The organism is Caldivirga maquilingensis IC-167 (assembly GCF_000018305.1).
GTDB classification, from domain to species: Archaea; Thermoproteota; Thermoprotei; order Thermoproteales; family Thermocladiaceae; genus Caldivirga; species Caldivirga maquilingensis.
Genome location: NC_009954.1, coordinates 1,730,144 through 1,787,814 on the forward strand (window position 1 = coordinate 1,730,144; position 57,671 = coordinate 1,787,814).

56 protein-coding genes and 2 tRNA genes (2 of these 58 running past the window's edge) are annotated in these 57,671 nt (G+C 42.0%); 25 read left to right on the forward strand and 33 right to left on the reverse strand.

From position 1 onward, the window contains the following. A protein-coding gene (locus CMAQ_RS08505; protein ID WP_012186697.1) for a glycosyltransferase family 2 protein crosses the window boundary here: on the forward strand, positions 1-1,399 show its 3' portion. The gene continues 263 nt to the left of window position 1, outside the view; 1,399 of the gene's 1,662 nt are visible here — the last part of the coding sequence; its start codon lies beyond the left edge, outside the window; its stop codon occupies positions 1,397-1,399. 21 nt (positions 1,400-1,420) lie between these two features. On the opposite strand, the gene CMAQ_RS08510 is transcribed toward CMAQ_RS08505, so the two are convergent. From CMAQ_RS08510 to CMAQ_RS08530, 5 genes are read right to left on the reverse strand one after another with little or no spacing between them, the layout of a single operon-like run. Then, positions 1,421-2,239: a hypothetical protein gene (locus CMAQ_RS08510; protein ID WP_012186698.1), complete on the reverse strand. Its 819-nt coding sequence runs from the start codon at positions 2,237-2,239 to the stop codon at positions 1,421-1,423. Beyond that, the gene (locus tag CMAQ_RS08515; protein WP_012186699.1) at positions 2,196-2,972 is read right to left on the reverse strand and encodes an ABC transporter permease; all 777 of its coding nucleotides are present in this window, start codon (positions 2,970-2,972) and stop codon (positions 2,196-2,198) included. The genes CMAQ_RS08510 and CMAQ_RS08515 overlap by 44 nt, the downstream gene beginning before the upstream one ends. Continuing rightward, positions 2,969-3,880 carry an ABC transporter ATP-binding protein gene (locus tag CMAQ_RS08520; protein ID WP_012186700.1) on the reverse strand — a complete coding sequence of 304 codons (912 nt, stop codon included), beginning with the start codon at positions 3,878-3,880 and terminating at the stop codon, positions 2,969-2,971. The genes CMAQ_RS08515 and CMAQ_RS08520 overlap by 4 nt, the downstream gene beginning before the upstream one ends. A 47-nt stretch (positions 3,881-3,927) precedes the next feature. Beyond that, complete coding sequence (locus CMAQ_RS08525) at positions 3,928-4,302, reverse strand: Sjogren's syndrome/scleroderma autoantigen 1 family protein (protein ID WP_012186701.1); 375 nt, start codon at positions 4,300-4,302, stop codon at positions 3,928-3,930. 40 nt (positions 4,303-4,342) lie between these two features. After that, positions 4,343-6,658 carry a TIM-barrel domain-containing protein gene (locus CMAQ_RS08530; RefSeq protein WP_048062777.1) on the reverse strand — a complete coding sequence of 772 codons (2,316 nt, stop codon included), beginning with the start codon at positions 6,656-6,658 and terminating at the stop codon, positions 4,343-4,345. A 164-nt stretch (positions 6,659-6,822) separates the two neighbouring features. On the opposite strand from CMAQ_RS08530, the gene CMAQ_RS08535 reads away from it, so the two are divergent. Both CMAQ_RS08535 and CMAQ_RS08540 read left to right on the forward strand, forming a co-directional pair. Then, positions 6,823-8,481 carry a beta-N-acetylhexosaminidase gene (locus CMAQ_RS08535; RefSeq protein ID WP_048062778.1) on the forward strand — a complete coding sequence of 553 codons (1,659 nt, stop codon included), beginning with the start codon at positions 6,823-6,825 and terminating at the stop codon, positions 8,479-8,481. A gap of 35 nt (positions 8,482-8,516) precedes the next feature. Continuing rightward, positions 8,517-9,341, forward strand: coding sequence for a sugar phosphate isomerase/epimerase family protein (locus CMAQ_RS08540; protein WP_012186704.1), 825 nt, complete (start codon positions 8,517-8,519; stop codon positions 9,339-9,341). A gap of 13 nt (positions 9,342-9,354) precedes the next feature. On the opposite strand, the gene CMAQ_RS08545 is transcribed toward CMAQ_RS08540, so the two are convergent. Next, on the reverse strand, positions 9,355-10,512 hold the full coding sequence (locus tag CMAQ_RS08545) for an MFS transporter (RefSeq protein WP_012186705.1): 1,158 nt from the start codon (positions 10,510-10,512) through the stop codon (positions 9,355-9,357). A gap of 87 nt (positions 10,513-10,599) precedes the next feature. Between CMAQ_RS08545 and CMAQ_RS08550 the strand changes: the two genes are divergently transcribed. After that, complete coding sequence (locus CMAQ_RS08550) at positions 10,600-11,538, forward strand: dipeptidase (RefSeq protein WP_012186706.1); 939 nt, start codon at positions 10,600-10,602, stop codon at positions 11,536-11,538. Between the two features lie 30 nt (positions 11,539-11,568). On the opposite strand, the gene CMAQ_RS08555 is transcribed toward CMAQ_RS08550, so the two are convergent. From CMAQ_RS08555 to CMAQ_RS08570, 4 genes are all read right to left on the reverse strand, one after another. Next, positions 11,569-11,910 carry a hypothetical protein gene (locus CMAQ_RS08555; RefSeq protein WP_048063055.1) on the reverse strand — a complete coding sequence of 114 codons (342 nt, stop codon included), beginning with the start codon at positions 11,908-11,910 and terminating at the stop codon, positions 11,569-11,571. A 99-nt stretch (positions 11,911-12,009) separates the two neighbouring features. After that, positions 12,010-13,329: an adenosylhomocysteinase gene (gene ahcY, locus CMAQ_RS08560; protein ID WP_012186708.1), complete on the reverse strand. Its 1,320-nt coding sequence runs from the start codon at positions 13,327-13,329 to the stop codon at positions 12,010-12,012. Positions 13,330-13,426: 97 nt separating this feature from the next. Next, the gene (locus tag CMAQ_RS10470; RefSeq protein ID WP_012186709.1) at positions 13,427-14,413 is read right to left on the reverse strand and encodes a BadF/BadG/BcrA/BcrD ATPase family protein; all 987 of its coding nucleotides are present in this window, start codon (positions 14,411-14,413) and stop codon (positions 13,427-13,429) included. Positions 14,414-14,453: 40 nt separating this feature from the next. Then, positions 14,454-15,440 (reverse strand): S66 peptidase family protein, encoded by a 987-nt coding sequence (locus tag CMAQ_RS08570; RefSeq protein ID WP_012186710.1) that lies wholly within the window; start codon positions 15,438-15,440, stop codon positions 14,454-14,456. Between the two features lie 92 nt (positions 15,441-15,532). Between CMAQ_RS08570 and moaA the strand changes: the two genes are divergently transcribed. Beyond that, positions 15,533-16,498 (forward strand): GTP 3',8-cyclase MoaA, encoded by a 966-nt coding sequence (moaA, locus tag CMAQ_RS08575; protein ID WP_012186711.1) that lies wholly within the window; start codon positions 15,533-15,535, stop codon positions 16,496-16,498. On the opposite strand, the gene CMAQ_RS08580 is transcribed toward moaA, so the two are convergent. Beyond that, positions 16,495-17,190: a GumC domain-containing protein gene (locus CMAQ_RS08580; RefSeq protein WP_012186712.1), complete on the reverse strand. Its 696-nt coding sequence runs from the start codon at positions 17,188-17,190 to the stop codon at positions 16,495-16,497. The genes moaA and CMAQ_RS08580 overlap by 4 nt on opposite strands. A 106-nt stretch (positions 17,191-17,296) precedes the next feature. Here CMAQ_RS08580 and CMAQ_RS08585 point away from each other — a divergent pair, with 106 nt between their 5' ends. After that, a complete protein-coding gene (locus tag CMAQ_RS08585; RefSeq protein ID WP_012186713.1) occupies positions 17,297-18,544 on the forward strand; it encodes a M16 family metallopeptidase in 1,248 nt (415 codons plus the stop codon). Then, positions 18,537-19,634: a M16 family metallopeptidase gene (locus CMAQ_RS08590; protein WP_012186714.1), complete on the forward strand. Its 1,098-nt coding sequence runs from the start codon at positions 18,537-18,539 to the stop codon at positions 19,632-19,634. The genes CMAQ_RS08585 and CMAQ_RS08590 overlap by 8 nt, the downstream gene beginning before the upstream one ends. Before the next feature lie 3 nt (positions 19,635-19,637). Here CMAQ_RS08590 and CMAQ_RS08595 read toward each other — a convergent pair whose 3' ends face one another. Further along, positions 19,638-20,480, reverse strand: a complete 843-nt coding sequence (locus CMAQ_RS08595; protein ID WP_198002070.1) for a cation diffusion facilitator family transporter — start codon at positions 20,478-20,480, stop codon at positions 19,638-19,640. A 166-nt stretch (positions 20,481-20,646) separates the two neighbouring features. On the opposite strand from CMAQ_RS08595, the gene CMAQ_RS08600 reads away from it, so the two are divergent. The 3 genes from CMAQ_RS08600 to CMAQ_RS08610 all read left to right on the forward strand — a co-directional run bounded on the left by CMAQ_RS08600 (position 20,647) and on the right by CMAQ_RS08610 (position 23,373). Beyond that, positions 20,647-21,228 (forward strand): hypothetical protein, encoded by a 582-nt coding sequence (locus CMAQ_RS08600; protein WP_012186716.1) that lies wholly within the window; start codon positions 20,647-20,649, stop codon positions 21,226-21,228. Between the two features lie 124 nt (positions 21,229-21,352). Next, positions 21,353-22,282: a malate dehydrogenase gene (locus CMAQ_RS08605; protein WP_012186717.1), complete on the forward strand. Its 930-nt coding sequence runs from the start codon at positions 21,353-21,355 to the stop codon at positions 22,280-22,282. 41 nt (positions 22,283-22,323) lie between these two features. Beyond that, entirely contained in the window at positions 22,324-23,373 is a 1,050-nt protein-coding gene (locus CMAQ_RS08610; RefSeq protein WP_012186718.1) for a M20/M25/M40 family metallo-hydrolase, read from the forward strand. Between the two features lie 124 nt (positions 23,374-23,497). On the opposite strand, the gene CMAQ_RS08615 is transcribed toward CMAQ_RS08610, so the two are convergent. The 6 genes from CMAQ_RS08615 to CMAQ_RS08640 all read right to left on the reverse strand — a co-directional run bounded on the left by CMAQ_RS08615 (position 23,498) and on the right by CMAQ_RS08640 (position 29,112). Then, entirely contained in the window at positions 23,498-24,454 is a 957-nt protein-coding gene (locus tag CMAQ_RS08615; protein WP_012186719.1) for an MDR/zinc-dependent alcohol dehydrogenase-like family protein, read from the reverse strand. 127 nt (positions 24,455-24,581) lie between these two features. Further along, on the reverse strand, positions 24,582-25,487 hold the full coding sequence (locus CMAQ_RS08620) for a ribonuclease Z (RefSeq protein WP_052290727.1): 906 nt from the start codon (positions 25,485-25,487) through the stop codon (positions 24,582-24,584). 77 nt (positions 25,488-25,564) lie between these two features. Next, positions 25,565-26,149, reverse strand: coding sequence for a hypothetical protein (locus tag CMAQ_RS08625; RefSeq protein ID WP_012186721.1), 585 nt, complete (start codon positions 26,147-26,149; stop codon positions 25,565-25,567). Positions 26,150-26,306: 157 nt separating this feature from the next. Next, positions 26,307-27,011, reverse strand: a complete 705-nt coding sequence (locus CMAQ_RS08630) for a phosphoribosyltransferase (RefSeq protein WP_048063057.1) — start codon at positions 27,009-27,011, stop codon at positions 26,307-26,309. Between the two features lie 73 nt (positions 27,012-27,084). After that, the gene (pyrB, locus tag CMAQ_RS08635) at positions 27,085-28,005 is read right to left on the reverse strand and encodes an aspartate carbamoyltransferase (protein WP_012186723.1); all 921 of its coding nucleotides are present in this window, start codon (positions 28,003-28,005) and stop codon (positions 27,085-27,087) included. A gap of 36 nt (positions 28,006-28,041) precedes the next feature. Next, positions 28,042-29,112: a MupG family TIM beta-alpha barrel fold protein gene (locus CMAQ_RS08640; protein ID WP_012186724.1), complete on the reverse strand. Its 1,071-nt coding sequence runs from the start codon at positions 29,110-29,112 to the stop codon at positions 28,042-28,044. 193 nt (positions 29,113-29,305) lie between these two features. Between CMAQ_RS08640 and CMAQ_RS08645 the strand changes: the two genes are divergently transcribed. After that, complete coding sequence (locus tag CMAQ_RS08645) at positions 29,306-30,472, forward strand: FAD-dependent oxidoreductase (protein WP_012186725.1); 1,167 nt, start codon at positions 29,306-29,308, stop codon at positions 30,470-30,472. Between the two features lie 74 nt (positions 30,473-30,546). Next, the gene (locus tag CMAQ_RS08650) at positions 30,547-31,539 is read left to right on the forward strand and encodes an alcohol dehydrogenase catalytic domain-containing protein (RefSeq protein WP_012186726.1); all 993 of its coding nucleotides are present in this window, start codon (positions 30,547-30,549) and stop codon (positions 31,537-31,539) included. A gap of 14 nt (positions 31,540-31,553) precedes the next feature. Here the strand turns inward: CMAQ_RS08650 and CMAQ_RS08655 are convergent, their stop codons facing one another. Further along, complete coding sequence (locus CMAQ_RS08655) at positions 31,554-32,807, reverse strand: cytochrome ubiquinol oxidase subunit I (RefSeq protein WP_012186727.1); 1,254 nt, start codon at positions 32,805-32,807, stop codon at positions 31,554-31,556. A gap of 9 nt (positions 32,808-32,816) precedes the next feature. Next, positions 32,817-34,241 (reverse strand): cytochrome ubiquinol oxidase subunit I, encoded by a 1,425-nt coding sequence (locus CMAQ_RS08660; RefSeq protein ID WP_012186728.1) that lies wholly within the window; start codon positions 34,239-34,241, stop codon positions 32,817-32,819. A 253-nt stretch (positions 34,242-34,494) separates the two neighbouring features. Between CMAQ_RS08660 and CMAQ_RS08665 the strand changes: the two genes are divergently transcribed. The 3 genes from CMAQ_RS08665 to CMAQ_RS08675 all read left to right on the forward strand — a co-directional run bounded on the left by CMAQ_RS08665 (position 34,495) and on the right by CMAQ_RS08675 (position 37,381). Beyond that, on the forward strand, positions 34,495-35,262 hold the full coding sequence (locus CMAQ_RS08665; protein ID WP_198002071.1) for a helix-turn-helix domain-containing protein: 768 nt from the start codon (positions 34,495-34,497) through the stop codon (positions 35,260-35,262). A 78-nt stretch (positions 35,263-35,340) separates the two neighbouring features. Next, entirely contained in the window at positions 35,341-36,729 is a 1,389-nt protein-coding gene (glmM, locus tag CMAQ_RS08670; protein ID WP_048063059.1) for a phosphoglucosamine mutase, read from the forward strand. A gap of 88 nt (positions 36,730-36,817) precedes the next feature. Then, complete coding sequence (locus tag CMAQ_RS08675) at positions 36,818-37,381, forward strand: DUF996 domain-containing protein (protein ID WP_012186731.1); 564 nt, start codon at positions 36,818-36,820, stop codon at positions 37,379-37,381. Here CMAQ_RS08675 and CMAQ_RS08680 read toward each other — a convergent pair. Beyond that, the gene (locus CMAQ_RS08680; RefSeq protein WP_012186732.1) at positions 37,378-38,346 is read right to left on the reverse strand and encodes a glycosyltransferase family 2 protein; all 969 of its coding nucleotides are present in this window, start codon (positions 38,344-38,346) and stop codon (positions 37,378-37,380) included. The two genes, CMAQ_RS08675 and CMAQ_RS08680, sit on opposite strands and share 4 nt — an antisense overlap. Positions 38,347-38,505: 159 nt before the next feature. After that, positions 38,506-38,970, reverse strand: a complete 465-nt coding sequence (locus CMAQ_RS08685; protein WP_012186733.1) for a PaREP1 family protein — start codon at positions 38,968-38,970, stop codon at positions 38,506-38,508. A 238-nt stretch (positions 38,971-39,208) separates the two neighbouring features. Between CMAQ_RS08685 and CMAQ_RS08690 the strand changes: the two genes are divergently transcribed. Together CMAQ_RS08690 and CMAQ_RS08695 are read left to right on the forward strand one after the other, a co-directional pair. Continuing rightward, entirely contained in the window at positions 39,209-39,415 is a 207-nt protein-coding gene (locus CMAQ_RS08690) for a hypothetical protein (RefSeq protein WP_048062780.1), read from the forward strand. A 101-nt stretch (positions 39,416-39,516) separates the two neighbouring features. Further along, a complete protein-coding gene (locus tag CMAQ_RS08695) occupies positions 39,517-41,748 on the forward strand; it encodes a glycoside hydrolase family 31 protein (RefSeq protein WP_012186734.1) in 2,232 nt (743 codons plus the stop codon). On the opposite strand, the gene CMAQ_RS08700 is transcribed toward CMAQ_RS08695, so the two are convergent. Next, positions 41,745-42,356 carry a DedA family protein gene (locus CMAQ_RS08700; protein ID WP_012186735.1) on the reverse strand — a complete coding sequence of 204 codons (612 nt, stop codon included), beginning with the start codon at positions 42,354-42,356 and terminating at the stop codon, positions 41,745-41,747. The genes CMAQ_RS08695 and CMAQ_RS08700 overlap by 4 nt on opposite strands. Before the next feature lie 68 nt (positions 42,357-42,424). Next, positions 42,425-43,651: a M48 family metallopeptidase gene (locus CMAQ_RS08705; protein WP_012186736.1), complete on the reverse strand. Its 1,227-nt coding sequence runs from the start codon at positions 43,649-43,651 to the stop codon at positions 42,425-42,427. A gap of 197 nt (positions 43,652-43,848) precedes the next feature. On the opposite strand from CMAQ_RS08705, the gene CMAQ_RS08710 reads away from it, so the two are divergent. The 3 genes from CMAQ_RS08710 to CMAQ_RS08720 all read left to right on the forward strand — a co-directional run bounded on the left by CMAQ_RS08710 (position 43,849) and on the right by CMAQ_RS08720 (position 46,386). Continuing rightward, on the forward strand, positions 43,849-44,148 hold the full coding sequence (locus CMAQ_RS08710) for a DNA-binding protein (protein WP_156769887.1): 300 nt from the start codon (positions 43,849-43,851) through the stop codon (positions 44,146-44,148). Positions 44,149-44,431: 283 nt separating this feature from the next. Further along, positions 44,432-45,811, forward strand: coding sequence for a digeranylgeranylglycerophospholipid reductase (locus CMAQ_RS08715; protein ID WP_012186738.1), 1,380 nt, complete (start codon positions 44,432-44,434; stop codon positions 45,809-45,811). Between the two features lie 8 nt (positions 45,812-45,819). Next, a complete protein-coding gene (locus CMAQ_RS08720) occupies positions 45,820-46,386 on the forward strand; it encodes a class II aldolase/adducin family protein (RefSeq protein ID WP_012186739.1) in 567 nt (188 codons plus the stop codon). Here the strand turns inward: CMAQ_RS08720 and CMAQ_RS08725 are convergent. Both CMAQ_RS08725 and CMAQ_RS08730 read right to left on the reverse strand, forming a co-directional pair. Further along, positions 46,383-46,661 carry a hypothetical protein gene (locus tag CMAQ_RS08725; RefSeq protein ID WP_012186740.1) on the reverse strand — a complete coding sequence of 93 codons (279 nt, stop codon included), beginning with the start codon at positions 46,659-46,661 and terminating at the stop codon, positions 46,383-46,385. The genes CMAQ_RS08720 and CMAQ_RS08725 overlap by 4 nt on opposite strands. Then, the gene (locus tag CMAQ_RS08730; RefSeq protein ID WP_012186741.1) at positions 46,661-47,032 is read right to left on the reverse strand and encodes an ArsR/SmtB family transcription factor; all 372 of its coding nucleotides are present in this window, start codon (positions 47,030-47,032) and stop codon (positions 46,661-46,663) included. The genes CMAQ_RS08725 and CMAQ_RS08730 overlap by 1 nt, the downstream gene beginning before the upstream one ends. 142 nt (positions 47,033-47,174) lie before the next feature. On the opposite strand from CMAQ_RS08730, the gene CMAQ_RS08735 reads away from it, so the two are divergent. Beyond that, positions 47,175-48,611: a hypothetical protein gene (locus CMAQ_RS08735; protein ID WP_012186742.1), complete on the forward strand. Its 1,437-nt coding sequence runs from the start codon at positions 47,175-47,177 to the stop codon at positions 48,609-48,611. 31 nt (positions 48,612-48,642) lie between these two features. On the opposite strand, the gene coaBC is transcribed toward CMAQ_RS08735, so the two are convergent. After that, positions 48,643-49,875 carry a bifunctional phosphopantothenoylcysteine decarboxylase/phosphopantothenate--cysteine ligase CoaBC gene (gene coaBC, locus CMAQ_RS08740; RefSeq protein ID WP_012186743.1) on the reverse strand — a complete coding sequence of 411 codons (1,233 nt, stop codon included), beginning with the start codon at positions 49,873-49,875 and terminating at the stop codon, positions 48,643-48,645. Positions 49,876-50,015: 140 nt separating this feature from the next. Here coaBC and CMAQ_RS08745 point away from each other — a divergent pair, with 140 nt between their 5' ends. From CMAQ_RS08745 to CMAQ_RS08760, 4 genes are all read left to right on the forward strand, one after another. Next, positions 50,016-51,215: a cation:proton antiporter domain-containing protein gene (locus tag CMAQ_RS08745; protein ID WP_012186744.1), complete on the forward strand. Its 1,200-nt coding sequence runs from the start codon at positions 50,016-50,018 to the stop codon at positions 51,213-51,215. A gap of 45 nt (positions 51,216-51,260) precedes the next feature. Then, positions 51,261-51,473, forward strand: a complete 213-nt coding sequence (locus tag CMAQ_RS08750; RefSeq protein ID WP_012186745.1) for a hypothetical protein — start codon at positions 51,261-51,263, stop codon at positions 51,471-51,473. A gap of 112 nt (positions 51,474-51,585) precedes the next feature. Next, positions 51,586-51,810, forward strand: a complete 225-nt coding sequence (locus CMAQ_RS08755) for a histone family protein (RefSeq protein WP_012186746.1) — start codon at positions 51,586-51,588, stop codon at positions 51,808-51,810. Next, a complete protein-coding gene (locus tag CMAQ_RS08760; RefSeq protein ID WP_012186747.1) occupies positions 51,807-52,274 on the forward strand; it encodes a class I SAM-dependent methyltransferase in 468 nt (155 codons plus the stop codon). The genes CMAQ_RS08755 and CMAQ_RS08760 overlap by 4 nt, the downstream gene beginning before the upstream one ends. Here the strand turns inward: CMAQ_RS08760 and CMAQ_RS08765 are convergent, their stop codons facing one another. The 6 genes from CMAQ_RS08765 to rpl12p all read right to left on the reverse strand — a co-directional run. Then, positions 52,275-52,910, reverse strand: a complete 636-nt coding sequence (locus CMAQ_RS08765) for an ERCC4 domain-containing protein (RefSeq protein WP_012186748.1) — start codon at positions 52,908-52,910, stop codon at positions 52,275-52,277. A gap of 85 nt (positions 52,911-52,995) precedes the next feature. Next, positions 52,996-53,069 (reverse strand) — tRNA-Thr (locus CMAQ_RS08770). Positions 53,070-53,144: 75 nt separating this feature from the next. Then, positions 53,145-55,250, reverse strand: coding sequence for a hypothetical protein (locus CMAQ_RS08775; protein WP_012186749.1), 2,106 nt, complete (start codon positions 55,248-55,250; stop codon positions 53,145-53,147). Positions 55,251-55,457: 207 nt separating this feature from the next. Then, positions 55,458-57,026: an APC family permease gene (locus tag CMAQ_RS08780; RefSeq protein WP_012186750.1), complete on the reverse strand. Its 1,569-nt coding sequence runs from the start codon at positions 57,024-57,026 to the stop codon at positions 55,458-55,460. Between the two features lie 299 nt (positions 57,027-57,325). Then, positions 57,326-57,402 (reverse strand) — tRNA-Thr (locus CMAQ_RS08785). A gap of 139 nt (positions 57,403-57,541) precedes the next feature. Continuing rightward, positions 57,542-57,671 carry the end of a 50S ribosomal protein P1 gene (gene rpl12p, locus CMAQ_RS08790; protein WP_012186751.1) on the reverse strand. The gene runs 197 nt beyond the window's last position, so only the last 130 of its 327 coding nucleotides appear in the window; its start codon lies beyond the right edge, outside the window; its stop codon occupies positions 57,542-57,544.

Here is a 57,671-nt window from a genome sequence, read left to right on the forward strand (position 1 = left end):
GCTTGCTCAATTACTAATAATGATACATTCCGCTTACGCTAGGTTAAGGGTAATGAGGGACGCTAAACCAACACACATTAGTAACATTAATTGGTTACCCTTAGTTTCAATAATAATACCAGTCAGGGGGGAGGGGATTGACGCCATTGAGGATGCTGTTAAGAGGATTACTGGCCTCGATTACCCAAGGGATAAGCTTGAAGTAATAGTGGCCACTGATGATGATGAAGCCACAGCTAATTTAATTAAGAATTCAGTGGAGAGAATAGGTAAGACCTATGGATTACGAACGATAGTTAACTGGAGGAGTAAACCAGTAGGCTACAAGGGTGGTGCAATTAATGAGGCCGCTAAATTAGCCAGAGGAGATGTTCTACTGATACTTGACGTGGACACGATATTACCGAGGAATTACCTGAAGGTTGCCTTAAGTTACCTTAATGAGGGATACGATGCCGTTGGAGCACCATTCCTGGGTGTACCCAAGGTGCCTAATAACTTTAGCTGGCCTCTAATGATTTTATTCAATACACTTAGTGAAGTTCAGATAGTTGGTAGGGCTCTCTCTAGGTTTAAGAGGGGTTTCTACATGATTATAGGTAATAATCTCCTGATTAGGAGGGATTTCTTTAATAGGATTAATGGGTTATGCTACTGTAAATCCGATGACATTGACGTAGCCCTAAGAATATGGTTAATGGGTGGTAGGATAGGGGTAATGAATGAGAGGGTATTAACTGAAATACCGAGTACGTATGATGCGTTCAGATCCCAGACAATAAGATGGGCCACCAATGACATGTGGGCTCTTAAGAAGTACTTCACTAAGATACTTAAGTCAAGGAACAGGAGCCTTGTTGATAAGGTGGATGCCTACCTATGGTTACTTAAGTACCCGTTAGTGTACTTAGGCGTTATCTCAATAATAACAATGATAATAATGCAGGTATTCAATATACTGATACCACCATTACCAATACTGGTACTCTCAGTACTCACTGATGTAGTTGGGGCAGCATTATTAATTCTAATAATTATGGTTGGGAGAAGGATGAATTACAGTTATTGGGACTTATTTAAGTCACTTGTTATTGGTGGGTTAACCATGTATGCGTTAGCGTTCCCGCTAATGATATACTTAGCTAAGGCCCTATTAAGTGACTTACCATGGTTATACACACCTAAGGCTTCGAAGGCATTATTAAGGCAGAAGTTCCTTATTGAACGCTTATCAATAATAGCCCTAATTGCTGTTGGAGCAGCATTACTAATGATGGGGCATGTGATAGTGTCATTATACGTCTTCGCTAACTCAATACTAATACTAATGGGGTACAGTGTTGGTACTGTTAAACCAAGCAATAGGTTGATTCACTCCACTCAAATGATTACTCATTAAGTTAATCAACATTGGGAGCATTTAGTAAAGACCTAATTGACCACTGCGCCTAAGCCTTGCTGTGGTTATGTTAACTATAATCCACGCTAATGCACCCAGTACTATTATCATGATTATTGAGTACGTTAATTGAAGTGTAATCGGCATGTTAATTTCATTAATACCTAATGCTGACTCCCTCATTAGAACCACTGGGTAAGCTATTGGTGAATACTTATTAATGACCTTAACATAACCATTAACCTCCCCTGGTATTAAGCCCCCTAGTGTTGGTAGTATGAATTGAATAATGTTTGTTATAACCCAATTAGACTTAAGCCTTATCACCAACATTGAGTAAATCACTGAAATGAATAATAACTCTAATGTCACTAATACTATTGATGATGCAAGTAATGAAGGATTAATTAGGCTTACCCCAGTATTGAAGAGTATTGCGAAACTTCCCATTATTACAATCAAGTCCATTAACTCGTAGGTTATTAATGATAATCCCCAGCCAATGAAGTGAATTAGCAAGTCCTCTCCCCCAGCTAGTACGTACTCTAAGACTCCATCATAACCCTCATCCATTATACCGTGGCCGAAGGACCATAGCCAAGTCGTGTATAGTGAAAAGGCGTATGCGACCCAGAGGAATAATTGAAGATCAATTGTACTTAATTCAATCACTCCATAACCCCTTAATGTTAGTATGAAGAATGCTAACCAAAGTGGTGTAGATACGATGAACGCTATGTTCTCGGCTGGTTTAGAGAACAGTACCCTAACCCCCCTTTCAAACTCCAGGGCTACTTTACCTAATACCGCTCTTAAGCACGCTCCTCTCGATTCTACCATAAGTGAACACCCCAAGCATTAGGTAGGCCACCGTTGAGGCTACTAAACCGTATATTAGTGCTGATAATCCATTACCCAATACTACACTTATAGTGGTTTGGTAAAGCTGATACATCGGCATAGCCACAACTATTGCGTTAACCCACTTGGGTAATACGTATAATGGGTACGTTGCACCCGAGAGCACTGTTATTAATGATGTGACTACATTCATTAAGGCATCCACATCCCTAATCCTAATCACTACCCCTGCTAATGCAAGACCAATGCCGTAAAGCGGCATTAACCCTATGATGACTATTACCATGGATGGTATTAACCTAATTAACCCACTTAACCCGAATGCACTGTAAATTATGGGTAATGAAGCCACAACGTATGCCCCTACGTTGACAAGCACCATTACCATTGATGTGGCGAAAAGCACAACATACATGCTTACTGGGGTAGCCATAAGTGCCTCAAGCCTCCCCCCACTCCTCTCCTCATTAAGGAATCTCGCCCCTGTCTGAACCATTATTACTGACACCATTATTATTTCAAAACCTATGAATTGCCTAATGAAATCCACACCGTTAACCCTGGTGAAGAAGGACGCCATGGCTGCCATTCCACCCGCCACTAGGTAGGGCATTATTATGAGTATTACTAATCCCCCAGGTTCCCTTGAGACTATCTTAAACTCATTAATCATTATTGCCCAAAATAAGCTAAGCTTATCAGTGAGCCTCACTTGGAGACCACCTTAATGTAAGCCTCCTCCAGGGTTGGTTCATTAACCCTAATCCTACTTATCCTGAGCCCATTACCCTCAGCCTCAAGCATTATCCTCCTAAGCTCAGCCACTGGGTCAGTGGTCTCAACCCTAATTACACTGCTTCCTGAATCACCATTCACCTCAGCCTCAATAACGTATCTTAATCCAAGCTTATCCTTAATATCCCTTGGTGAACCCTCAACTAAAACCCTACCCTCACTGATTATACCAACCCTATCGCAAACCTCCTCAACCTCCCATAGGTTATGGCTAGTTAGTAATACAGCCCTCCCCTCCTTCTTAAGGCTCTTAATGAGGCCCCTAATTGATCTAGCCGACACCGGGTCTAGGCCTATTGTTGGTTCATCTAGGAAAACCACAGGTGGATCGTGTATAAGGGCCCTGGCTATGGATAACCTAGCTCTCATACCTAGGCTGTACTCCTCATAAGGCCTATTGGATGCCCAATCAAGGTTAACTACCTTAAGTAATTCCCCAGCCCTCTCCTCAGCCTTCCCCCTACTTAACCCATATAATCTACCGAAGTAAACCAGGTTCTCGAAGCCGCTTAGCCTCGAGTAGAATCCCTTATCAGGGTAAAGCACAAGCCCTATAACCCCCCTAACCCTCCTAGCCTCCTTAACAACATCAAAACCATTAACCCTAGCCAACCCTGAGTCCGGTATTAATAGTGTTGAGAGAATCTTAACCGTGGTGGTCTTACCAGCGCCGTTGGGGCCTAATAAGCCGTACACCTCACCCCACTTAATGCTTAATGATACACCGTTTAACGCATTAACCTTAACCTTCCTCCTCCTAATCAACCCAACCCTCTCATAGCTTATGAAACTCTTCCTAAGGTTAATGGCCTCAACGGCACTCATTAGCTTTATCCGTGGTTAATAGGAATTTAAACGTAAGCATAATGTTACTACTTAACCTGCTTACCCTGTTCATTAATAAGCTTGTTAATCATACTGAGGGCGTTGAGTAGGTTGGTTAGGGTTACTGCATAGTGGTTTACTTCATCAATATCACTAGCCTTAGGTAATTCCTTCGATAACTCCATTATTTTAGAGAAGACTACATCCCTTACATTGATTAAACCATACTTAATATTAACCTCCCTCTCCTCCTCCTCACTCTTAACCACAACAACCTCCCTATCACAGTTGGCGCAGTAGTAATTACCACTCTTAAGCTTAAGTAACGGTGTCCCACATACCGGGCAGGTGTACTGGGTTAGTATTGCCCCCTGCCTAATTAATTGAGCCATCTTCTTAGTCACCGAATCCTCCTTAGCCATACTTACTCCAACCGTGGGGTTATTTAAAAAACAAACTACGTTAAGAGCTTAGACCATGGGGTGACGCCTTAATGAAGCGTATCTTAAACCCACCCATTGAGTAAACCTTATCATAAGTAACCTGTATACCAGTTAACTTACCGTATCTACCTAAGTCTATGTTAAATTCACCGGCATTACCGTAAACCTCAACAAGTAGGTTGTTGAGTACATCAGTGGTTAAGTTCATTGAATCAACCGCGCTGTACGCTATTAAGGCCCCATCCTTAACGTAGATTGGTACCCTACTTAACGGTGAGTGAACATTAATAGTGGTTGGACCCCTAATAATGCTCATACTCCAGTAATCGTACCAATTCCCCTCAGGTAGGTAAACCGACCTAGCATCCCCTGAGAACACTGGGGCTATTAACATGTACTCGCCAAGCATATACTCATCCTCAATATCCCTGGTGACCTCATCACTGGGGTAATCCATTACAAGTGGCCTAACGAGTGGTTTACCAGTCCTTAAACCCTCAATGACTTGGGAGTAAATGTACGGTATTAGGGAGTACCTAAGCTTAATGAATCCTTTAACTATACTGTAGGCCTCTTCACCATAACTCCAAGGCTCCCTCTCACTTACTCCATGGAACCTACTGTGGCTTAATAGGAGCCCCATTTGAGCCCACCTAACGTAAAGCTCAACCGTGGGTTTACCACCGTAGCCGCCAATATCCACGCTTGAGTACATTATTCCCGAGGTAGCCATTGATAACACACCCCTGAGTGACGCAGCCATACCCCTTGGTGTGGAGTCAGGGTCCCCGGTCCACCTTATTGGGTACTTATGAATACCTAATCCCCCTGACCTACCCCATACAATGGGCTCACCCTTAAGGCTCCTTATGGTCTCGTAAACCACTTTATTGTAAAGCACTGGGTAGAGGTTATGTATACATGGGTTAATGCCCACTGAGTATTCACCATTTTCAGGGGCTCCTTCACCATAATCAGTCTTAATAGTGTCTGCACCTAATTCAAGCAGCTGCCTAATCCTCTCTGAGTAAGCCCTGCAGGCATCATCATTAGTGAAGTCCACTGCCCCGAAGTCATCAGTCAACATCCTGTAGTCAACTAGTTCACCTTTAATGAAGGCTGGTGTCTCAACCATGGGCCTACCATTAACCTTAACCAGTAGGTTACGCTCACTTAATTCACTGAACCATTCACTACCCACTGCTGCATATGGGTTAACCCATATGCTTACCCTGAATCCAAGCTCATGAAGCCTACTGAACATTAGCCTAGGGTTTGGGAAACCATCATGCCACTCGAAGGTGCAGTCTGAGACTGTGAATGGGTACTTGTTAATTAACTCAGTATACTTATCCGGCCACTTGGATTTAATGTATTCCAGGAGTGGTCTATAATTCCACCTCCCGTTAACCCTATGGTACTCCTCAAGTTCCTTAATCTCATCATCAGTAAGTCCAAGGTTCTTGAGAAACCTCTTCAAGGATGCTCTAAGGGGCCTAATGGTGTATATTGGATCAATGTGAATAACATCACCGGGTAAACCACGCCTCCTAACATCCTCAGCGAATTTAACAACATCATCCTGCGTCTTATAATCGGAGTAAATGTAACCTGAACCCCTCCATAAACTGTACCAGACGCCGAAGGACCATAGGGGTGGTACTTCAGGATGCCCTGTGAGTTCCCAGAATGCCTTAATGATTTTACTCGGTTCATTGGATAGGATCAAATACATGTTAACGTTACTGGGTATTATTAATTCCCCCACTCCAAGGTATCTTGAACCGAAGTCAAGCATAACACGGCAGTAAGTGTCTATGAGTAACCCATAGCCTTCAGTGGACCAGAAGAAGGGGTAGGCCACATAAGTTTTATCATTAGGTAAACCCCCTGGATCAACAACATATACCTCAAGCCTCTGCCCAACCTTATTAAGTCTACCAAACCACTCACCCATACCGTAAATACCTTCACCTGGGCTTATTGAGAATGGTACATGTAATTCATTGTTAACCCTATGAAAGTAACCAGGGCCTAGTGCAACCTTATTACTAAACACTACTCTACCACTCTTCAACACTGTTAAGGATAATGGATTAGTGTCAATGATTATTGAGTATTCACCAACACCAGTGTTAATGCTTCTAGATTCAGCAACCCCACTGGATTCGGTTAACTCAATACTAAGGGTGATTGCACTTAATGGTAGTCGTCTTATTGTTAAGTTATACGTTAACCCACTTATTGAGACCTTTGTAGTTAAAATAACTTCTGCAGTCTTCAATAATGATTCATTCTCAATGGCGAAGAAACTAATGGTTCTACAGGGATCCATAATTGTACACAATACTTCAATATTTTTAAGTATTCCCATTTAATGTTTTCCCTTAATTATGAATAATTAATTAAGCGTAATGAGTTAGGTTAAAATTAACTTACATAACTATTAATTAACCTATAGATTCTAAAGCTTATTAAGGCCACCGCATGCCGGTAACTATGGGTGCAGACGAAGAGATTTTAATAGTGCCGCAGCCTAAGCAATTGCAGTTTAATGGTGAATGGTTTAGATTCGACGGCTTCAGTAACCTGCCCGATAACATAGCCTCCGACTTCAATATACCTAAGGGTTCCTGGGTAATTAAGTTGAGTGAGGAGGAGGGTGATCATTGTTCAATTAATGTTAATGATGGTTTAATAGATGCCAGGGGGAATAGGTATATTTGCTATGCAACCATTATTCAATTAACAATGCAGAGGAGGGGTTTCATACCCAGTGTTGAGGTGTATGAGGAGTTTAGCTTTAAGATTAGGGGCTTCCACCTGGATATAGCCAGGGGTGGTGTGCCGAATGTTGAGACTTTTAAAAGCATTATTAGGTGGCTTTTCTTACTTAAGTATAATTACTTCTTCATTTACCTAGAGGATCTTTACCCATGGAGGAGTTATCCAGATATAGGTACCTTAAGGGGTAGGTTAAGTGAGGAGGAGTGGAGCACTATAGTTAATTACGGTGAATCATATGGTATTGAGGTTGTACCATCATTAGAGTTACTGGGTCACATGGAGAATATATTATCATTACCGAAGTACAGTAGGTTTAAGGAACTTTGGTGGGTTCCACGGGATGGTACATTGGATGCAAGCAGTGAGGATGCGAGGGCCTTCGCATTAAGGTTACTTCAGGATGTACTCGAAACCAGTAAATCAAGGCTAATACACGTGGGTGGTGATGAAACCTGGTCACTGGGTAGGGGTAGGAGTCTTGATAAGGTTGGCTTCGTCTTTAAGGGCCCTGAATTATACCTAATGCATTATAGGGCTATATTAAACATGGTTAAGAAGTATGGTAAAGTACCCGTGGTTTGGGGTGATATGTTAACCGGCATATACTTACCCAGTGAGGAGAGGAGCATATGGGAGAGTGTTATTAATGATAAGTTGTGGGATGAGGTAATTATAGCTAATTGGAATTATGAACCATTGAGTGTCGAGGATTTTAGAAACATGATTGATAAGGTTGGGCACTACAGTAATCAATTAGCCTGCCCTGGTTTATCAAACTGGAATAGGTTCTACCCAGACTTTGAGAGGGCATTAACTAATGTTAAGAACTTCCTAACAGCCGCTAAGGAGAGGGGGTTAAGTGGATTCTTAATAACAGCATGGGGTGATGATGGTGAGGAATGCCTATTCACATACCTAACACCCCTGATACTGGCTTCAATGGAGATAGCTGAGGGTATGGGTGACTGGGAGGCTAAGTGGATTAGGTTAAGTGGTGAGGATGAGGGTGTTTTAAAGGCCCGTAAATTATTTGGTAAGGGAATAGTATCCTATAATATTAAGAACGTAATATATCTGGATAGGTTAAGTACAATGAGTAATGAGGCTAAGGAAATGATTAAGGATGAGTGGAGTAAGATACTTGATGAAATAAGTGATGTGAAACTCCCTGAGAGCCTAGAGTTAATTAGAAGCATGATGGAGCTTGGCTTAAGGGTGATTAAGGGTGAGGCTAAGGCTGATGATTACTGGAGCATAATTGATGCATACGCCAAACTATGGTTAAGTGAAAGGAAACCGGAGGGTTTATCTAATGTATTATCCAGGTTCGGTAAATCAATGCTAATTCTCAAGTATAATTTAAGAGGATAACAATACTTAAATAGTAGGCTTAAGCGCAATACATTATGAACCTAGGGGTTTCAACATACTCCTTCTGGCACTTTGAGGGTGAGAAAATGCCCATTAACCACTACCTAGAGAGGGCTGCTAAACATGGGTTCAGTGGTGTTGAGATTCTTGAGGATCATTTAAGGGGACTTAATGAGGGGGATTTAAGGGAAGTTAAGAGAACAGCCTTCACCCTTGGATTAAGCATATACGCAGTATCTATTCACAATGACTTCGTTAACCCACTCACTGGTTCAAGGGATAAGGAGATTGAATTAGTGAAGAAGTGGCTGAACACGGCCTACATCCTTGGCGCATCCATAATTAGGATTAATTCAGGTAGATGGAGGACGATTAAGAGTTTTGATGAGTTAATGAGGAATAAGGGTAAGGAACCCCCATTACCTGGCTACAGTGAGGAGGATGCATTAAGGTGGGTTGAAGACTCAATAAGAAGTCTACTACCCACAGCGGAGGATTTAGGAATAATACTTGGCCTTGAGAACCACTGGGGGATTTCAGGTAAGGCCTCTAATATGGTTAAGATGTTTAATGATATACAATCAAGGTACTTTAGGGCGGTAATGGATATTGGTAACTTCATTGAGGATACTTACGAGCAATTAGAAATGATAGCACCCTACACTGCAATGGTTCACGCCAAGACATATTTCGGTGGTGGGGTATGGTATACTTTGGACATAGATTATGATAGGGTTTTCAACATGCTTAGGAATCACGGATTCAATGGCTGGGTTTCACTGGAGTATGAGGGTAGGGAGGACTATGACACTGGTGTTGCCAAGAGTAGGGAGCTGCTTCTAAGATATGTTAAGTCGTAAAGCCGCATTAGCCTTAATCCTTTAAACTCTGCTGAAGCTCATTAACCCTACTCCTCAATGCCATGTTCATTATTAATGAAACTACTAGGAAGAACACGGATAATAGTATGAATAGATTCCTCACACCAATAACCGTTGAGACAGCGCCCCCAATTAACCCACCCAGTATTGAACCCATTGAGAACATTGTGAAGAAGACCGCTGATCCCTTACCCCTCTCTACGCCTAGGCTCATGAGTAATGCTGGTGTTGATATAATGAATAATGCGTAACCAATACCCCTAATCACTTGAGCTAAATACAGGGTATTCAATGGTACAAGGGAGTATAACGTGAAGGCTAGTGATAATACTGCACCATTAATAATGAATAAGTACCTCCTAAACATTAGACTACTATCAAATAACTTACCCGTAATAATCATTACTGGTACTTCAGCAGCCGCACCAGCAGCAATGACCTCACCCAAATATAGTATTGAACCACGTTGAGTAAATACATAGACTGGTAGGAACCAGGATGCTGATGATATTGTTAATCCAGCTATTAAGGAGTAGAGTGATAGAGCAGTCCATGTGCTTAAGGTAAGCCTAGCCGTGAATCTAGTGGAGTAGGTTTCCTTAAGCATTAAGGCAACTATGGTGAAGGCTATTAGTGTTTCAATTAAGGCGAATACAAGGGCGTACCTTAATGATGATTTAACTATTATCAATGGTATTATTAAACTACCCCCTATCCAACCAATGGCTCCACCAATTCTAACAACACTAATATTCCTACCCAGCCTAATTACCGATATTTCTGATGATGAAGCCAACATTAGCGTTGAGAAACCCCCAGCCAGAAACCCCATAAGCACTGACGCCACCATATAGTAGTTCACCCGTGGGTTTAACATTAGGAGCAGTGTAATGAGGGATACTGTGAGTAAATCAATAATAATTACCCTCCTCCTACTCTTCACTATGTCTGATAAGTAGCCTAATGAGTATTGACCCATCATGGACGCTATGTTGTATAATGTGCTGAATAGGCCTATCTCAATTAAAGTTAAGCCGCTGGCGTAGAGGATGTAGACTGAGAATAATGCGTAAAGCGGCACCACCGACCACATTAGGGCGTATGCAATTAATAGTACTAATTCTATCGAAGCATTTAACTTAAACTGCACTAATCAGTGACTGGCTACTGAATTAAAGCTTAACTGAGTTTACCTAAATAAGGCATAGCTTTAAAGCTTAGAGGCAATGCAACTACTATGAGGATTGCTGATCTACATGAGGACATATCATGGGGAACATCACAATACTTCAATGATACTATTAATGGCCCAGCTCAATCAAGTATTGCTCAATTAGCTAAATTTGACCAAGCATTAGTCTTCGCGGCAATATACCCCCATGTTAGGACGTGGAATGAAGATGCGGATAAGATTAAAGCACTCTATGGTAGGGCAACAAACCCAACTCACTTTTCACTTGACCTAATACTTGATCACCTTAAATTCTACTACTACCTGGAGAGGAGGGGATTGGTTAAGATAATTAGAGACGCTGATGATGAGTTAAGTAGTGTTAACTTCATCATATCCCTAGAGGGGACTGATGCATTAAGGGACGTGTATGACTTGTATATACTTAAGAACCTTGGTGTTAGGGTTATTCAATTAACCTGGAATTATGATACTAAGTTTGCTGCATCATGCAATTCAAGGAAGGATTACGGCTTAACAGGTGAGGGTGAGGAATTAGTTAAGTTAGCTAATGATCTCGGCATGTTAATTGACTTAGCCCATGCAAGTAAGCAAACCGTGCTTGATACCGCTTCAGTATCCAGGAAACCAATTATAGTTAGTCACGCTAATGTTAGGAAGCTTAAGGATTCCCGTAGGAACCTTGATGATGAAATGATTGAGGCTGTTGTTAAGACTGGTGGAGTCATAGGGGTTACTGCAATACCATCCCTACTACCTAAACCAAGCATTGAGGGTGTGGTGGATAACATTAAGTATATTGGTGAGAACTATGGTTGGGAACACGTGGCAATAGGTACTGACTTCCTTGGAATGTACCCTGATGAAGTAATAAGTGGACTTGAGTCCATTGAAAAACTAAGCGTACTCAACAGCATACTGGGTGATGAGGCTGAGAAGGTGTTGTGGAGTAATGCCTACAGGATGCTTAAGTACATAGGATAATTAACAATACTATCCTGTACCTAATGCTCATTACCTCTTACCACGGTTCCTAGTCAATAAATCCCTCACTTCATTCTTCCAAATGTACCCAGCCACCCTCCTACCCTCCTTGGTTAAATCATAGTAAATCCCCCTTCCCCTTCTTTCAGGGTTATGCTGCTTAACCTTAAGCCATGGTTTAACCGAACTAGTCACCCTACCCTTTAGACTCCCCCTGAACTCCTGAAGCAGGTTAAGTTGAACAAGATGCCTACAAGCGTTCTCAACCTCATCCTCAGGAACTACTGGACTCCAGCCTGCTGCACCGAGGAGTCTTCTGGCGAGTAGCCATGGTGTGTCTGGGCCATATTTATAAATGTGGGCTAGTATCATTTTCTCTAATTCACTTAAACCATCACCAGGGCCCACGGGAGGTATTGCTATTAATGGTTTTAACCCTAACGCTGTCTCGTTTTATAACTTCAATAATCATCACGTACCTGTCTCCCAACTTGAAATATACTTAGCCTGCTCCTCCGTTAGGGAATCAAACCTAACACCCATTGCCGTTAACTTAAGTCTAGCGATCTCCTCATCAATTTCCTGGGGTAGCCTATAAACCCTTGGCGTTAACTTACCTTTATTCCTTAAAATGTACTCAGCTGCCAATGCTTGATTACTGAAGGACATGTCCATTACCTCACTTGGATGACCCTCTGCGGCTGATAAGTTAACTAACCTGCCTTCCGCTATTAGGTATATTTTCCTACCGTTAGGTAGAAGGTACTCGACTACATACGGCCTTATCTCCCTCTTGGATTTGGCGTTCTTTTCAAGGGCCTCTACATCAATCTCAACATTGAAGTGGCCTGTATTGGCTAATACTGCACCATCCTTCATCTTTAACATGTGGTTGAGGGTTATAACCCTTATGTCGCCTGTGGCTGTTATGAAAATGTCACCTACTTCAGCTGCCTCACTCATTGGCATTACCTCGAAGCCTTCGAAAACAGCCTCAAGGGCCCTTATTGGATTAACCTCGGTAACAATGACTCTTCTTGCTCCAAGTCCCTTAGCCCTCATTGCAACCCCCCTCCCAACCCACCCGTATCCAGCTACCACAATTACCTTTCCTGCAATGAGTAGGTTTGTTGCCCTTATTATCCCATCCCAGGTTGATTGACCGGTACCATACCTATTATCGAAGAGGTACTTGGTGTATGAGTCGTTAACAGCTATTATAGGGTACATTAACTTACCATCCTTCTCCATTGCCCTAAACCTAATAACCCCTGTGGTTGTTTCCTCAGTACCACCAAGTATCTTCCTGGTTAAGCCTACGTAATCCCTATTACCCGCTACTTCAAGGGCGTACTTAACTGATTCATCAGTAATCCCTAGGGCCAACTTATGTAGTGTACCAGCCACATCACCACCATCATCAAGGGTTATGTCTGGTTCAGAGGATATAGCGAAGCCTATTGCGTTGTAATACTCCCTATTATTCATACCCTTCCAAGCATATACATGAATACCCTCCTCCACTAAGGCTGCTGCAACATCGTCTTGAGTGGAGAGTGGGTTACTTGGGGCTAAGTAAACTTCAGCCCCACCTGCTGCTAGGGTTTTAACCAGGACTGCGGTTTCCTTAGTGACGTGGAGGCTTGCAGCTATCCTAATACCCTTAAGTGGCTTCTCTCTAATGAATCTCTCCCTAATAGCCATTAGCACTGGCATGTGTGATTCAGCCCACTCAATCTGTAGCTTCCCCTTAGCCGCCAATGACTTATCCTTAACCTTGGACTCAACCATTGTTGAACCTAGGTTTAAACATTTAAAAGCGTTTAACCTGTATCCCACATGTGTTAAGTTGTGTTTAAGTTAATGAAGAGTACATTGCTTGAATCCATTACTCATGCTTAACACTGCAGGATTTAACAATGTTAGTTAAGTAATCGCCACTAAAGCGTTCACCAGTGTTGATGGGTATTACTGATGCTGCGCAGGATTGTCTTATCAATGATTCACCAATGGTTACCTGCCTACCCATTAGCCTACTCAACTCCTCCTCAATCATAGGCTTCCATAGATCCCTATTAGCCATATATGTTCCACCCATTAATGCTATGGGTAGGTTAAGGGCGCCAAGCCTCTTAATCACTGTTGTTAATGCTAAGGCAACTTCCTCAGTCTCCCTCCTAAGTATTGATAAAGCCTCCCTATCACCCTCCCTAGCCGCATCAAAGACACTTTTAGCAAAGGAGGCAATTGCACCCTTAACATCCTTAGCTGAGTAAACCTTAGCAATCAATTCCTCAATTGATGAGACTGAGTATTGGTTTAAGGCATACTTAACTAGTATCGTCTCCCCAATTCTACCGTCGTATGACCTCACCACTGTTGATAGTCCTAAGGCCCCAATGTGGTATGCCCCACCCTCATCATCTATTAAATGCCCCCAACCACCAACCCTAGCTCTCCTACCGGCGTATTTACCGTAAAAGTTGCTACCAGTACCCAATATGCCTATCACCCCATCACCGGTTAAGAAGGCTGAGGCGTGGGCTGCCTCAATATCCTCAGTAATGTATATTCTAGCATCCTTAACGTAATCACCCAGTTCACTCATTAAGCAGTTCCTTATTTCGCTATCCCAAGCACCACCAAGGTAACCGGCCATGGATAGGCTTAAGACAGCGACCTCAACGTTATCATTAATTTTACGTAATGCGTTAACCACGCTTGCTGAAATGTTGCTGCAGACTTCATTAATTGGTAATGCCGCTGGGTTTGATGGCCCAGCTTGCCCAAGGGCCAATAATACTCCATCATAGGATAATACCGCGGCCTCTGTTTTAGTCGCACCCCCATCAATTCCTAACACTACCTTAACCACTTGTTGTGGGCTTAGTGGGAATATTTAAGCCTCATTGCCTTCACTCCACGAGGGGTTCCTTCATTATTAACGCAGCCTCATCAGCGTTAACCTCAATATTAATACCTAAGGGCACTGGGTACGTGTTTAAGCCCTGTTGATCCCCACCATGGCAGCATGGGTAATTCATGAAGGAGGGGGCCTTAGGGTTATAGGTCTTGGTAGCCTCTGTAATAGACTCAACAACACTTCCCCCAACCTGCCATTCCCTTAGTTCAGGTATTTCACCGTAGGCAATAGCATTAACACCCCCTAGAATCCCCATTAAGCCCAGTGCCGTTAAGTATTCGTCAAGCCTATGTATCTGCAGGGCTATCTCCTCAATGAAGAGTACCTTACCCTCAGGGTTAATTCTGAAACCTGGTACTGATTGAGGAAGAAGGAACTTCAGTAAATTACCACCAATCATTACACCGCTTGCCTTACCTGGCGTTATTATTCTTGGAAATGGCCCATCTTGAAGCGGCTTAAGCTCAATCACCTCACCCTTAAGTATACTTAAAGCCGCATCCACATCCCTCTTGAACCTACTTAAACCATGCTCACTGGATGTTACATTAAGGTCAAGCATTGGGGCCTGTAGCGATGGGACTCCTGCCTTAGCATACACTGCAGTCTGCAGGGCTGTTATATCACTGAAACCCACTATAACCTTGGGGTGTTCCTTAATTACTTCGTAATCAAGGAACCTAATAACCCTAAAGGCCCCGCTCATGCCTCTTAAACACCATACTGCATCCACATCATCCCTAGTGAAGGCGTTCATAATGTCCCTAGCCCTAACCTCATCTGGTGCTGAGTGGAAGCCCTTGTTTAAGGCGAACTTAACTGTATCCCCAAGAACCACTCTAAAGCCTCTCTTCCTAAGGTAATCAATACTGGTGTTGAGTCCTGAACCACTCCCTGGGTAACCTGGGGGTGCTGATGGGGCTATGAGCATTATTGTTGACCCCTCCCTTAACCTACGTGGTTTAACCGAGTACCTCACTTCTCATTAATAGGTGTGCTTATTTTTAAAGAATTCAACACGATGTTGTTAACTTAGAAGCATTTAAAAATGAGTTAAGTGAAGCTGATGACGTGGTTTTGATTGATAGGTATGGTAGGCCATTGTTGAAGCTTAGGATTGTGGTTGATAGTGAATGTAACTTCAATTGCTTCTTCTGTCACTTCGAGGGTCAAAGTAGGCATGTACCATCACTAACACCTGAGGATATTGGATTCGCCGCTGAGGCGGCTATGAGGATTGGTGTAATGGATTTTAAGTTAACTGGTGGTGAACCATTATTACGTAGGGATATTATTAAGATAATTGAGGAGTTAAGTCTAAGGAAGCCTAAGGACCTATCCTTAACAACTAATGGCTACCTCCTCGGTGAATTGGCTTCAAGGCTTCATGAAGCTGGCTTAATGAGGCTTAACGTATCACTGCATAGTCTTAAGCCTGAGAGGTACGCCTTCATAACTGGAACAAGCCCTAAGGTATTTAATAAGGTTATTGATGGGTTAATGAAGGCTAAGGATGCTGGGTTCACTAATATAAAACTTAACATGGTTGTCACCAGGGTTAACGTTGATGAGGTTGATGATTTAATAAGCTTCGCTGCGAAGCATGGTTTCTCACTACAACTTATAGAATTAATGCCTGTTGGGTATGGGGAGGTGAATTTCGATGAGAATTACGTGGACTTAAACACTGTGGTTAAGCAACTTATGGAGCGTGGAAGATTCCTTGGAAGTAGGGTTGATCTACATAATAGGCCCCTGCTCAGTGTTGATGGGGTTAAGGTTGAGGTTGTTAAGAATTACATGAATCCAAGCTTCTGCGCCGGTTGCACAACAATGAGGTTAACCAGTGATGGATGGCTTAAGACCTGTCTCTATAAGCCCCCGTCAGTTAGAGTTTGGGATTTAATTAAGAGTAGGGATCTTGAGGGGTTGATTAAGGCTTTCCAGAGGGCTAATGAGTTAAGGGAACCTAACTTCAGGAACACTGATAATCAATTAAGGCTAAGTAATATTAAGGTTAGGTTAAGGGTTGGTTAAATGCATTCACCCCTATACTTGTAAACCAGCATGGTTATCTCATTCCTAATCCCCCTTAACTTATCTAAATCATCCTTAAGCGCCGTGAGCTTAACCTTATCCTCATCTTGAAGTTGACTTATTTCACTCTTCAGTTTAAGTTCCCCATACTCAGCCTCCATTTCAGAAATTCTGGCATCTAATTCACCTATTATCCTAGTTAACTTCTCGATTCTCTCATCACACTCCCTAACGTATCTCTCCCTCTCATTCTCAAGCATCTTCCTGAATTTATCCACTAAATCCTGTGGAATCTTCTCATTATTACTAATCATGTTGAGCATTACGTCGCCTAGTTTAAGGAGCATTTCATTAACCTTCCTTAACTTATTAACAGTATCCTCAAGTTTAGCCTTAACATCATTAATGGTAGCCTCTAATTCATTCTTAGGTTTAACAATAATAATCCTCTCCTCATCATTGAACTTAAGCACGTTATTAGCCGTACTGTACTTAGTGACTTGGCCATCCCTACTCACGTTTACCCCAGTTATTATTACCTTCAGGTTATTGCCATCACGATTCACCTTATAATCCACTGAGGCAACTAACCCTAATTCCCTACCATTATCATCAATAACCCTCCACCCTCTATAGGACTCCATCTTCCTCTTAATCTTATCCTCTCTCCTATTGAAGAATGATAAAGGCATTGGTTAATTAACCTCATTAATGTTAAATAACCCTATTGGTTAAAATAAACACGGTGATCAGGCACAGTGCCTAAACATTTTAAATCCTTAATTACAGTACTCTACCATGAGCGTATTCAACGTGAGGCTTAGTAATGGATTAAGAGTTGTTGGTTCACACATACCTAACAGTGAGGTTGAGGCCGTTTACATGTTCTATAATGTTGGAGCTAAGAATGAGAGGGATGGCATATATGGGGGTTCCCACCTTGTTGAACATGTCCTATTCAGGAGCATTAAGGGGCTTGATAAGAGCATTGATGAGTTAGTGGAGGGGGTTGGCGGGTACTTCAATGGCTTCACCTCCTACGATACAACAGCCTATGTTGAAGTTCTACCAGTGGATAAGGCTGAGTTAGGCTTCATGATTGAGGCCAAGAGGATGAGGGATGCGTTATTCCTTGAGAATGAGTTTGAGCTTGAGAGGAATATCGTGCTGAGTGAATTCGACATGAATGAGAATGATGAGGAATCCAGGATGATGCTTGTGGCTGGTAGGAAAATGTGGGATTCACACCCGTATAGGCACATGGTTATCGGTGTTAGGAGGGATCTTGAGACCGTTAAACGGGATGAATTATACAACTACTATAGGCAGTATTATAATCCATCCAACGCAACCCTAGTGGCTGTGGGTGGGTTAAGTAAGAGTAGTGTTGAGAAGCTTGCTGAATCCTACTTCAGTAGTATTGAGCCTGGGGAGATTAGGGGTGATGTGGAGCCTTGGGATGAGCAATTCAATGGCATTATTAAAGTAACCATGAAGGGGTCAACACTGGTTCCTAGGCTTCTCGCATTATTTAAGTCACCTGGTTTACATAATGCTCAAGGCTTCTCAAGACAATTATTCGTCGACTTCATTCTAATTGGTGATAGGAGATTAGCCTATGGTTTAACCGCCGGTGAACCAGTATCAATACCTAGGTTCGCAAGGCTGTATAGGCTTGTTGAGGAGGGTGTAGCCTCAGGTGTCTATGCTAGTTACGAGTTAACATACATGAATGGACCCTACGGCATAGTGTTGAGGGGTGTTAAGGATCCTGATAAGGCCTATAGTAGGTTAATTGAGGTTATTTCAGAGAAACCCAGTGTGGATGAGGTTAATAGTGCCATTGCTAGGATTAAGGCTAGGTTAATCAACACAGTTGACTCACCCAGTAAGCTTGGTCAATTATATGGTGTAGGTGAATTATTCGCCAATGATCCTGAATACCTGGTGAAGTTAATGAATAATACCCAGGGCCTGGGAGCTGAGGATTACGTTAATCATGTGGAGGAACTTATAAAATCAGCAGTGGTGGTTTACTATGGCTAAGGTAATGAAGATAAGTCACTGGAGTGAGTCACTTGTTGTTGACGTTAAGTTGAACCTTGGCCTAGTTAATGAAGATACACCGGGATTATCAAGGGTTCTGGTTAACCTATGGAAGTGGTCTAGGGGGGTCATGGAGTTGGAGAAGAATGGTGTAACAGTATCATTCAATAACTCGTGGGATCAATTAACAGTATCAATAAAGACGCATAGGGGTAATTCAACCCTACTCAAGGGCCTTTGGGATGCATTAACTAAGATTGACTTAAGCCTACTGGGTAGAGCAATCAATGAGGCGTCAACGCAGGTTAACGTAGCCAGGGAGGATACTACGGCGAGAGCAATGGCTGAGGCATTGAGGGGCTTAATGCCTGATTCACCATATGGGAATCACCCTGAGGTTCTCCTTGGGGTTGACTTAAGTAGAATTAAGCCTGAGGATGTGAGGAAGGCACTGGATAACCTAGCCTACTACTCAGTGACCGTAGTGGGTGGTGATGTGGATATTGGCGGCTCTCCAGCTAATCCCAAGTGGCCCAGCGTGAAGGGGTATGGGGATGGGGAGGTTAACGTTAAGTTGAGTGGTAAGGTTCAAAACACCATTGCTGTTGCCTATCCTGCTGACTCAATATATGGCAGGGTCTTCAACTACATGGCCTTCAACACCCTTCTAGGTGGCATGGGTTTAATTAGTAGGCTTTACATGGAGATTAGGGTTAAGAGGGGGTTAGCCTACTACGCCTTCTCAACATACGTACCCCTAGGTGGTGTTGGGTTCCTTGTTGCCTTAGCGGGCACTAGGGAGAAGCATGTTAATGAGGTTAAGGAGCTAATACTTAAGACCACTGAATCAATGAGCACAGTGACTGATCATGATGTTGAAATGATTAAGGGTAATCAGAGGGGTAGATTAACGGTTAGGACGGAGTCACCGGAGGGGTTGGCGCAAATGTACTCGATAATACCTTTATACGGTTTACCTGAGGATTACTATGAAAGATACATTAACTTCCTATCCAACCTTAAGGTCAGTGACATAGTAGGCCTCACGCATGGGTTAGAGCACCATTACATAGCAGTGGCTGGTTCCTGAAAACTAAGCCGGCTCAACGTGAGTGTTCACTGATACGACTGATGGTATACTCTTCATTATATCATCCTCAAGCTTATCCACGATTCTATGAGCATCCTCAACACTATACCAACCTGGAACCTTAACAATAAGGTCTATTGCATACCCATTACCAGTATTCTTAACCTTAACATCAGAGACGGATACATTATGATCCCTAGCTATGCTGTAAACCCTGCTTACTACGCCTGGGTTAATTTGATCAAGCAATACATTTATTGACTCCCTGAAGTAATTAATCCCCAGGTACATTAGGTATGCTGCAATCGCCATGACGGCTACGGGTTGAATAATGGGTATTATCAGTGAGACTACCAGTGTTGCCGCTATTAGTAATGCATCCAGTAAATCAGCAATGGCGTGCCTAAACTCAAGCTTAAGTATTAAGTCACCTGTTTTAATGTAGCCAATCCTTAAGTAAAGTAACCTACTCAGCACTAGGCCAGCAACAGCAATAATAACGTACAATGAATCTAATGGCAACCTCTCGATAACACCCTTAATAATGCTAATAATGGCCTCCGCCACTAACCAAAGTGATGCACCCATTATTATTATTGCTACAGTGTACATTGATAAGTACCTGTACTTAAAATGCCCGTAGGGGTGATCCATGTCAGGTGGTTTTAAGGTTGGTCCAAGTCCAATGTACAGTGAACCCAGTATGACTACATCAAGCATGGTGTGTAAGCCATCAGCAATAAGCACTGGTACATTCATGATTACACCAGTTAGGAGTTCAATAATTGAGGTGGCGCCAACCAGTAGTGTCGCTATCTTTAAGTATAGTCTAGCATTACTTCTCATTGGTATTACCTCATTACCACTAGTCCACCTGCTATTAAATAAATTTTCATTCATACTCGATTCCGATAACGATACTGATTTCGAATTTATAAACCTAACCCCATTAGGTTGCTAAACACCACGCTTTGAGGAATTATTTATTAGCTTAAGGGTGATTAATGATTAAATGGTGATTAGTGAAGAATTCATTAATGAGGCATTAAGCAGGATTAAGCCTGGTGAAGTACTAGTGATATACGTTGATGATCAATCATCATTGGATATTGAAGATGTCGTATCAATTAGGATTAATGTGAATGATGATGAGTACTCAATACTAAGGCTAATAGCAGCGGCTAAGGCTCATAATGACCCAGTGTTAATGTCTAAGTGGATTATAACTGATGAACTGATTAACAGGAAGTATAGTAGGGCTGGTAGCTTAGCACTCCTAAGCAGAATAATTGATTATATTCTAATAGAGTCTGGGTATGATGGGTACGTTGCCAGGTCCTTTAATGAACAAGAATTTAGACGAGTACTCATTAATGGGTCTCAGGACTTGAAGTTAAGGGCCCTTGAGGCACTGGGTTTAGATGTACCGTTTAGCTTTAGGATGGCTAATAGGACTGATGATATTGATAATGTTATTAGGGGGTTAAGTGGGGAATTTGTAAGTAAGTATCTTGACTTGAGAAGTTATTTACTTAACAATACGGCTCTAGAGTACTTGCTTAATTACCTAGACCTATTGTTTAGAAATGCTTAAACTTCGACTATGCCTTAACTTTATATTTAATTAGAAATGCCTTTAATATCATGTGGAAAAATAATCTTAAGTCAAGAATATTCCACGGAAAAACTTATAAAATAATGATGAGTGGAGTAAAACCATGATAACAATAGTAGGATCAGGTAGGGTGGGTGCCACAACGGCTGCGTTCCTAATGTTCTATGAACTGGATAATGAAGTAACGCTGATAGATGTAATAAAGGGTTTACCGCAAGGGGAGGCCCTTGACCTTAATCATGCGGCGGCAATATTAGGGAAGTCAGTTAGGTATAAGGGTAGTAATGATTATAAGGACATGGAGGGCAGCGACATAGTTATAGTTACTGCTGGTCTAGCGAGGAAGCCAGGCATGACTAGAGAGGAGTTAGCAGGTAAGAATGCTGAAATAATTTCATCGATTGCAGATCAGATAAAGAAGTACGCCCCTAATTCAATAGTGATTATTACAACTAATCCACTTGATGCAATGGTTTACGTACTTTATAAGAGACTTGGATTCCCAAGAAATAGGGTTATCGGCTTCAGCGGTGTCCTGGACTCCAATAGAATGGCTTACTACGCATCCCAGATAATTGGAATAGCCCCAGAGTCAATAATTCCAGTTGTACTTGGACAGCATGGTGAAAACATGTACCCTGTCCCTGAGGCATCATTCGTCTACGGTAAACCTTTAACAGAGTTCCTGACCCAGGAGCAGTATAATGACATTGTTAAGAAGACTATTCAAGCCGGCGCCGACATAACTAATTTAAGGGGATTCAGCAGCAACTGGGGTCCAGCAGCTGGCTTAGCCTTAATGGTTGATTCAATAAAGAAGAATAGGAGGAGGGTTTTCGAAGCCTCAGTGTACCTTGATGGTGAATACGGCGTTAAGGACGTCTTCGCCGAGGTCCCTGTTGTATTAGGTAAGAATGGTGTTGAAAAGATAATTGAATTAAACCTAACTCCAGAGCAGAGGCAGAAGTTCATGCAGAGTATTGAAGCTGTTAAGAAGAACCTAACCCAGGTACCGCCGCAATACCTTAAGTGAGGGATTAAGTTAATTAAACCCAATTAACCCCCTTTTTACCAATGGCCTTAAGCAGTGGCGATGTTAAGGAACTGTTAATTAATCTACTGAAGATATATAGTCCAAGCGGTGAAGAGAGGGGGATTGCTGAATTTATTTCAAGCTTCCTTAAACAGCATGGTGCTGAAGCTTGGATTGATGAAGCCGGTAACGTACTTGCAGTGAAGGGGAGCGGTGAGAGAGTTTTATGGCTGCATGCACACATGGATACTGTGCCAGGTTTCATTGAGGTTAGGGGGGAGGGTGACTTAGTTTACGGTAGAGGTGCCGTTGATGATAAAGGGCCACTTACATCAATGATCACCGCCTTCCTCAACTCCAAACCTGAAGTGACACTAGTATTAACCCTAGTGACTAGGGAGGAGAGTGATAGCTTGGGTTCACTAAGCCTAATTAAGAGCAGTCTCCCTAAGCCTGATGGTGTAATTGTCGGTGAACCAACTAATATGCACATAGCCTACTCATACAGGGGGAGCGCTAGGGTTGAGGTTAAGTGCCTTGGCCAAGGAGGCCATACAGCAGGGCCTGGGGTTGAGGATAACCCTATATTGAAGGTTTACTCAGCATTCAACACCGTGGTGGGTAAGCTCGGTAATGGTCAATCAACTGAATCATACACGGTGACACCTACAGTTATTAATTGTGGTGACCACCCAAGTAAGGTACCGACTGAATGCACCATGACCGTTAACGTGAGGATACCGTTGAACTCCTCATGCATGGAATTAAGTAAGGTAATTGAGGGTATTGAGTGCGTTAAGATTATTGACTGCACAGACCCAATAACCGTTAACGTGAATAACCCAGTGGTTAGGTCATTGGTGAGGGCAAGCTTAAGGAATAATGTTAAGCCAATTCTATCAAAGAAATTGGGTACAAGCGATATGGCTATCCTAGCTAAGTTAACGCTAAACTTAGCAGCCTATGGACCTGGAGACCCAACGCTCAGTCATGGTCCAGTGGAGTACATTAATATTAATGATGTTTTACTAGCCAGTAACATCCTCATTAACGTTGTGAATGAATTCGGACGCATAAGTATGCAAAGGTAGAAGCTGAGAGCCAATGCTTAGGTAGTGATTTAACTTGTAATCCACGAGGGGTAATCACAGTCTAATAATGCTATAGTAGGCTTGGTGATGATCATTAAACGTAATTATGGTGATGAAATTGATTTTAGGGTATTATTACCCCCTTTATGTATTCTTTAGGCTTCTTCGATGCATATTCTAGGGCTTCCTGCAATTGATCAAGCCTCCACTCATGGGTTATGAGCTTTTCTTGATTAAATACACCCCTTTCAAGTAGTTTAGCCGCTATTCTCAAGTCAATGGTAGCGTATTCCTCCCCTGACCTAGCTGGTACCGCCATTACCAGGTCTATTCCCTTGGCATCCCATATCCTAAAGTTCACTTGAACAGGCAGTGAATGGTAACTAACTATGCTTAACCTACCCCTCCTACCAATAATTCTAGTCGCTAAATCAACGCCATTTGGATTACCACTAACCTCAAAGACTACGTTAAAGCCATTACCGTTAGTTAACTCCTTAGTAACCTTATCAACATCATCTACAGTTGGGTTCACTGTGGCTGTCGCCCCAAATTCCTTAGCCAATTTGAGTCTATCATCAATAATATCAAACACCGCTAATTCACTGAATCCCATTCCCCTCAATGCCTGGGTGAGTAATAGACCCATGTAGCCTGAACCAACAACCGCAACATAATCCCCAAGCCTTGGTTGAGTCACCCTAATCACATTAACTATTGCAGCCAGTGGTTCACCTATGGCGTATTCATAAGGTATGTTACTGGGTATTTTCGCAACACTACTAGCCTTAGCCACTAGGTAATCCGCATAAGCCGGTGAACCAATAGCAATAACCTTATCCCCAGGCTTAAAACCGGTTACATTAGGCCCGACCTCAACAACATCACCAACTGGCTCATGCCCAAAGGGGGCAGGCAACGTAAACCATACTGGTAAACCCTTGAATGCATAAATGTCACCACTGCATATTCCTGCAGCCTTCACTTTAATTAATACCTCACCTTCACGGGGCTTAGGTGACTCATGCTCCTCAATTCTAACCAAGCCTGCTGAAACAAGTACACCAACCCTATTCTTCATAACTTATTAGCAATTCAGTGGTATTAAAGTATATGTTATTTAAGTGCCTTAAATTCATTATTTATATTCTTGTTTCAGCGGGTTTACATGGTTACTCCAGTAGATGTGGATTAAGTATTAATGCTTACTAGATTTCAATAATCATACCATCCTTGGCAACCACGGTGCGTGGGAAAACATCACTGGCGCATTTCAAGAAGTCCCAGTAGTATTCGTAACCGTATCTAAAACTCATGTGAGTGAGCACAAGTAGTTTAGTGCCAGCCTCCTTGGCGTCTAATGCAGCGTCTAGGCATGTTGAATGGCCTCTGTTCTCAGCCTCATTAGAATCATTAGGTAGGTATGTTGAGTCATGGATTAGTATTGATGAGTCTTTAGCTAACTTAACCACGTTATCACCTGGTGACGTATCGCCAGTGTACACTACTTTTATTGACTTATCACCCACATTACTCATCACCATGGATGGCTCAATAACTCTACCATCAGGTAGCGTAATGGTTTCACCCATTTGAATCCTCCTCCAGTAGGTTACCGGTATGCCTAATTCCCTAGCCTTACCTGGATTAAATGTACCAACTGGTCTCCTTAACGTTATTAAATATGAATTATTCTGAACAGTGTGATAAGTGGTTACGTATCTTAACTCCAGGTTATCCATTGATTCAATTAAAGTAATTTCACTGGTTGGCTTAAGTTCAATAACGTTAATTTTGAAAGATGAGTTAACTGGAGTTGGCGTGAAGTCGCTTATCCCCACTGGGCCTATTACGGTTACTGGGGTAACCCTATTGAGCATTAGCATTGTTGCTAATAGGCCTGGAAGACCATTAACATGATCCGCGTGCAGGTGAGTAACCATTATGTGGGTTAACTTAAGTGGACTAACTCCAATACTCTCAAGTCTCCTAACAGTACCCTCACTGGGGTCGATAAGTATCCTATACCTATATACATCAATCAATACACCTGGTAATTCCCTACAGGGCCTGGGTATAGCTCCGCCGGAACCTAGGAAAATTATCTTAAGCACAGTCTGGTGCATTTCAGCCTAATTTAACTAATTCAGTGTTCAGAATAGAGGAGAGTTAAGAGTAGAATGTTGTTTGGTTAAGGTTTCTGGTTTGTGTCGCATTCGTCATCATAACATATTATAATAGGGTCATTAGCATCATTACTCCTCTTCCTATTGGTAAAGGATTGAGACACCGGCAGCATTGGTATTGCACGTGTAAGTTTACTTAAATTACCCCTACCCTGAATTATCAGCCATGTCATTAACGCCATACCCATGTTATACAGTACTATACCGGAGCCAATGTACTTATCCCCGGTTACACCTTGACCGTAAACCTCAACCATTATTGCTGTGTGACTAGCCATGACTATGTAGGTGTAGTAGGTTAAAACAGCGAAGGCGCCTACAGCATATATTAGAAGTAGCCATGAACTGGTTCTGCTTCTGGCGTTTTTAATGAAGAATATTGTTGAGGCTAATGATAATGCATCGAAGGATAGGAGTGAGGCTAATATGAGTGCGTCTAATACAATATTGAATTCAGCATTACCATACAACCATAGGTGTATTAGCAGGTAATCTATGGTGTATGCAATAGCAAGCACTGTGATTATACCTCCCCAATACAATATGTTGATTATGGCTTCTGGTATTGGACTGTTCTGGCTCTGGCTCACAGTTAATTACCTTACAACCCTTTTTTAAGTATTACGCTAATATTATTTAAATATATCGGTCATACACATATGGTTTATAAACGGTTGAATGTTTAAGCGGGGTAGGCTTATGGAGCGCTGTAAACTTAAACTTTTAATAACTTGATAATTATCAAAATTAATATTTAACTAATCTTATAATCTCGAAGTCATTACCCCTAAGCCTTGATATGAAACCCTCCTTCTCAAGGCTTGCTATAGCCCTACTTAAGTAGGATAATGGTACCTTAAGAATCTCCTCACCATACCATTCACTCAACTTATCTGTTAACTCCATTAGACTCCAATTAACCTTACTATTAGCCTTATACTCATCATTCATAATCCTCCTAATGAAGTTTGATAAATCCTCAACAAGGTTCCACGGATACATGAACCACACCCATTCCTTAACTTCATAGGCGTAGTAATCAGGTTTAAACTTAGCCACAGTGGATATCCACTGTAGGGCACCTGTCCTCACATCAGCCTTAGGCCACCTTGAGAGAACATGATCCTTAGCAATCACTACACTGTCACCGGTGTCTACAATATCATCAACGATTAGAACCCTTTTACCATTTAAGTCTATTTGGGCGACTGGGTACTTAATGTAAGCCTTCTCAGAGACCTGGGCACTACTGGGCCAGTGTACTACCTGTAGGCTAACCAGGTCACTGATACCTAGGTTATCGCAGAGTAACCTAGCTGGGACATAACCTCCCCTAGCTATGGCTACAACCACATCGGGGATCCATTTACTTTCAATTATCTTATTCGCCAGGGTTGAAGCCCACGTTACTATATCATCCCAACTAACCAACTTAACAGGGACCTTAACCACAATTAATTTCAAAGGGATACCCCTGATTTATAAGTATTAAGCTAATGATTTAACCTAGTATTAGGTAGTGTTCTTAATCACCCTTAAGCACTAATTTAAGGAGAGCCATCCTAAGGGGCACACCTAGGGCTGACTGCCTAAAGTACCTAGCGTACCTTGTTGAGTCTAACCTATGATCAACCTCATCAACCCTAGGTAATGGGTGAAGAATTATTAACGTATCCTTAGCGCCAATCAATGACTCTGGGGTAACCTTGAAGCTTCCCTTAACCCTCTCATACTCCACTGGGTCAGGGAACCTCTCCCTCTGTATCCTAACCACGTAGAGTACGTCTAATTCACTTAAAACCTCATTTAGGTTTGAATGCAGGCTATAATTCATCCCCCTCATTCTCATGAAGTCCACAAGCTCCCTCCTCGGCCTCAGTATTTCAGGGGATATGAGGCGTAGCTTAACTTTAAAGTTACTTAGCAGTTGAACCAGTGATGTAACAACCCTAGCGTACCTTAAGTCACCCAGTATGCCTATTGTTAAATCATCTAATCGCCCATACTCCCTCCAAATAGTGTATGCATCAAGCATTGCCTGGGTTGGGTGATTTTGGGTTCCATCACCAGCATTAATCACTGGTACAGTGGCTATATCGGCGGCGTACTTGGCTGCACCCTCAAGGCTATGGCGTATGACTATTATATCTGAGTAGGAGTCAAGCATTCTAATGGTGTCGCCAAGGCTCTCACCCTTAGCCACTGAGGATGCCTCCACTGAACCAAAGCCCAGTACTCGTCCACCAAGCCTTAGCATAGCGGTCTCGAAGCTTAACCTAGTTCTAGTGCTTGGTTCAAAGAATGCCGTGGCCATTATCTTACCATCAAGTATGTTTAACTTGGATTTAGCGTAATTCTCCATTTCCTTAGCCTCATAGAATAATTGCATTAAATCATCCCTAGTGAAATCCAGGGATGAGATGACGTCCCTGTTTAACCAAGTCAAGGGACCCTCGCCTACTACTGGACCGGTGTTTATAAGTTAAGCGGATTTATACTGTTCAAGAACCACGGGTGGTACATCATCATTAACGGGTACTGATAATATACCCTTAGTCCTCTCCGCTAAATGCTCCACAATAGGCATGTCCTCGGGATACACCTCACCTATAACATTGAACCTAGGGTCAGGTGGCGCATCATCCTTAAATATCCAGACCTGTATATAATGTGGATTATCATTCACCACCGTAACCGCACCCTTAAACCTCCTGACAATGTTCCTTGGTTTAATATTATTTTCACCACCCGCCGTTAATCCAATGGTCTTCTCCTTAATCCTAACATCATGAAACTCCCTATTAAATACCTTAGCCTCCTCCTCGGTTAAGCCGTAGTAAGTAATAACCCTTATTCTGGTTCTCCGCTTGGCATTAGCCACTTTCCTTAAGTCTTCATCAGATGGCAGTGGGTCACCTATGAGTACCCTATCTATGTACCTTGAGTTAAGGAGTATTGATGCTGAATTCTCAATATCCATGTGCCTAAGACTCTCCACAGTGGTCCTCTCCCCATCCTTAACTGATACGAATATGCCAACGGGTATACCCCTATTGTGGAATTCCCTGGACTTAGCTAATGCATCCTCTAGACTTAAACCAGTGTACTCCCATGGGTACCAGTCGTGACTAGCCATTAGGTTTTCTGGTTTTCTAACCAGTTTAAGCAACTTATCTAATTCATCAAGTGGAAAAACGCTCGCATTCAACTCAACCTTAATCCCAAGATCATTATTAGCCATTGTTGCTAATTGCTCCAGGTTAAAGCCCCAGTCAGCCCTAACTCCCTTAATACCCATCTTCCTGAAGAAGCTTAAGTCACCTGGGGATGCACCTAGGTCTGAAAGCACCCTAGGATTAATATCCACGAAGTAGTAGTAGCCTAATTCATTAGCCAACTTAGCTATATCCTTAACCAAGTCTAAGCTATCAAGCCCCACTCCAGACCATACCTCAGTGAAGCCTAGTTCCGAGGCTTTTCTCATTATCTCCATAGTCCTAGGTACAGTTTCCCTCCTACCTACAGCGAAGGATATACCTATGCTCTTAACCATGAATACTGAATAGTATTCGATATTTAAGGATTGCCCGTGAATTAGTTGGTATTATGAATCCTTAATTTAATTAGGTTCAGCAAATAAGATTCAATAATTCATGATATTGAGTTAACCATGCTTAAGGATACTATAAAATAATGTAACTTTGATTGGGCAAAGGATTTATTAACCCCTAATCCCTTGACGCACCATGCCTAGGATAGTGGTGGTGGGTGGGGGGATAGGTGGATTAACGGTTGCATCAACGTTAGCACAAAGGTTGGGTACTAAGGTTGAGGTCACAATATTAACTAAGGAACCATACTACGTAAGCGGCCCAACTAGACCATTAGTGTTAACTAATGAGGAGAAGCTTGAGAGGATAATTAGAGGTTACAGTAATGTTGGGTTAAAGGGTGTTAGAATAATGTATGGTGCGGTTACTGGTGTTGACCCAGCTAATAGGATTGTTAAATACAGTGAATCACCACCATACGGTGTTAAGAGCAGCTCACTAAGCTACGATTACTTGGTGATGGCGCCTGGGGTGATTTTTGATGGAAGTGGGATTAATGGGTATGATAAGTGGGGTTGGGTTAATACCAATGTCTATGACCCAGGTATGTTAATGGAGTTGAAGAATAAGTTATGGTCCATTAACCAAGGTACAGTACTAGTGTATGCACCGAAGGCACCCTACCGCTGCGCCCCAGCACCCACCGAGACAGCCCTATTGGCCCACACTATTCTCAAACATAGGGGTGTTAGGGATAAGGTTAAGATTATTCACATTGACGCCAATGATAAGACTCAACCACCTGCAATTGCTGATAAGGTTAAGGAGATTTACGATAAGGCTGGAATAGAGTTAATTACTAACCAAGAAATAGTGGAGTTAAGCAATCACGAAGTTATCACTAAGAGCGGTGAAAGGTATAGTTTCGATGTGCTTGCTATGCTTGAGCCGAATAAGGCCCCATCATTCATTAGGGAGGTGGGCTTGGGTGATGATTGGTTTAACGTTAGATCACCTGTGGATTTAAGGAACACTAAGTACGATGACGTGTTAGCCGTTGGCGACACTGCGAAGCTACCATTCCCCAAGAACCAGGAGATAGCCTTTGAAAGCGCTTTATTCGCGGTTAATAAAATAATGGAGGACCTTGGAATCAATGATAGGATTAACGTTCAATACGCCTTCATTGGTTGGGCTTACTTAGGTAACGTGGAGGGTATGTTGGAGACCTTAAGTCTTCAATTCGGGTTTGATTACACGCAGCAGCCACCGAAGGTGATTAAGGACCCTGAACCAAAACGTGAATACACTATTCAGAAGGACCATTGGATGCAAACATACCTCAGTAAATTATTCGGTTAAACCATACTGTTTATTGTTCAGTGGAGATGGGGTTGAGTGTTAAGTTTATTTAAGGCGCTTAGTATTGTGTCTTTATGAGGGCGGTTGTTTTCGAGAAAAGTGACTTAAATGACTTAAGGGTGGTTGAGTTAAGTAGGCCTAAGCCTAATCCCCATGAAGTAGTCATTAGGGTTACTGAATCCGGTGTTAACCCTGTGGATTACTATACGGTGACTTCAAGGTGGGTTAAACCAATACCACATATACCTGGTGCTGAATTCGCCGGTATTGTTGAGGAGGTGGGGGAGCATGTATCAGTTGTTAAGCCTGGTGATAAGGTGGTGGTTTATGGTAGGGTTTTCGACGGTACCTGTGACTTATGCTTAGCCTCCATGGAGAACCTATGTAGGAATGGAGGCATAATAGGTATAGTTACTAATGGTGGTTGGGCTGAGTACGCTATTGTACCTGATAGGAATTTAATTAAACTACCTGATGATGTTAACTGGGACTTGGCTGCAAGCCTACCTGTTGCTGCGTTAACGTCATACCATGCCCTCAGGGAGGCTAATTTAAGGGCTGGGGAGACTCTAGTTGTCTTTGGGGCATCGGGCAACACTGGTCAATTTGCTGTTCAATTAGGTAAACTAATGGGTGCTAGGGTAATTGCTGTAAGCGGGAAGAATTGGGTTAGTGAATTAGGTGCAGATTACGTTGCCTCAATTGATAATGTTAAGGATGTTGTTGAGAAGGCTACTGATGGTAGAATGGCTGATGTGGTTGTTGATCCACTTGGAGAGAGGACATGGGGCGTAAGCTTACCGCTGCTTGGAAGGGGAGGTAGGTGGGTTACCTTTGGTCAATTAACTGGTGGGGAGGTTAAGATCCAGTTATCACTACTGTACTCTAATCAATTCAAGTTAATTGGCTCAACTGGTGGAACTAGGAGGGAGTTACTTGAGTTGGTTAACATTATGAGTAAGCTTAAGGTTAAGGTTGATAAGTATTATGAATTAAGTGAAGCCAAGGAGGCGCTTAATAGGTTGTTTTCACCCCAGAGGAATGGAAGAATAATGATTAAGATTTAAACCTAATTCCACACTTAGGCTAAGCTCCTCCTCCAGGATAATGCAGCGTATATTACGTAAAGCAGTAGGGCGTTGAAGAATGCGAAGAACACTAGGCTACCTAGTAATAGGCCTGGTTGAACTGAGACAAGGCTAAGTAATGCATTGATTTGCGGGGTTAAGAGTTGACTAATCGTTAACCACTTGGCCACGTTAAGGGCGAAGCTTAGACCATAAGCCTTAATCAAAGCCTCAGCTGCAGCAACTGGTGGAACAATGGCGTATGGGACATGAGCCAACCCATTCATTACCTCAGCTGAATCCATTAGCATTGGTGTTAATATGAGTTTAAGCACCTCAATAGGCTTACTGGTGACTTTAATTGAGACCACCAGTAGAATTAGGATTACGGCTCCAAGGGCAATGTTCATGTAAAGCATCCAACTCAGGTTGAAGGTTGGTTTATATAATCCGTAGAACGCCGAAGGTAAGTATGAGGGTGGGTGCCCGAATATAGACCATGCAACCGTTGGTGAATACTGGTAAACTGTGTAGAGGTACCAGGCAGCGAAGATGGAGTACAGTATACCGAAGATTAAACCCACAGTGTTACCAATCCTATGACCTAACTCATGGTATTCACTCCTACTTGAAGCATACCTCCAGCCGTGTATTGATGATACTAGGATACTGGTCATGGCTATTGCACCAAATAAAGTGGCTAGGAGTAATGGTGGATATGTTGGGTTACTTAAAGCCTCAGTTAAATTAACTGATAAAGTGAAGCCCGTATTAGATGTACTGCTTGGTGCTATTGCCACCCCTGCAGGGTAATTTATGAAGGCGAACACTAACCTAAACATCACTGGGATTACTGTTAAAGTAATGGCCATACCGTAACCCACTGCAACATGCCTCATCGGGCTAAGCCTATTAAATGACCTGTAGTAGAAGCCTATGAGAGGTAACGCTATGGCTACGCCAAAAACTATGGCAATACCCCAAACAGGCCAAAGCAATGCACCAGCTATATTAGTGAAGACTGGTAGTAGGCCTGCCAAGAAGACTGTCACTATTGTTCCAAAGACCCCGCCTATTGCGTATACGGCTATTAGGTAGCTTGATAAGCCGTGCGCAATATCAATGTAAGTCCTCCTACCGCTCCTATACCCTAGTAACTCAAGAGTGGGCAGCAACCAACCTAAGCCAAGTACAGTGTAAACTAGGGGTAGGTGCACTGAGAAGGCCCATGCAATTAAGGCAACCGTCGCTACCACTGGGGAAACCATGATCTCACCCTAGTACTCAACCACCTGTGTAGGCTTCACTTCCTTTGGCTTGGTGTATAGGTAAACCATGTAGACTGCTAGTGCTGGCATGGCAACCTCAACTATTATAATAAGCGCAACTAACCATCCTGGTAGGCTTAGGTTAGGATTAATTAAACCACCCTCATATATAGGTACTCCAGTTACCGTGGGTGGGCCACCATTTGGGTTAGGTGATGAATCAACTAGGATGAAGGGAACCCTACCGCTCTCCGACGTCACTGCACCACCTATTGCCGCTAAGGCGGCGAAGAGAGGCATGGCGTATGGACCAGTCCTCTCTAGGAATGATGCAATTACCCTAGCCCAGTTAAACCTACTGAAGAAGCCGTTGAACAAGTACCAGAGTGATAAACCACCACTCCAGACACCTAGTAATACGCCTAACGTAACCATGAAGCCTAAGTAGAATATTGGTAGGAAGTCGAAGGGGGCTAGGGGTGGCCTTACGTTAGCAGGCCATGAGTAGTAGCCCCAGAAGGCGTGGTTGAAGGTGCCGTAGGCGAAGAAGCTTAAAAGTGGATCAACCTTAAGGCCCTTCCAGAACATTCCCTCAATAGCCGCTAGTTTCAATGGATCAAACTGGAGGACTAATTCACCCTGATCATGACCAAGTATAAAGCCCTCAATAGCCGTCATAACTGCTACACCTGGTATAATGACTTTAAGCACCTTAGCTTGGTCAGGCCTATGCTCACGTACATAGCCGTAAAGGTATATTGCACCCACCACTGACCACGTTAATATTGCCGCAGCCAGTATACCATGGAAAATAAACACATTAGCCCCCCACCAGAACATGTTCCAGGCATCAGTGGGCTTAGCCCAAGTAACCAGGTAGCTTGTTAAGCCTGCGATTGTTTCATTTGACGCAGCTAGGTTCTGAATAATCATGCCAGGCGGCCTCATGCTTAGTGAAGCCATAACTGCTAGAATGTTGTAGGCACTCCAGTATCCTCCGAATGCTGCGGCTAATCCGATTACCCAATGAACCCAACCATTCCTTACCTTACCCCATGTGAAGACGTAGAGCGGTAGGAGTATTACCTCGGTTAGGAAGGCGAATAACTCTAGGTAGAATGGTAGAACAATGGCAGAGCCTATTATTGTAATGAAGTTACTCCATATGGTCACTAACCCAAACTCAACTAATGTACCGAATGCAGCACCAACACCGAAGAATATAGTGGATACAACTGAGAACATCCTGGCTTTATCATACCAATCCTTATCATGCTTAACTAAATATAGGTACTCCGCAATAACCGCTATTAGTATTGTTCCGAGGAAGGATGATGCAAGGCTCAGGTGGGCTAAGATACCAATGGCTGATACCCATCTAGCCGCATCTAAAGTACTAGCGTTTATTATTGAGAGGACGTATGCACTAGGCATAAAATGCAATCTGTACAGTATTTTTTTAAGCTTTCGTGGGTTTATTTAACTGAGTAATATTATTATGACCTTTAGATTTATGTAATTATTCATTATGTAGAATTCCACTAGGCATTATTTATATGCATTAATCTATTAGACATGTATAAATTTCAATGGAAATAACCTAAGCTTAATGAACCGTAAGGGATATTAATCTGAACTGCAGATGTAAGGTATAAGCAGAATGCTTAGGAGAAGAGATGAACACTTAATGGATTATGTAACAGAGGAGTTGGAGAAGGCTGGAGCTAAGTCTGTAGTTATTGATAAGGATGATTACTCATACACCATTGTAGCCAGTGTGAATAAGGATGGTTTAGGTAAAATGGTTCTTAAAATAAGCTCAGATTCATCAACAATACCGAGAAGTCACATAGTTGACTTACTGATAATGCATAGGGTCTTTAAGGCCAAGCCAATACTGGTGGATGAGAGTAGGAGGAATGAGGAGCTTCAGGACGGTGTCCTTTATGAACATTCAGGCATACCTCAACTGAATCCAAGCACCTTTAGGGATTTGCTTAAGGGTAAGCCGTTGCTCTTTAAGAATGAGGGGGGTGTAGTTAAGGTTAGGATAAAGGGTTGGTTACTGAGGGAGCTTAGGATGAGGTATGGTTTAAGTCTCGGTGATTTAGCTGAGTTGCTTTCAGTCAGTAGGAAGGCAGTGTATGAGTATGAGAGAGGAACCATAGATGTCAGTGCCGAGAAGGCTCAACTACTAATTGAATTATTCGGTGAGGAAATAGTGGATAGTTGGGATTTAAGCGTTAAGGATCCTGACCAGAAGATTATGGAGAGGAGGGTGGAGTTGGGTGATGTACTTAACCTTAAGGTTAAGGAATCATACCTACTGGTTCACACACATGGTAAGTACGCCACGGTAACGGATAAAGGTAATGTACTCTTAGGTAGTGAGAATAGTAGGGAGGCCGAGGAGGTATCGAGCATACTTGGTGCCCGCTACATTAGAATACAGTAAACTAAGTTACCTACCTGAGTGTGTATAGTTGAGTGAGGCACGGTTATGCGTTTAAACTAGGAATATGCAGTGGTTAATGTGGGTAAACTATTCGGTACCAATGGGGTTAGACTGGAGTTCACTAAGGGTAACTATGACCCAGGTTTCCTAGTTAAGTTAGCAGGGGCTGTGGCAACCTACGTTAATGCTGGTGATGTACTACTGGGCTTCGACGTTAGGGTAACAAGCCTACCACTAGTGGGGGTGCTTTATGGAGTATTGTCAATGTATGGTATTAACGTTGATGTAATAGGACCATTACCAACCCCAATACACCAGTACTTAACCAAGGCCTGGGGTTATAGGGCCGGCATAATGGTGACTGCCAGTCATAATCCACCACATTACAATGGTATTAAGCTAATGGATAGTAATGGTGTTGAAGTAAGCAGGAGGGTTGAGGAGGAGGTGGAGACAATATTCTTCAACGGCAGGTATAAGGAGACTGTGGATTATAGGGATATTGGAGCAGTCAGATTCATTAATGTTGAGGAGGGGTTAAGGGATTATAGGGATCATTTACTAAGCATAATTAATGATGAACCAATTAGGCGTAGGGGATTCAGAATAGTGGCTGACTTCGCCAATAGTGTTAATTCAATAGCCCTCTCATACGTTTTAAGGGGACTTAACGTAAAGGTTTACTCAATCAACGGCCACCTTGATGGTGAATTCCCAGGTAGGAACCCTGAACCAAGGCCTGAGAACCTTAACGTAGCATCAAGGGCTGTTGTTGAATCCAGCGCCGACTTCGGTGTTGCCTATGATGGTGATGGTGATAGGTCACTCTTCATTGATGAGAAGGGTAATGTAATATGGGGGGATAGGACAGGTACTATTCTTGCATTATCCATGATTAAGAATGGCGATAAGGTTGTTACACCAGTGTCATCAAGCGTGGTTGTTAAGTGGGCTGTGGAGGGGGCTGGTGGTAGGGTTATTTGGACTAGGGTTGGTTCAGTTGACGTTAGTCATAAGGTTATTGAGGAGGGGGCGTTATGCGGCTTTGAGGATAATGGTGGATTCATATGGCCTAAACACCACCCGGTGAGGGATGGTGTATCAACAACGTTACTAATGATGAAAGTCCTATCTGAGGAAAAGGCTAAGTTATCTGAGCTTAATGCGAGAATGCCAGCAATGTTAACTGCAAGGGAGAGAATGGAGATGAGTAGGGATCTTGCAGGAAAGATCGTTGAGGCACTTAAGGGTAGGAATTGGGGTGGTGAAGTCATTACCATAGATGGACTCAGGGTTAATTACACGGACTCCTGGTTCCTAGTAAGGCCAAGCGGCACTGAGAATCTACTCAGGGTGGTAATTGAAGCATCAAGTAGTGACAGATTCAATACCCTTAGGCATGAGGTAATGAACAGTATAGAGAAGGAACTTAAGAAATACAGCGGAGTAACATCAAACACAGAGTAATTAAGCATTAACAACTTAAGCACCTAAAGATACTTAAGTTAACTCACTGTGCCGAAAACCTTTAAAAGCTATATGAATTATTTAATTAATGAGCTTTGATTCAGCTAAGGTATTAGCCGGTGTAGGTGCATTATTAGCTGGAATAGGCATATTTGGTTACGTTATACCGTCAATAATTGGTTTAATACTATTCCTAGTGGGTATGGTGGAGTTAGCCAACTACTTTAATGACAGTAGGTTAAAATCAGATGTAATGAATTGGTTCATATTCGGGTTAATAGCATTAATAGTATTGGCTATCGGTGTTTTCCTAGCAGTAATACCCGTCACGTTATCGTTCAGTGGGATGCACGTTAATTACCCAATGATACCCTACCATCCCTACCACCCGTTTTTAGCCGGTTTGCTAATAATCATGGTGGTGGTTATCATAACTGCGGTGTTCTTCCTATTATCTGCAATCTACCTGCGTAGAGCGATGAGCAATATGAGCTCACGTACCGGTGAAAAGTTATTTGAGTCAGGGGGCTTAATATACTTAATCGGTGCTGTTTTAACCTTCATAATAATTGGTGTATTAATAATACTAGTGGCTTGGATAATAATAGGTGTAGCATTGCTAAGTATCAAGGAACCCGGCAGGAATCCTTAAGTAAACGGATTTAAGGATGCCTCATACCACCTCCTCACAATTATGCTTCTCAATTGATGTGGAAGTAAGGCCACTAGGTAATACTTAAGCATACGTGTATTTAAATTCCTTAGGCTTAACTCACCATGCCCATTAAAGATCCTGGCAACAGCAGCATACATGCCCTTTTCCATACATGCATACTTCTCAAACCTACTACCTTTAACCATTTCACATACTACGGCGTAATCATGAATAACCCTATTAAGCAGCATTCTCATTGACTCAACGTAGTTATTAAATGTGGCAAGCTGACCCCTACTGACATTACCTTCATGAACCCTATACCTAGTTAACCTTTCAGGTATTAGTAATGCTAAGCCACCATTAAGTGCAGCGCTGTAGTAGAGTATTGCATCTGAGACTACGCTAATTTGATTCACATAATGCTTAACGTTCATTAATGCCTCTCTTCTAATAGATATTGAACTAGCGTTAAAGGCCGCACCAGCCCAAAGCCATCTACTGAATTCACCATCATTGCTTAGGTTAAACATTACCTGCTGATTAACCTGGGTGCAAGGCTTAACGTAAGGTGGTATCTTAAAATAATGCCTCACCTTCCTCACCTCCATACCACTACTGGTAATGCATGAGATTGAGTTGTGAACATAAGTTAATTCACTAATATTGTCGAATAACTTACTCACTATGAATACTTTATTCGCTGTGAATTCATCGTCATCGTCAAGGAACATTATAACATCACCCATAGCCTCTTCAACAGCTTCAGTAATCTTCCTGCCTAAGTGAGGAGAATCATCATCAATAACCTTAATTGAACCCTCAGGCAGCTTTACTTCAGGGCTCTTAACAACAATAACCTCATCAGGTTGCCTACTCTGGGCTCTAATGGACTTAATAGCCAGAGGAAGGTAAATCCACCTCCTATAACATGTTACTACTACTGTTACCTTAATCCCCATTAATACCCTAGGCTTAATTCCCCATTGAATTAAAGGATTATTATACGGCGGGCATGGCTTGAGGTGATTCAAGTACCCTTGTATGTGTTCTAAGTAATAAGTACATTATCATGATTATGTAAAACTTGTAAATTAGTAGGAATCATGAAAAGTAATAAATTACTTAACCTGCATTAGCCTTTTCTCAAGCTTGGTAATTAACTTAGCCATAATTCCCTTAGCGGCCTCATCATCAATAACTCTACTTGTGCTATCTCTGCATGCACCGGCGCATAAGTACTCACGGATTAGTAACACTAATGCTGTTAATTCCATTAATTCAGGATCCCTATTCCTTAAATGCTCAGTAATGGTCATCATTAGTTTAATAGGCATCGTGGCTATTATTAATTCACTAGTGTTAACCTCAATATTACCTCTAATTCTCTTGAAGCCTCTTACCTTAATTAAATCACTGTTAATGCTGGCTAGATATGATAAGTAAGCCCGCCATGCTTGAATAGTATTAAATGCCGCACTCCTTAATAAGCCGGATCTTAGGAAAACCTTAGCTAGCTCTAATTCTATCCTGCTCTCATTTAATCTTAGCTCACTAATTTCGTTAATATTTAAGTGAACTCGCATAGGTTGCTATTACTACTGGTATTTATACCAATTTCTTAATTAATTTAAGATAAGGAACCGTTATTAGTGGATGCTCAGTAATCGAGGTTTAAAGATAATGTAAAAACTATGGAAACACACGATACATGATTTAGGTATATAGTATATTTATAAATATTGACTATCACGTTATGGTTACACCAGCAGCACCGAAAGCTATATAAAACCTTACTTGAATGATGCATTTGAGGTGAACAAAATGAACATAAAGGCATCAGTACGAACCATGAGTAGTTTGTTAAGTGTAGGGAAGGCCAGCGGGATAGGTAATGTTGATTCCGCGGTGAATAATAGAGAATATGAATCATTAAGAGACAGGGTTAATGATGTAGTAATAATACCGGGTTTTAATGGCCCAATAGTATTGGTTTACGATAAGAGAAGCGGGACATATAGGTTAGTTTAATCTCCTTCATTATCCTTAAAGGTCCGAGACTTTAAGTACGTTATGCAATTCAATTGCCCCTAGTTTAATGCTTAAATATTGCAACCAATGGTACCGATTTAATGGAATTTTCAATGAAAGTAAGCCTAATAAACGATGATGCATTAAAGGTAAGTATAATTAAAAGCGGCAGTAGGTACCGGGAATCCCCTGCTGTTGTTGTTAAGCCGAGTGTTGAATTAGTAAGTGGTGAGAATAGGCTTGGTCCATGGCTTGTTAAGGTTGCTGAAGATTCCATTAATGTAAGTGTAAATAACATGAATGCAACATTAAGGTTCAGTTATAGTAATGATCAAATAATAGTGAGGGGTAATTTAGGCCTCAATGATGCAGTTTATGGACTTGGTGAAAAGGCGTTACCATTGAATAGGAAAAGGTTCAGGGTAACCATGTGGAACACTGACGCCTATGGGTACAGGTATGGTTCAGATCCACTGTATGTATCAATACCGTTCTTCATAATTACTAATAAGAATGGGGCAATAGGCCACTTCGCTGATTCCACGGCTAAGGTAATTATTGATCTTGGTGCAGAGAAGGAGGATGAGTTCACGGTTATTGTGAATGATTATCAACTGGATTACTACATTATTAGGGGGCCTAGGCTTAAGGATGTGGTTACTAGGTTCATTAACTTAACAGGTAAACCCACCTTAATGCCTAAATGGGCGCTTGGGCATCAGCAAAGTAGGTACAGTTACTACCCCCAGGATAGGGTTATTGAGATTATTAAGACCTTTAAGGAGAAGGAACTGGATAACACTGTTGTATACCTTGATATACATTACATGGATGGCTACAGAATATTCACCTGGAGTAAGGATAGGTTCCCTAATCCCACTGAATTAGCTAAGGCGGCTCATGAACTTGGTGTTAAATTAGTAACCATAGTGGATCCGTATGTTAAAGTTGATCCAAATTACTACGTGTTTAAGGAGGGTATTAATGGTAATCACCTGTCGCTTGATGATGATGGTGGATTATCCATAGTTCAGGGTTGGCCAGGTAAATCAGCATTACCGGACTTCTTTAATAAGGAGGCTAGGGAGTGGTGGGCTAGTCTCATTGAGCGTTGGGTTAGGGAGTATGGTGTTGACGGTATTTGGCTAGACATGAATGAACCAGCGGCCTTCGATTATCCCAATCACACTGTTTCAAGTAAAGTAATAACTCATAGACTTGATGATGATTCAAGGGTGCCTCATGACTTCCTCCACAACGCCTATGCGCTATATGAGGCTATGGCAACATATGATGGCTTAGTTAAGGCGGGTAGAAGACCATTCGTATTATCCAGGGCCGGTTACGCCGGTATCCAGAGGTATGCGGCAGTTTGGACTGGTGATAATACCAGTAATTGGGAACACTTGAGACTGCAATTGCAGATACTCCTGGGTTTAAGTATATCAGGTGTCACATTCATTGGCGCTGATGTAGGTGGCTTTGCAAAATATGTTCCAGGGAGTGGTGGAAATGTTTTGTTTACTTTAAGTCCTGAACTACTGGTTAGGTGGTATGAGTGGGCTATTTTCTTCCCACTGCTGAGGAACCATGCCTCAATTGGGTCACCTGACCAGGAACCCTGGGCCTTTGGGCCAAGAACACTTGAATTAATTAAGAATCTTCTGAGGCTCAGGGCTAGGTTAACCCCATACTTATACTCATTAATGTGGCTTAGCCACATTAATGGTGAACCAATAGTTAGGCCATTGATATACGAGTACCCTAATGATGAGGAGGTTATTAATATTGATGATGAATTCATGCTTGGGCCATTCATGCTAATAGCACCAATGTTAACCAGTGGTAATGCCAGGGAGGTTTACTTACCTGAGGGGGAATGGGTTAATATGTGGAGTGGTGAGGTGCTTAACAAGGGATTCCACATTGTTGATGCACCACTTGGTAAGCCACCAGTATTCCTTAGGAGGGGTTCACTGATACCTGTACAGGAGACTCAGGGTGTTTTAGGCGTGCTGACGGTATTGGGTGAGGGGGAATTCACTGTTTACGATGATGATGGTGAATCATCATCACCAACACCATCAACATTAAGCCTAAGGATTAGTGGTGAATCAATTACAGTAGGTAATTGGATTAATCCAATGCCTCAATCACCATCATCAATAATACTTGAGGCCTATGTTAATAAGGAACCAGGTAAAGTAACTATTAATGATACTGAGGTGGCTAAGGCTAAGTTCAATATTGAACCAGGTCCACCATCATGGTACATGGATAAGCTACTCTACATTAGAGCGGCAACTGGGAGTAATGTTAAAATAATTAATTAAGCGTACTTAACCCAATGTTTCCTTGCCGCAATCACAAGTACTATTACTACTGCAATTAAGGCTAAGGCAAGGTAGTCAATGTACCTTGACACTAGGGTTAACCCGGTCTCCCAGGCTGGACCTAGGCTGAGGCCTATGTAAATTAACACTATATTCCATATAGTTGAACCTACTGTAGTGTAAAGCATGAATAACCACACGTTCATTCTAGCCACTCCAGCTGGTATTGATATTAAGGCCCTAATGCCGGGTATGAATTTAGCTAAAACCACTGATACACCACCATACTTGTTAAACCACTGCTCCGCAGCGTCCAAATGTCTTCTACTTATGCCAACGTACTTACCCAGCTTAAGAACTATACTGTAACCCACGTAGTAGCTTAGTAGGTATAGTATTAATGATCCAATTAGACTAGCTATTACCGAATCAATAAGGGCTGGTATTAAACTGAGTCGGCCAATATATATTAAGTATCCTGTGAACGGTAGTATTACCTCGCTTGGAATGGGTAATGATAGGGATTCCAGAGTCATAAGTATGAAAAGACCCATATAACCCATGTTCTCCACTATGAAAATCACGTTCACCAGTGATTGCAGAACCATGACTGCGTCTAATGCCGTGCTTTTTAAATGTTGCTTTACTGCTATACGCCTTGGATATATTTATTTATTCACTTGCCATTAAGTCTCTTAGATGCCTTTAAGATTGCATTAACTCTACTTAACGTAGTTGGGTGACTTAGGAAAACCTGTTTAATTAATGGTGAATGTATTGATGGGTAAGTTACCTTAACTAAAGCAGTGGCTAATGATTCCTTATAACCCTTGCTTAATGCGTATAAGTCAGCCTTAGTTTCATTAATCCTACTTAATGTAAGTGAGATGACTATAGCCAGTAATGCTATTAATGCGTAAGCGGATACTGTTACTAGGGTTAACCCAATCCTTGGTATAACGTATAGCAGCATTACAGCTGAGACCAGGGAGTAGACTACTGATGCCACCAATGCCTTATAGGTGTCTTTATTAATTATATGACCTAACTCATGGTGAATCACGGCCCTTAACTCATCTTCATTAAGGCATGCCACTAATTTAGTGCTAACCAATATTACCTTATTAATGAGGTTTAGGGATACTGCATTACATTCAGGTGATGGGACTAAGTAAACATTAATGCCTTTAATTAATGGCATTGATATTCTCTCAACATTAATACTGGTTATCATTGAACCACCTATAGCCCTTAGCCCTGATATTAACAATGTTAATTGACTCTTGCTAATGCTCTTAATTGATGAAGCATATGATACTAATCTGGCAAGCGTATCCTCAGGCACATCAATAGGTAACGTTACCACTACCTTAATTATGTTTGAACCATTAACCCTTAACTTAATCATGCGGAGGAAGGATACATAGGTGTAGGCTATGTTAGTTAATAAGACTTGCGCAATAACCACGGCTAGGGTTAGTAATATACCGTACTTCGTAAGTAGAAGGAATATAATTAAGGTTAGTATTGATGAAACAATGAATGATACTGCCGGGTTCATGGTAATTGATGAGGTAGGTCTAGTGGGTATTTTCACGTACTCTTCACCATTATCTTTAAATAACATAACAAGCTTCCTACCATTACCAATAACAGTATTCCTTAGCATAATCTTACTGAATTCATCAGCCTTCTTCAAGTCGCCACGTATTCTAAGGGATCCATTAGTAATGGCTAAGTAGAATCTAGTGAAGTACGCCTCAATGCTGATATCAGAGTTTAGCGAGTAGATAACATATAGTAAATCATTATTATTACCGGTACTTAGGTTTCTCATGATGTCAGATACCTTAATTGAGCCGAGCCTCATTAATGAGTCAAGTAGCTTACTGTACGCACGCATTCACTAAGATGCCTACGGGTACCTTTTTAACCTGAACAGTCAAGCATGGTTAACGTGACACTGACGTAATACTGTACGTCAGTGTATTATCACTCAACTGCTATAAGGGGTTAAGGAGCCCAGGTTAACCTATGGCCAGCGTTAAATTAGTACGAGAAGCTAGAATGAAGGTAACAACCCACAATAAGGTGATGCACATGAAGATGAACGTGATGATTAAGCTTAAGGAATATGCATCCTCCTCCAAGGGGAACCTAATAACAGTTAGGCCAAGTAAGATAGCCCAGGAAATAAATACTGTGGGAAGGGTGACAAGGGCTGATGGAGTTGTTATAAGGAATTTCCTAGAGCAGTTGGTTGAGAGGGGTTATATGGAGGTCATTAAGAGGAGCGCCAGGGGTAAGGTATATGGAATACGAAAGGGAGGAGAATTCTGGAAGCTCCTCATGTCACATAATCCTGAAGACATACTTGACTTAATCAATATAGAGGAGTAAGATGCTGAGTCTCTAGGCATAAGGCCTGTTTCAAACTTTTTAATGCTGCATTAATAATACTCCTAGAAGTGAAGAGGACGGGATGAACTGAAGAGTGATGAGAACCCGGGCCTGAGACTATTCATAGTGTTGCTGCTTAGTTAGTAATAGTTCAATAATATAAGGTAGGGTTCTTATTTTATACTTATGCTTAAAGAATTAGTAATATAAATGTTTGGTTAAGTTGTAGAACTAACGAATAAAGCATTAATGTTTAAAAACTCAGCATGCTAAGGTAAACCTAATGTATAAGACATATGACGTGCTTATTGTTGGCGCTGGCACAGCGGGTTCATATGCGGCATATTTAATGGCTAAGCAGGGTTTAAGTGTAGCATTAGTGGAGCGTAAGAGGGCTGAGGAGGTTTTCAAAGTAACTGGTGATGCCATTGGGAAACACCACATTGAAGAGTTAACTAAGTCAGGCTTAAGTATTAGTAATGACGTATTCATGATTAAGTACGAGGGTGCTGAATTATATAGCCCGGATTTAAGCATAAAGTACTTTGTTGCAGGTGAGGGTTACGGCCTCGATATTGGTAAGTGGGCTCAATGGCTGATTAATGCAGCTAATAATAGTGGCGCAGACATAATAGATAATCATACTGTATCAACACCAATAATTGAGGGGGGCTTCGTGAAGGGTGTTAAGGCAAGTAGGAGGGATGGAACCCAGGTTGAGTTAAGGGCTAAGGTAACAGTGGATGCCTCAGGTGCAACAGGGGTTGTGAGGACTAAGTTACCTTCACAGTATAGGATTAGTGAACCATTACTACCAGAGGATGCCTCCTACGCGTACAGGGAGATCGTTGAAGTTGATTACAGTATACCTAATCCCCAGAACATAAGGATATACCTTGATAATAATATATCACCAGGTGGTTACTGGTGGTTCTTCCCCAAGTCAGATAGGGTTGCTAACGTAGGTTTAGGCATCTGGGGTAGGTTGGTTAAGGAGAATGGCTTAAACCCAAGGATCAACTATGAGAAGTACCTAGCCTCCTCACCATACGTTAAGGGTAGGAAACTGCTTCACACTGGTGGTGGGATAGTGCCCACAAGGAGACCATTAGCCAGCATGGTTGGCCCAGGGATTGTTGCTGTTGGTGATGCTGCTGTGGCCGTTAACCCAATCCATGGCGGCGGTATTGGGCCTGCATTATTGTCATCAGCATTAGCATCAAAAGCAATAATTGAGGCATTGGAGAAGGGTGATGTTTCTGAAGCCGGCCTATGGAGGTATAATTTAGATTACTTAAATGCCTACGGCATTAAGCAGGCTCAACTAGATGTATTTAGGTTAATGCTGCAGACGCTTACCAATGATCAATTGAATAGGGGATTAAGGGCTAGGATACTTACTGAGGATGAGGTTCTTAGAATGTCAATAAGCGGTAACCTCGACTTAAGTGGCGGTAAGAAGGCATTGATGGCGCTTAGGCTACTTAAGGTACCTGATGTGGCTAGGAAGCTATCATTAGCATTAAGGTACATGAATGAGATAAAGAAAATATACATTAATTACCCAAGGGATCCCAGTGAATTAAATAATTGGCTGGCTGCACTGGTGGCTAAGTATAACGAGTATAGGCTTAAACTTAAATTACCCTTAATGACCCTTTAGGTGGTTTAATGGATCCAAGGGATCAATTAATAAGGTACTTCATTGAAACATACAATAAAGGGCTTAATACATTAATGGGTGGTAATGCAAGCATCAGAATAGGTGATTCAGTACTAATAACACCAAGCGGTGTACCTAAGTCTGAATTGACGATTAATGATATAGTTGAATTATCAATAAATGGTAACGTTATTGAAGGTAATAGGAAACCGTCCTCAGAATGGAGAATGCACTTATCAATATACAGGGTAAGTGACTATAAGGCTGTAATACATGCGCATGCACCATCAATAATAACCCTATACCTAGCTGGATTAAGCCTTGACTTAAGCGTCGTGAGTGAGGCTAAGTCATATATACGTAAGATTAGTGATGTAGAATTCATTAAACCCGGTACCCAGGAATTAGCTGATGAAGTGTCAATGAGGATTAAGGATGGGGCTGATTTAATAGTGCTTAAGAACCATGGAGTGGTGGCTGTTGGTTACTCACTTCCTGAGGCGTTAAATAAAATTGAGGTTGCTGAGGATACTGCTAAAATGCTATTAACATTGAGGTTAATTAATAAGTATTAAAGCCTAGATATTATATAGAGCAGTAAAACACCCACTAGGTTCATTATCGTTATTGCAAGTGCTGGTAATGCAATAAATGGCCCCATACCGGCGATCATCCAATTATAATAGGTTAGGATCATCGCTATACTTTCAATTAAGAAAACAGAGGATACTCCTAAAAGTATTTTCCCAGTTCTAGTGAATCCAATACCTAGGTAATTCCTAATCATTAATACTAAAACTAAGGCTTGAATCACAGATAATGATATATCAATATACCATATGTAACCCATTACTCATCACCCTCATTCAACTCCCTTAAACCAATCATCCTAATAATATCTACTAGAATGCTCCACTTATTATTTAACTCATCACTTACCAAGTATGGTGCCCCATATCCTTCACCAGCCTTAACTATTAGACCGTTTCTCTCAAGAATCTCTAAGTGATATAACACTGTCCTATAATTAACGTTAAGATACTTAGCTAATTGATTAGGATTCATGGGTCTCTTCCTAAGAGCCTCAAGAATCCTATACCTCATTAAACCACCCCTAGAGCCACCTATTAGCCAAATTAGTAATCTTTTTAAATCCTTATCATAATTAGCCATTATTAATTCACTATTAATCAACAGTTTATAAGCATTCACCTTACTCACAATGTCCTTAACGGTTTCTCATTTATATCCTTTTTCACTAATTTATTGCAATTTTATTAAGAATCTAATGCTATAATTTTAGTGTGGGATTTGTAATAAAAACTGAATAAAGTTTATTTATAGGCTAATGCAATGATGCATCATGGATGCGAAAACAATAGGCCTAATAGTAGCGGTGGTGTTAGCGGTCATAGGCTTTGGACTTACCGGATACTACGCCACTAGAACACCCATGGTTCCAACAATGACGACAACGATGGTTAGTACGGTTACCTCAACAGTCACATCAACGTCAACAATGCCGGCATCAACAGTCACGGTAACTAGCACTGCACCGGCGTCAACATCAACAGTGACAACCACGGTTACGGTTCCATCAACAACCACCGTCACCTCAACACAAACCGTCACCACCACACAGGTGGTCACATCTACAACCACTACTACAATGCAACCAAACCAATCCATGATGCCTGAATTAATACCAGTGGCTAACAGTACTGTAATGGTTGATGCAGCTAAGGGGGCTACGGTGAGGCTCGGCAACATAATAGTTATCATTAGGCCAGGAACCTACGTAATGACACCCAGTGGTCAAATGCTGAGTAGCTACAGCTTCTCAATTATTGATTACCAGGTTTACGGCCTAAGCCCAGTTATGGGTAATCAACCAGTGTTTGCGTTTGCATATGCTGTTAATGGGCAGGTTTCACCAGGCTACACCTTCGTTAACCAGGAGGGTAAACCCTACGCTGTGGTTACTATCGTTAGGATGCCTAATACTTGGGGTAGCTGGACGTGGCTAGGCTTCACCCAGGAGACTAATGGGACATTAATAGGTGGGCACTATGCGTTCCAGGATGAGTGGGTTTACGCTGGGTCAGGGTTATTCGTGAACTTCCAGTTCGTTAAGCCGGTGCCATGGGTCTTTGTGAATACTGGCATGCCCGCATCATCAATGGTAATGTACACTACACCCACTATGCCGAATTCCACAGAAGTCACCGCAATGGCTCCTGAATTAATACCAGTGGGTATTGGTACATTAGCAGTTAATGGGTCAATGGGTGGTGCAGTGGCTGTGGGTAATCTACTAGCCATAATACTACCGGGTACCTTCGTTAAAACACCCAGTGGTCAAATACTTAAGATGTATAACTTCAGTCTAGTGTACCAGGCTATTATGAATATTCCACCACTTAATGAGAGCGACACTTATTACTGGCCATTATTCTCATACGCCTTTGCAGTGAATAACCAGATTAATGTTGGCTACACCTTCGTTAACGCCAGTGGTTCACCTGTACCAGTGCTGACTGTTGCCTTCCTACCACCTTGGTTCACCTCATGGACATGGTTAGGTTATGTTCAGTTACCTGATGGCACATTAATGGGCGGTAAATACACATTCCCCAACCCATGGATACCTGGTGACGATTACATAGTTAACGTAGTGTTCATTAAGCCGGTGCCATGGGTGTTCTTGGCTGTTGAGCATGGTTACGTTAACATGACCATGAGCACAACGACTACAACAACCACGTCATCATCAGGCTCAGGTTACGTGTGGGGTGGTTGATTTAAAAATTTAAATTAAAAATTATTTCAAATTATTTTTCATTTAATTTAAGCATACTTAATGCCTTATCAAGGATTATTCTAGCCAGTTCCCTCTTATGGGCTGGCCCAATCTTAACATATGAACCATCTCTATTAACTACGTAGTATACGTCATTCATGGTACCAAACCCCAGTTTACTAACATCGTGAGCCGCAACAATATCCCATGAACCCTCACTCATCCTCCTTAAGGCCCTCTTCAATAATTCATCCTCATTAACATTAACCTCAGCCTTATACCCAACAATGATGGTGCTTGGAGATGCTGCCTTGGCTTCATTGATTATCTTGGGTGCCTTAATCAATGTCACCTCAACCTTATCAACATCACTACTTAACTTACCACTAACCCTATTACCCACGTAGAAGTCAAGAGGTGCTGCTGCGAATACTGCAATGTGAATGCGCCTACTCTTAAGCACTTCAACAACTGCATTACGCATATCCACTACACCATTCACGTTAATCACATTAACACCATTAGGGTACTTTACATTGACTGGACCTGATACAACGTAAACCTCAGCACCCCTAGCTGCAGCCTCCCTGGCTATATAGTACCCAGTTAATCCACTGCTTGGTGTTGTCACATACTTGACGTCATCAATATACTCCCTGGTTGGACCTGAGGTGACCAATACCCTTAATCCACTCATGTTCCTTGGTGACGTTAAGTCTATTGTGGATTCAATAATCTCATCAGTGGGCGGTATTTTAGCCTTACCCTCCTCAATAATTGGTTCAAGGAACTTTACACCAAGGTTCCTTAATTTCTCCACGTTACTCCTCACAATTGGGTTCACCCACATGTTAATGTTCATGGCTGGAACCATTAGTATTGGTTTACCAGCACCTATGGCTACCGTTAAGCATAGTGAAGCTGGTGAATCAGATACGCCACTGGCAACTTTACCTATTAAATTAGCTGTAGCCGGTGCAACCACAATGGCGTCTGAGTTGGCGCATAGGCTAACATGCTCAGTGTAACCACTTAATTCAACTAATGGTTTAACCCCAGTGGCCCAATGCATTATTAACGGATTCAATAATCTTGAGGCAGTCCTACTCATGAAAACCTCTACGAAGGCTCCATGCCTAATTAACCCTCTAGCAACGTCAGGAATCCTATATATTGACACACTACCAGTAACTACGAGTACTATTCTTTTACCTTTAAGTAATCCACTTAAGCTACCTCTAATGGCCTCAACGTCCTCACTCACGTGAAGACTCACTCCCCTCTTTATTTAAACATAGTTTACTTTAAGATTGGGAAATAAGGCAACGCCCACTGGTTAATAATTGGGGAAAGTCATTACTGGGCCGATAAGTTTATATAGCTTGATGCGATTATTATTGACTAATGATAAGTACTGATGGTATTTTAATAACGCTTGCATTAATTATATTGATTGGTTATGTTGGTGATTACTTGTTTCGATTAACCAGGGTACCGGAGGCTGTGATTCTAATGCTCATAGGGATATTACTTGTGCCCATTGGTCATATTATCCCCATAAAATATGTTACGCTACTTAGGGAATTAGCCCCACTCTTCGGTGATATAGCCCTAGTTATGATTATGTTTGATGGTGGACGTAAGATAAGTTTCAGGACCCCATTATCCTCAAGCGGCCTTGGCTTAACGTTAGCAACACTGGACGTGGTCATACCATCTGCATTACTGGCTGTTATAATGTACTCATTCTTCAACTGGCCCCTCGTATACGGGGCAATACTGGGTGCTATATTGGGTGAAACAACTACAACAGTCATAGTACCATTAGCCACTAGGCTAGTTATAAGTGATTCAGTCTATAATATGATAGTCATAGAGGCTACGTTCAACTCCGTGGTATCAATTCTACTCTTCTACCTCCTAACAATACTTCTAACCGGTCAGTTCTCAATCCTATCCTACACTAGGTACGTAATATCATACTTCAGCATTGCGGTATTCCTAGGTTTAGTAATGGGGATGCTGTGGCTATTGGCATTGAACTGGGTTAAGAGTACTAAGGCATATGCCGTTACAATAGGTATTGCCTTCCTACTCTATGGCGTAGTTGACTTACTTGGTGGTGCAGCTGTGGTTGCTGTTCTGATTTTCGCAATAATCATAGGTAACCATGAAGTGATCAGTGAATACATGGGTCTTAGGCTTAACATTGATGAGGATAGGCTTAACGTTGTTGAGGATGAATTAGAGTTCCTTGTTAGAACATTCTTCTACGTCCTAATAGGAATGATCTCAATAATATCCCTATACTATGCACTTCTAGCCCTAGTGATCACTGGGCTTCTTTTAGCCATTAGGTATATTGAAATATTCTCAATAATTAAAGACAGCAAAACATCCACACTACTGTTTGCCCTAGCCCCAAGAGGCTTAACTGCAGCTGTATTAGCAAGTATATTCCTAAATATGAATTACCAACCATACTCAACCCACGTATTCCTAGTAACCTTCATGGTCATAATATTCACCAACATTGTATCAAGTGGGTTATTGTCCATTATGGTTAAGACTAAGGTGAAGAGTGAGGAGCAGAAAGTTAAGTAATAGGGAGGTAAGGTTTTTAACACCAGTTACCCATTAATTAACTCAATGAGCATTTCAAGTGAGACTGAGCAGAGGGTTGTCTGCCCATACTGTGGCTTAACGGATTGGGTTCTGGTTCAGCCAATTAATAGGAGGGATAGTAGAGGATTCCTAGTGAGTGTAATGCTTTGCAGATGCAATAACTGTGGAAGAGTATTCTATGTATTTAAGTATAGGTTCAGGAGCATTACATATAAGCTTGAAAACCTGGCTACTTAACATTAATTTAAATGTTTACTGCAGCATGCAATGCATTATTAAGCATGGTTGAAAGAGTTTGGATTAATGTTTTAAGAGTAAGATTTATATACATTAACAACGCCAATTACCAATGCCTGAAATACCACTAGCCCCCATAGAGAGGATCTTCAAAAAAGCAGGAGCGGAGAGAGTGGGTGAGGATGCTGTTATTGCGTTAAGGGATGTGTTGGAGAACGTTGCCTACGAGGTCTCTGTAAAGAGCATTGAATTAGCGAAGCATGCGGGCAGGAAAACTGTGAGCGCAGATGATGTTAAGGCTGTTGTAAGGATCTTCAGGTGCATTAACTTATCATGAGCATTAAAGTACCTTACGTACCGACCCCAACGTCAGTGGCCATGGAGATTATTAAGAGGACTAAGCCACGGCCAGGTGAAGTAATTGTTGATGCCGGAGCAGGGGAATGTAATATTGTAATTGAGGCTGCTAGAAGGTTTGAATTAATTGGATTAGGCATAGAGAAGGACCCGGTATTAGTTAAGAGGTGCCTTGAGAGGATTAACGCAGAGGGTTTACGTGGAAGGGTTTACGTGGCTTGGGGGGATATATTTCAATTCAACTATTCGATAGCAGATATAGTTTACTTATACTTAGGTACTGATGTTAATAAGGAGCTTGCACCCATATTATTCAGCACACTTAAGAGGGGTGCAAGGGTGGTTTCCCATGACTTTGAGATACCTGGTTATAAGCCCACTGAGGTTGGTTCAGTGAAGGGGCCTTTAAGGGGGCATAAGTATTACCTATATATTAAAACATAGTTAGGCATTATCTTCATTATTGAATTTCGACTCTAGGATTCTCCTAATCATAAGCATGCTTGATGATGATAATCCACTCAGCTTAATGGGCCATTGCCTATAATTATTCAATGCATTTAATGGTGTTCCATAGATTTTAAGCAATCTAACGGCCCTCCTAATCCCTATTCCCGGTAATGATGATAGGAGGGTAATCTGCATATCACTGATTGACTCACTCTTCCTCCTATTACTTATCTTAATTAAGCCAGGTGAAGTTACCGCAAGGGAGTAAAGGGCTTGGGCAGTATCCCACTCATCTCTAGTCCAAATAAGCCTAAGCCCGCTCCTACTCACCTTAACCAAGGCCCCAATTAATGCATTCCTACTAATACCCCTCACTGATACCGTTGACCATAAGTCACCCTCAATGATTATGTAAGGCTCCTGGTAAGCCTCAATTAGGTTACTAGCCTGTTGAAACAACCTACCGTCAATTATTGAGTTCACGAAATCCATAGCCCTCTTACGCTCCACAGCCACCTCACTTGAAACCACGTAATCCCCAACAGTCAGTGTAGATACCAGGACCCTGCATCCAAGCTCCTTTACAGCATTAACAACAGCCTGGGCAGTCTCATACTCCCTTGAATCCACGACAATACTGCACCCCAGATTGGATCAGTCTCAATCACCCATGTGGGTTTAAATAAGTTTAACAATTAGGAATGCTTAATCATGAAGCCCCGGCCGGGATTCGAACCCGGGACCTCCTCATTACCAGTGAGGCGCTCCACCAGGCTGAGCTACCGGGGCTTCATGACCTTGCATAGTTAATTATTTTAAATTTTTCTCCCATTACATACGACTGGTTACGTTAACTAATGTGCATTAACCTGGTGGTTCAATGATTTCGCTGAAGCAGTTTTCACTAACGTACCCAGCTTCATAATAACCCTGTGGTACTGTGCATTGGCCAATAACGGATGGTTCAATGATCCCACTATTAAGTGCAATGCGGTATACGTATGACTCACCCATTAGCTCACCACTGGTGAATTGCGATAAACCAATCCAAGTACCATTGGGGGCTAGTTGAGTGGTGGGTTTTCCAGTATCGTAAACGTAGTCTGTGTAGAATGTTAAATTACCCCCAGTGATGCTTGGTGGGCAATCATAGACGCCATTGTACTCAGGGGTCTCGACAATGAATTGCGCCGCCTGCCAATTAGTGGCCTGGGTTTGGATAGTGATGGTTAAGGGCATGTTGTAAGTGGCCTCCAGGTATGTGCCATTGGGGTAACCTATGTACCAGTTAATGTACCATGATTGAGTATTGGATGAAGTGTAGTTGTAGTATGTATCCACGGTTATCGTTGAGTAGGGTACTACTGCATATGGTGCCGTGTTGATTGGTGTTATTAAGTAGCCTTGGGGTTCATCAGCGTAGAATAATTGATAAGTGAACCCTGAACCCAATGATTGCCAAATCCAACCTGCTTGAATATAAGGCTCATACCACTGGTTACCTGGGGATAAACCAATCCAAGCCGCCAAGCCGGGTACACTGTATGTGCATGAAACTGGGGATAACTGTGGTACGGTTATCCAACTTGTTAAGGCCTCAAAGGTATCGTTACCGTATGGGCTTACTCCACTATCGTATGAAACCACGTACCCAGCCCAGTTACTTGACCCAACACTAACTGCATTAATCCCCTGCAGCTTCACACTATTCAATGCCTTAATCTCACCCCTGGAGACTAGCCTAATATCAATGTTAACGCTGTAAACGCTGTATGTTGGATCACTGTTAACGCTATATGTTGATGCTGACCCATTCTTGGAGCCATACATCGTTACGTAGATTAAGCCAACCCTACTGCCACCTGCGTATACGCTGAATACCCAATCATAGTATATTGAACCAGTACTAACGTATGTTGGTATTGAACTATTTACCTTAACCCACTGCACCTGGAATCCTAATGCGCTGAGGCTTAATTCACCACCATTAATATAATTCCTAACCTCCCGTATTGAATACAGTATGCTTAACACTAGTGCAGTTGCATTACGTACATGCGGCATGAGGAGTTTATTGGGTTCATCACTGAACCAGAAGAAACCCGGCATTTTAACGCTAATCCCCAGGGGTAGGCATAGGTTACTGTAGGATGTGTTGAGGGTTGGTATGTGAATACTACTGCACATGAATTCAACACTATGGAATTCCGTTAAGTAAGTGATCTCTGGGTTTGATATGTTGTAGGAATACTTAATGTACCGTGACTCATTCACGTTAATGTTAATGATGAGCTTATCATTATTATTAAGCAACACAGCTGGGTGAGTCCTAAGCACGCCAATTATTAACTCACGTTTAATAGTCATATTCAAGTACACGGTATGACTACCTGGGGGTCCGGTGAAGAGGCTTAGATTAACTTCACCGTAGGCTATGTTCTTTAGGGGCTGGTAAATTAGGCATGGTGTTGAGTAGCTTGGATTAACTATTTCAGTAAACCCATTACTACTCTGCCCTGGTTTACCATTGATTTTGAAGCCGATGCAAGATAGGGTATTATTCCCAATTACCCCCTTCATTTCAGGAAGCGCGGGTATTAGCCTTGCCTCTACAGCTAATAATGTGTCAAAGGCGTACTGCACCATCGTGGGTTCACTGGTGAATTGCCCAACATAGGATGAGTTAACACTGTAGGGTAGGCATATTGTTTCATTAAACACGCCTATACTGCTTAAATTTAACGTAATGCACTTAATGATCATTAATGTTGAACCCGATGAATTAATAGGCAAGTACCTTACACTGCCCTCAGCTGGTATTGTGACATATGAATTATTAATAATAACCACCAGCTTATATTCACTACCCTCAGCATTGGGGTGTATTACCAGAAAGGCGAATAAAACCAGTAACGCTATAACTAATGCTACTATAGCGTACCAACCAGGGGTCATAAAATGAGATGCCATATTGAAATCACGAACCAATGCTTATAAACTCTTTTCACTATAGAGTCTATTGTGTTTTTATGGATTACTTCCTAGAGTGATACATAGTTTAGTGTAGGCATTGATAAGGGTTATTCATTTCTAGGATACAGCCGTAATCATACGTTATCAGTAATCATCCTTAATTTTGAGAAATCAGTGAGCTTCATATCCCCAAGGTAAGGTGGTTTATTCAGGTGGTATTTCCTTAAATGTGATCATTAAGTCTATACCTTCCCTACGTGCCCTAATGTACCTGGCTACTTCAAATATTATTACTCCAGCTGCGAATACCGCTATGAAGAATGCGAATATTAGGGCGCTTGTTATTGGGGTAAATAGGTAGACTAGCGGATTGCTTACCTCCATGTAACTTACCCAGGTGAAGTAACCTGTTAAGTATAGGCCAATTATGGTGATTAACGTATTCCTCCTCTTAACACCATAGGCTACGGCCGTTATCGATAATATTATGAAGTACATTAGTATTGTCACCACGGTGCTAATATCCATTGTTGCTGATAACGCTGGTATAACACTGAACACGTACAGGTACATTATGATTAATGATATTGCTAAATCCAAACCATGGGCTATTACGGGTGTGTGGGTTCTTGGGTTAACATAGGCTATAAAGCCTGGAAGAATCCTATCGAAGGACATGGCGAATAAGTACCGTGCTATTTGAAGCACTATGGTGCTCGGTGAGTTAATGTACCATGTGAGGGAGCCTATAGCTATAATCCACTGCATCACCGGGTTCTTAATAAGCAGTATCGCCAGGGCGGGCGGATACGGTGGTGGCATGTTGCTTGGCCATGATACATTAGGCACTAGGCCATAATATACTGCGAAGGCGCCATTAATGAAGTTTAGGCCTAAACCACCTATTGTTGCCCATAATCCAAACCCAACTAATACTGTAATTAGTACATAGGTGCCTATTACGGCTAATGGTACTGTACCCGCTTCCCTCTTAACCTCGCCACCTATGGTTATTATGAAGTTGGTGTATGGGAAAATGTAGGCCATGTAGGGTAATAGGGCTATTGTCCCATAGATCACATTACCCTTAGGTAGGCTTAAATCAGCCTCAATGGCCTTACCATAGAACCCTGGGGCAATACTATTAATTACCGTGGGTAACTCACCTCCATATAGGTAAAGAATAATCATAGTTAATATGAATGTTACTGTGGCGATTAGTGATATTGCTGATGAAAGGTACTTACCAGCCTTAACAGATACCATGTTAATCAATATAATCACGGCCAGCATAATGGCACCCACTGTGAATATTACCACTGGATTACTAGTCACTAAATTAGCAACATTAACCAATCCCTTATCACCTAAGGAAACGGCTATGGCATATAATGATGGGCCAAGCGCCGTGGTTAATGCAAAAACCATGGATACTGCATTAAAGAACATTTGATCAACAGTAAACATGAGTAGGCTTGCGAACCCAATCCTAGGCTCAAGGTTACGGCTCATGAACACGTAGTCACTGGCTGTCCTATAGTACGTTGAACCAATGAAGTTGATTAAATAGGCCATGGGGGCGAAGGTTATGAAGCCAAGTATCAACGCCAGTATTGGATTTCCAAAGGGGAAGTTCACAATACTACTGATTAACAGTAGGTAACCTGACTGGTAAGTAATGTATGCGGTATTCATTAGTAATGCTGCCAATGGTCCAACCTCTCTAACAAGACCGCTGCTCTGCCTTAGGAATAAATTAGGCTTACCACCCATAGGGACCAGGGGGATAATACTGAACCTTAAGGTTTACTAAACGTTTAACACTAATACTGTGTCTACGTCTTAGAGATAAAAACCTTAACCTTAGGGTCGGGCTTAGCGTTGGCGTCATTGATACAAATGGCACGATACTGAATATGATGCATGTTATCCAAGTGAAGTCATCTGCATAAATGTAATTTACAATTAATGGCCCTGCAATAACACATGCCGTTAGGTGATGGTTAAACTAAAGTTAATCCTAGTTAATAAAGCATTCATAATCTCCTCTTAATTCACCTTAATCATGTATTTGGAGCCCCGGCCGGGATTCGAACCCGGGACCTCCTCATTACCAGTGAGGCGCTCCACCAGGCTGAGCTACCGGGGCTTCATGACCTTGCATAGTTAATGCTTGTATTTTTTAAGTTTTTCCCATTAAGTAACCATCATTTGTGTTAAATAATTTATCGTGAAAAACCAAGTAATGATTCATGTATTTTAAAGGGGTATTAAGGTGTATTGTTTCATTAGCCGAATAGTGAGGCGAGACTCTCCAATGTTTCTTCCTCCTTCTTTTCCTCAGCCTTCTTCTCCTCTGCCTTAGCCTCAGCTGGTTTAGCCTCCGCAGCCTGAGGTGCTGCAGCCTGTGGTGCGGCT

Bases quoted from the DNA above. Each gene is read 5' to 3' on its own strand.
- CMAQ_RS08510 (WP_012186698.1), bottom strand. From the start codon at position 2,239: ATGGTAGAATCGAGAGGAGCGTGCTTAAGAGCGGTATTAGGTAAAGTA.
- CMAQ_RS08520 (WP_012186700.1), bottom strand. From the start codon at position 3,880: ATGAGTGCCGTTGAGGCCATTAACCTTAGGAAGAGTTTCATAAGCTAT.
- CMAQ_RS08525 (WP_012186701.1), bottom strand. From the start codon at position 4,302: ATGGCTAAGGAGGATTCGGTGACTAAGAAGATGGCTCAATTAATTAGG.
- CMAQ_RS08530 (WP_048062777.1), bottom strand. From the start codon at position 6,658: ATGGATCCCTGTAGAACCATTAGTTTCTTCGCCATTGAGAATGAATCA.
- CMAQ_RS08535 (WP_048062778.1), top strand. From the start codon at position 6,823: ATGGGTGCAGACGAAGAGATTTTAATAGTGCCGCAGCCTAAGCAATTG.
- CMAQ_RS08540 (WP_012186704.1), top strand. From the start codon at position 8,517: ATGAACCTAGGGGTTTCAACATACTCCTTCTGGCACTTTGAGGGTGAG.
- CMAQ_RS08550 (WP_012186706.1), top strand. From the start codon at position 10,600: ATGAGGATTGCTGATCTACATGAGGACATATCATGGGGAACATCACAA.
- CMAQ_RS08555 (WP_048063055.1), bottom strand. From the start codon at position 11,910: ATGATACTAGCCCACATTTATAAATATGGCCCAGACACACCATGGCTA.
- ahcY (WP_012186708.1), bottom strand. From the start codon at position 13,329: ATGGTTGAGTCCAAGGTTAAGGATAAGTCATTGGCGGCTAAGGGGAAG.
- CMAQ_RS08580 (WP_012186712.1), bottom strand. From the start codon at position 17,190: ATGCCTTTATCATTCTTCAATAGGAGAGAGGATAAGATTAAGAGGAAG.
- CMAQ_RS08585 (WP_012186713.1), top strand. From the start codon at position 17,297: ATGAGCGTATTCAACGTGAGGCTTAGTAATGGATTAAGAGTTGTTGGT.
- CMAQ_RS08590 (WP_012186714.1), top strand. From the start codon at position 18,537: ATGGCTAAGGTAATGAAGATAAGTCACTGGAGTGAGTCACTTGTTGTT.
- CMAQ_RS08595 (WP_198002070.1), bottom strand. From the start codon at position 20,480: ATGAGAAGTAATGCTAGACTATACTTAAAGATAGCGACACTACTGGTT.
- CMAQ_RS08600 (WP_012186716.1), top strand. From the start codon at position 20,647: ATGGTGATTAGTGAAGAATTCATTAATGAGGCATTAAGCAGGATTAAG.
- CMAQ_RS08605 (WP_012186717.1), top strand. From the start codon at position 21,353: ATGATAACAATAGTAGGATCAGGTAGGGTGGGTGCCACAACGGCTGCG.
- CMAQ_RS08610 (WP_012186718.1), top strand. From the start codon at position 22,324: ATGGCCTTAAGCAGTGGCGATGTTAAGGAACTGTTAATTAATCTACTG.
- CMAQ_RS08615 (WP_012186719.1), bottom strand. From the start codon at position 24,454: ATGAAGAATAGGGTTGGTGTACTTGTTTCAGCAGGCTTGGTTAGAATT.
- CMAQ_RS08640 (WP_012186724.1), bottom strand. From the start codon at position 29,112: ATGGTTAAGAGCATAGGTATATCCTTCGCTGTAGGTAGGAGGGAAACT.
- CMAQ_RS08645 (WP_012186725.1), top strand. From the start codon at position 29,306: ATGCCTAGGATAGTGGTGGTGGGTGGGGGGATAGGTGGATTAACGGTT.
- CMAQ_RS08650 (WP_012186726.1), top strand. From the start codon at position 30,547: ATGAGGGCGGTTGTTTTCGAGAAAAGTGACTTAAATGACTTAAGGGTG.
- CMAQ_RS08655 (WP_012186727.1), bottom strand. From the start codon at position 32,807: ATGGTTTCCCCAGTGGTAGCGACGGTTGCCTTAATTGCATGGGCCTTC.
- CMAQ_RS08660 (WP_012186728.1), bottom strand. From the start codon at position 34,241: ATGCCTAGTGCATACGTCCTCTCAATAATAAACGCTAGTACTTTAGAT.
- CMAQ_RS08665 (WP_198002071.1), top strand. From the start codon at position 34,495: ATGGATTATGTAACAGAGGAGTTGGAGAAGGCTGGAGCTAAGTCTGTA.
- CMAQ_RS08675 (WP_012186731.1), top strand. From the start codon at position 36,818: ATGAGCTTTGATTCAGCTAAGGTATTAGCCGGTGTAGGTGCATTATTA.
- CMAQ_RS08680 (WP_012186732.1), bottom strand. From the start codon at position 38,346: ATGGGGATTAAGGTAACAGTAGTAGTAACATGTTATAGGAGGTGGATT.
- CMAQ_RS08685 (WP_012186733.1), bottom strand. From the start codon at position 38,970: ATGCGAGTTCACTTAAATATTAACGAAATTAGTGAGCTAAGATTAAAT.
- CMAQ_RS08690 (WP_048062780.1), top strand. From the start codon at position 39,209: ATGAACATAAAGGCATCAGTACGAACCATGAGTAGTTTGTTAAGTGTA.
- CMAQ_RS08695 (WP_012186734.1), top strand. From the start codon at position 39,517: ATGGAATTTTCAATGAAAGTAAGCCTAATAAACGATGATGCATTAAAG.
- CMAQ_RS08700 (WP_012186735.1), bottom strand. From the start codon at position 42,356: ATGGTTCTGCAATCACTGGTGAACGTGATTTTCATAGTGGAGAACATG.
- CMAQ_RS08705 (WP_012186736.1), bottom strand. From the start codon at position 43,651: ATGCGTGCGTACAGTAAGCTACTTGACTCATTAATGAGGCTCGGCTCA.
- CMAQ_RS08710 (WP_156769887.1), top strand. From the start codon at position 43,849: ATGAAGATGAACGTGATGATTAAGCTTAAGGAATATGCATCCTCCTCC.
- CMAQ_RS08715 (WP_012186738.1), top strand. From the start codon at position 44,432: ATGTATAAGACATATGACGTGCTTATTGTTGGCGCTGGCACAGCGGGT.
- CMAQ_RS08720 (WP_012186739.1), top strand. From the start codon at position 45,820: ATGGATCCAAGGGATCAATTAATAAGGTACTTCATTGAAACATACAAT.
- CMAQ_RS08725 (WP_012186740.1), bottom strand. From the start codon at position 46,661: ATGGGTTACATATGGTATATTGATATATCATTATCTGTGATTCAAGCC.
- CMAQ_RS08735 (WP_012186742.1), top strand. From the start codon at position 47,175: ATGGATGCGAAAACAATAGGCCTAATAGTAGCGGTGGTGTTAGCGGTC.
- CMAQ_RS08745 (WP_012186744.1), top strand. From the start codon at position 50,016: ATGATAAGTACTGATGGTATTTTAATAACGCTTGCATTAATTATATTG.
- CMAQ_RS08750 (WP_012186745.1), top strand. From the start codon at position 51,261: ATGAGCATTTCAAGTGAGACTGAGCAGAGGGTTGTCTGCCCATACTGT.
- CMAQ_RS08755 (WP_012186746.1), top strand. From the start codon at position 51,586: ATGCCTGAAATACCACTAGCCCCCATAGAGAGGATCTTCAAAAAAGCA.
- CMAQ_RS08760 (WP_012186747.1), top strand. From the start codon at position 51,807: ATGAGCATTAAAGTACCTTACGTACCGACCCCAACGTCAGTGGCCATG.
- CMAQ_RS08775 (WP_012186749.1), bottom strand. From the start codon at position 55,250: ATGGCATCTCATTTTATGACCCCTGGTTGGTACGCTATAGTAGCATTA.
- CMAQ_RS08780 (WP_012186750.1), bottom strand. From the start codon at position 57,026: ATGGGTGGTAAGCCTAATTTATTCCTAAGGCAGAGCAGCGGTCTTGTT.